The organism is Aurantiacibacter sp. MUD11 (genome assembly GCF_026967575.1).
Lineage (GTDB): Bacteria > Pseudomonadota > Alphaproteobacteria > Sphingomonadales > Sphingomonadaceae > Alteraurantiacibacter.
Genome location: NZ_CP114054.1, coordinates 559,664 through 617,334, shown reverse-complemented (window position 1 = coordinate 617,334; position 57,671 = coordinate 559,664). Strand labels below are relative to the sequence as shown.

At 65.2% G+C, this 57,671-nt stretch carries 50 protein-coding genes and 2 tRNA genes (2 of these 52 running past the window's edge); 34 read left to right on the top strand and 18 right to left on the bottom strand.

The annotated features are described in order from the left end of the window. Window positions 1-513, bottom strand: partial view of a 3-dehydroquinate synthase gene (gene aroB, locus OZN62_RS03005; RefSeq protein WP_269101273.1) — the 5' portion only. Its footprint begins 594 nt before the window's first position; the window shows 513 of its 1,107 coding nt (coding positions 1-513); its start codon is at window positions 511-513; its stop codon lies off the left edge, out of view. Then, the gene (locus OZN62_RS03000; RefSeq protein ID WP_269101272.1) at window positions 504-1,079 is read right to left on the bottom strand and encodes a shikimate kinase; all 576 of its coding nucleotides are present in this window, start codon (window positions 1,077-1,079) and stop codon (window positions 504-506) included. The genes aroB and OZN62_RS03000 overlap by 10 nt, the downstream gene beginning before the upstream one ends. A gap of 80 nt (window positions 1,080-1,159) precedes the next feature. Here OZN62_RS03000 and OZN62_RS02995 point away from each other — a divergent pair, with 80 nt between their 5' ends. The 5 genes from OZN62_RS02995 to OZN62_RS02975 all read left to right on the top strand — a co-directional run bounded on the left by OZN62_RS02995 (window position 1,160) and on the right by OZN62_RS02975 (window position 6,573). Further along, window positions 1,160-1,300 carry a hypothetical protein gene (locus tag OZN62_RS02995; RefSeq protein WP_269101271.1) on the top strand — a complete coding sequence of 47 codons (141 nt, stop codon included), beginning with the start codon at window positions 1,160-1,162 and terminating at the stop codon, window positions 1,298-1,300. Next, window positions 1,297-3,156, top strand: coding sequence for a hypothetical protein (locus tag OZN62_RS02990; protein ID WP_330848756.1), 1,860 nt, complete (start codon window positions 1,297-1,299; stop codon window positions 3,154-3,156). The genes OZN62_RS02995 and OZN62_RS02990 overlap by 4 nt, the downstream gene beginning before the upstream one ends. 2 nt (window positions 3,157-3,158) lie before the next feature. Next, complete coding sequence (locus OZN62_RS02985) at window positions 3,159-4,037, top strand: tyrosine recombinase (RefSeq protein ID WP_269101270.1); 879 nt, start codon at window positions 3,159-3,161, stop codon at window positions 4,035-4,037. Window positions 4,038-4,047: 10 nt separating this feature from the next. Further along, on the top strand, window positions 4,048-5,007 hold the full coding sequence (locus OZN62_RS02980; RefSeq protein ID WP_269101269.1) for an acetyl-CoA carboxylase carboxyltransferase subunit alpha: 960 nt from the start codon (window positions 4,048-4,050) through the stop codon (window positions 5,005-5,007). A 93-nt stretch (window positions 5,008-5,100) separates the two neighbouring features. After that, window positions 5,101-6,573 carry a M48 family metalloprotease gene (locus tag OZN62_RS02975; RefSeq protein WP_269101268.1) on the top strand — a complete coding sequence of 491 codons (1,473 nt, stop codon included), beginning with the start codon at window positions 5,101-5,103 and terminating at the stop codon, window positions 6,571-6,573. Between the two features lie 133 nt (window positions 6,574-6,706). Here the strand turns inward: OZN62_RS02975 and OZN62_RS02970 are convergent, their stop codons facing one another. Together OZN62_RS02970 and OZN62_RS02965 are read right to left on the bottom strand one after the other, a co-directional pair. Beyond that, a complete protein-coding gene (locus OZN62_RS02970) occupies window positions 6,707-6,886 on the bottom strand; it encodes a Flp family type IVb pilin (protein ID WP_269101267.1) in 180 nt (59 codons plus the stop codon). Window positions 6,887-6,985: 99 nt separating this feature from the next. Next, a complete protein-coding gene (locus OZN62_RS02965; RefSeq protein ID WP_269101266.1) occupies window positions 6,986-7,174 on the bottom strand; it encodes a Flp family type IVb pilin in 189 nt (62 codons plus the stop codon). A gap of 79 nt (window positions 7,175-7,253) precedes the next feature. On the opposite strand from OZN62_RS02965, the gene OZN62_RS02960 reads away from it, so the two are divergent. The 6 genes from OZN62_RS02960 to OZN62_RS02935 all read left to right on the top strand — a co-directional run bounded on the left by OZN62_RS02960 (window position 7,254) and on the right by OZN62_RS02935 (window position 11,879). Next, window positions 7,254-7,655 carry a (deoxy)nucleoside triphosphate pyrophosphohydrolase gene (locus tag OZN62_RS02960; RefSeq protein WP_269101265.1) on the top strand — a complete coding sequence of 134 codons (402 nt, stop codon included), beginning with the start codon at window positions 7,254-7,256 and terminating at the stop codon, window positions 7,653-7,655. Window positions 7,656-7,702: 47 nt separating this feature from the next. Beyond that, window positions 7,703-7,779: transfer RNA gene (locus tag OZN62_RS02955), tRNA-Arg, on the top strand. Window positions 7,780-7,888: 109 nt separating this feature from the next. Then, a complete protein-coding gene (locus OZN62_RS02950; protein WP_269101264.1) occupies window positions 7,889-8,374 on the top strand; it encodes a hemerythrin domain-containing protein in 486 nt (161 codons plus the stop codon). Window positions 8,375-8,396: 22 nt separating this feature from the next. Then, on the top strand, window positions 8,397-9,944 hold the full coding sequence (locus tag OZN62_RS02945; RefSeq protein WP_269101262.1) for a phospholipase D-like domain-containing protein: 1,548 nt from the start codon (window positions 8,397-8,399) through the stop codon (window positions 9,942-9,944). Continuing rightward, window positions 9,937-10,545: a GTP cyclohydrolase I FolE gene (gene folE / locus OZN62_RS02940; RefSeq protein WP_269101261.1), complete on the top strand. Its 609-nt coding sequence runs from the start codon at window positions 9,937-9,939 to the stop codon at window positions 10,543-10,545. Before OZN62_RS02945 ends, folE begins: the two co-directional genes overlap by 8 nt. A gap of 41 nt (window positions 10,546-10,586) precedes the next feature. Further along, window positions 10,587-11,879, top strand: a complete 1,293-nt coding sequence (locus tag OZN62_RS02935) for a UDP-N-acetylglucosamine 1-carboxyvinyltransferase (protein ID WP_269101260.1) — start codon at window positions 10,587-10,589, stop codon at window positions 11,877-11,879. A gap of 3 nt (window positions 11,880-11,882) precedes the next feature. On the opposite strand, the gene OZN62_RS02930 is transcribed toward OZN62_RS02935, so the two are convergent. Then, window positions 11,883-12,527: a class I SAM-dependent methyltransferase gene (locus OZN62_RS02930; RefSeq protein WP_269101259.1), complete on the bottom strand. Its 645-nt coding sequence runs from the start codon at window positions 12,525-12,527 to the stop codon at window positions 11,883-11,885. A 37-nt stretch (window positions 12,528-12,564) separates the two neighbouring features. Then, on the bottom strand, window positions 12,565-13,044 hold the full coding sequence (locus OZN62_RS02925) for a peroxiredoxin (protein WP_269101258.1): 480 nt from the start codon (window positions 13,042-13,044) through the stop codon (window positions 12,565-12,567). A 184-nt stretch (window positions 13,045-13,228) separates the two neighbouring features. Here OZN62_RS02925 and ahcY point away from each other — a divergent pair, with 184 nt between their 5' ends. From ahcY to trxA, 8 genes are all read left to right on the top strand, one after another. Then, complete coding sequence (gene ahcY / locus OZN62_RS02920) at window positions 13,229-14,641, top strand: adenosylhomocysteinase (RefSeq protein WP_269101257.1); 1,413 nt, start codon at window positions 13,229-13,231, stop codon at window positions 14,639-14,641. 90 nt (window positions 14,642-14,731) lie between these two features. Next, window positions 14,732-17,071, top strand: coding sequence for a PAS domain-containing sensor histidine kinase (locus OZN62_RS02915; protein ID WP_269101256.1), 2,340 nt, complete (start codon window positions 14,732-14,734; stop codon window positions 17,069-17,071). Next, a complete protein-coding gene (gene tsaE, locus OZN62_RS02910; protein ID WP_269101255.1) occupies window positions 17,068-17,505 on the top strand; it encodes a tRNA (adenosine(37)-N6)-threonylcarbamoyltransferase complex ATPase subunit type 1 TsaE in 438 nt (145 codons plus the stop codon). The genes OZN62_RS02915 and tsaE overlap by 4 nt, the downstream gene beginning before the upstream one ends. Then, window positions 17,502-18,494 (top strand): aminoglycoside phosphotransferase family protein, encoded by a 993-nt coding sequence (locus OZN62_RS02905; RefSeq protein ID WP_269101254.1) that lies wholly within the window; start codon window positions 17,502-17,504, stop codon window positions 18,492-18,494. The genes tsaE and OZN62_RS02905 overlap by 4 nt, the downstream gene beginning before the upstream one ends. After that, window positions 18,491-19,207 (top strand): nucleotidyltransferase family protein, encoded by a 717-nt coding sequence (locus tag OZN62_RS02900; RefSeq protein ID WP_269101253.1) that lies wholly within the window; start codon window positions 18,491-18,493, stop codon window positions 19,205-19,207. Before OZN62_RS02905 ends, OZN62_RS02900 begins: the two co-directional genes overlap by 4 nt. Window positions 19,208-19,229: 22 nt before the next feature. Next, window positions 19,230-22,223, top strand: a complete 2,994-nt coding sequence (locus OZN62_RS02895; protein ID WP_269101252.1) for a PD-(D/E)XK nuclease family protein — start codon at window positions 19,230-19,232, stop codon at window positions 22,221-22,223. Further along, window positions 22,220-25,681, top strand: coding sequence for a double-strand break repair helicase AddA (gene addA / locus OZN62_RS02890; protein WP_269101251.1), 3,462 nt, complete (start codon window positions 22,220-22,222; stop codon window positions 25,679-25,681). Before OZN62_RS02895 ends, addA begins: the two co-directional genes overlap by 4 nt. 81 nt (window positions 25,682-25,762) lie before the next feature. Continuing rightward, complete coding sequence (gene trxA / locus OZN62_RS02885; RefSeq protein ID WP_269101250.1) at window positions 25,763-26,083, top strand: thioredoxin; 321 nt, start codon at window positions 25,763-25,765, stop codon at window positions 26,081-26,083. Here trxA and OZN62_RS02880 read toward each other — a convergent pair. Together OZN62_RS02880 and argJ are read right to left on the bottom strand one after the other, a co-directional pair. Then, window positions 26,080-26,886, bottom strand: a complete 807-nt coding sequence (locus OZN62_RS02880; protein WP_269101249.1) for an inositol monophosphatase family protein — start codon at window positions 26,884-26,886, stop codon at window positions 26,080-26,082. The two genes, trxA and OZN62_RS02880, sit on opposite strands and share 4 nt — an antisense overlap. Beyond that, window positions 26,886-28,112, bottom strand: coding sequence for a bifunctional glutamate N-acetyltransferase/amino-acid acetyltransferase ArgJ (gene argJ / locus OZN62_RS02875; protein WP_269101248.1), 1,227 nt, complete (start codon window positions 28,110-28,112; stop codon window positions 26,886-26,888). The genes OZN62_RS02880 and argJ overlap by 1 nt, the downstream gene beginning before the upstream one ends. Window positions 28,113-28,220: 108 nt before the next feature. Here argJ and OZN62_RS02870 point away from each other — a divergent pair, with 108 nt between their 5' ends. The 3 genes from OZN62_RS02870 (at window position 28,221) to OZN62_RS02860 (ending at window position 32,187) form a co-directional block, all read left to right on the top strand. Continuing rightward, a complete protein-coding gene (locus OZN62_RS02870; RefSeq protein ID WP_269101247.1) occupies window positions 28,221-28,481 on the top strand; it encodes a hypothetical protein in 261 nt (86 codons plus the stop codon). Window positions 28,482-28,573: 92 nt separating this feature from the next. Next, window positions 28,574-31,378 carry a preprotein translocase subunit SecA gene (gene secA / locus OZN62_RS02865; protein WP_269101246.1) on the top strand — a complete coding sequence of 935 codons (2,805 nt, stop codon included), beginning with the start codon at window positions 28,574-28,576 and terminating at the stop codon, window positions 31,376-31,378. Window positions 31,379-31,431: 53 nt separating this feature from the next. Beyond that, window positions 31,432-32,187: a class I SAM-dependent methyltransferase gene (locus tag OZN62_RS02860; protein WP_269101245.1), complete on the top strand. Its 756-nt coding sequence runs from the start codon at window positions 31,432-31,434 to the stop codon at window positions 32,185-32,187. Window positions 32,188-32,333: 146 nt separating this feature from the next. On the opposite strand, the gene OZN62_RS02855 is transcribed toward OZN62_RS02860, so the two are convergent. Both OZN62_RS02855 and OZN62_RS02850 read right to left on the bottom strand, forming a co-directional pair. Further along, window positions 32,334-32,408, bottom strand: a tRNA-Asn gene (locus tag OZN62_RS02855). Between the two features lie 71 nt (window positions 32,409-32,479). Next, window positions 32,480-33,271 (bottom strand): NAD kinase, encoded by a 792-nt coding sequence (locus tag OZN62_RS02850; RefSeq protein WP_269101244.1) that lies wholly within the window; start codon window positions 33,269-33,271, stop codon window positions 32,480-32,482. A gap of 129 nt (window positions 33,272-33,400) precedes the next feature. Between OZN62_RS02850 and OZN62_RS02845 the strand changes: the two genes are divergently transcribed. Then, window positions 33,401-34,204, top strand: a complete 804-nt coding sequence (locus OZN62_RS02845; protein WP_269101243.1) for an EAL domain-containing protein — start codon at window positions 33,401-33,403, stop codon at window positions 34,202-34,204. On the opposite strand, the gene mfd is transcribed toward OZN62_RS02845, so the two are convergent. From mfd to OZN62_RS02830, 3 genes are all read right to left on the bottom strand, one after another. Further along, the gene (gene mfd / locus OZN62_RS02840) at window positions 34,201-37,683 is read right to left on the bottom strand and encodes a transcription-repair coupling factor (RefSeq protein ID WP_269101242.1); all 3,483 of its coding nucleotides are present in this window, start codon (window positions 37,681-37,683) and stop codon (window positions 34,201-34,203) included. The two genes, OZN62_RS02845 and mfd, sit on opposite strands and share 4 nt — an antisense overlap. 75 nt (window positions 37,684-37,758) lie before the next feature. Next, window positions 37,759-38,037 carry an FAD assembly factor SdhE gene (locus OZN62_RS02835; protein ID WP_269101241.1) on the bottom strand — a complete coding sequence of 93 codons (279 nt, stop codon included), beginning with the start codon at window positions 38,035-38,037 and terminating at the stop codon, window positions 37,759-37,761. 56 nt (window positions 38,038-38,093) lie between these two features. Continuing rightward, a complete protein-coding gene (locus OZN62_RS02830) occupies window positions 38,094-38,474 on the bottom strand; it encodes a hypothetical protein (RefSeq protein WP_269101240.1) in 381 nt (126 codons plus the stop codon). Window positions 38,475-38,684: 210 nt separating this feature from the next. Here OZN62_RS02830 and recG point away from each other — a divergent pair, with 210 nt between their 5' ends. The 9 genes from recG (at window position 38,685) to dnaE (ending at window position 51,243) form a co-directional block, all read left to right on the top strand. After that, on the top strand, window positions 38,685-40,751 hold the full coding sequence (gene recG, locus OZN62_RS02825; RefSeq protein WP_269101239.1) for an ATP-dependent DNA helicase RecG: 2,067 nt from the start codon (window positions 38,685-38,687) through the stop codon (window positions 40,749-40,751). Window positions 40,752-40,842: 91 nt separating this feature from the next. Then, window positions 40,843-41,208: a hypothetical protein gene (locus tag OZN62_RS02820; protein WP_269101238.1), complete on the top strand. Its 366-nt coding sequence runs from the start codon at window positions 40,843-40,845 to the stop codon at window positions 41,206-41,208. Between the two features lie 102 nt (window positions 41,209-41,310). After that, window positions 41,311-42,894, top strand: coding sequence for an amino acid permease (locus OZN62_RS02815; protein ID WP_269101236.1), 1,584 nt, complete (start codon window positions 41,311-41,313; stop codon window positions 42,892-42,894). Window positions 42,895-43,029: 135 nt separating this feature from the next. After that, window positions 43,030-44,796 carry a DUF885 domain-containing protein gene (locus OZN62_RS02810; RefSeq protein ID WP_269101235.1) on the top strand — a complete coding sequence of 589 codons (1,767 nt, stop codon included), beginning with the start codon at window positions 43,030-43,032 and terminating at the stop codon, window positions 44,794-44,796. Window positions 44,797-44,883: 87 nt separating this feature from the next. Beyond that, window positions 44,884-46,125, top strand: coding sequence for a lipoprotein-releasing ABC transporter permease subunit (locus OZN62_RS02805; protein WP_269101234.1), 1,242 nt, complete (start codon window positions 44,884-44,886; stop codon window positions 46,123-46,125). Next, window positions 46,118-46,798: an ABC transporter ATP-binding protein gene (locus OZN62_RS02800; protein WP_269101233.1), complete on the top strand. Its 681-nt coding sequence runs from the start codon at window positions 46,118-46,120 to the stop codon at window positions 46,796-46,798. Before OZN62_RS02805 ends, OZN62_RS02800 begins: the two co-directional genes overlap by 8 nt. A gap of 9 nt (window positions 46,799-46,807) precedes the next feature. Further along, window positions 46,808-47,326 (top strand): hypothetical protein, encoded by a 519-nt coding sequence (locus tag OZN62_RS02795; RefSeq protein ID WP_269101232.1) that lies wholly within the window; start codon window positions 46,808-46,810, stop codon window positions 47,324-47,326. A 50-nt stretch (window positions 47,327-47,376) separates the two neighbouring features. After that, complete coding sequence (locus OZN62_RS02790; RefSeq protein WP_269101231.1) at window positions 47,377-47,709, top strand: hypothetical protein; 333 nt, start codon at window positions 47,377-47,379, stop codon at window positions 47,707-47,709. Between the two features lie 69 nt (window positions 47,710-47,778). After that, window positions 47,779-51,243, top strand: coding sequence for a DNA polymerase III subunit alpha (dnaE, locus tag OZN62_RS02785; RefSeq protein ID WP_269101230.1), 3,465 nt, complete (start codon window positions 47,779-47,781; stop codon window positions 51,241-51,243). 98 nt (window positions 51,244-51,341) lie between these two features. On the opposite strand, the gene OZN62_RS02780 is transcribed toward dnaE, so the two are convergent. Continuing rightward, window positions 51,342-52,493: an OmpA family protein gene (locus tag OZN62_RS02780; RefSeq protein ID WP_269101229.1), complete on the bottom strand. Its 1,152-nt coding sequence runs from the start codon at window positions 52,491-52,493 to the stop codon at window positions 51,342-51,344. Between the two features lie 120 nt (window positions 52,494-52,613). Beyond that, entirely contained in the window at window positions 52,614-53,696 is a 1,083-nt protein-coding gene (locus OZN62_RS02775) for a PA0069 family radical SAM protein (protein WP_269101228.1), read from the bottom strand. A 47-nt stretch (window positions 53,697-53,743) separates the two neighbouring features. Between OZN62_RS02775 and OZN62_RS02770 the strand changes: the two genes are divergently transcribed. Further along, complete coding sequence (locus OZN62_RS02770; protein ID WP_269101227.1) at window positions 53,744-54,085, top strand: VOC family protein; 342 nt, start codon at window positions 53,744-53,746, stop codon at window positions 54,083-54,085. 5 nt (window positions 54,086-54,090) lie between these two features. On the opposite strand, the gene moaB is transcribed toward OZN62_RS02770, so the two are convergent. From moaB to OZN62_RS02755, 3 genes are read right to left on the bottom strand one after another with little or no spacing between them, the layout of a single operon-like run. Beyond that, on the bottom strand, window positions 54,091-54,618 hold the full coding sequence (moaB, locus tag OZN62_RS02765; RefSeq protein ID WP_269101226.1) for a molybdenum cofactor biosynthesis protein B: 528 nt from the start codon (window positions 54,616-54,618) through the stop codon (window positions 54,091-54,093). Beyond that, window positions 54,618-56,369 (bottom strand): lytic transglycosylase domain-containing protein, encoded by a 1,752-nt coding sequence (locus OZN62_RS02760; RefSeq protein WP_269101225.1) that lies wholly within the window; start codon window positions 56,367-56,369, stop codon window positions 54,618-54,620. The genes moaB and OZN62_RS02760 overlap by 1 nt, the downstream gene beginning before the upstream one ends. Then, on the bottom strand, window positions 56,366-57,100 hold the full coding sequence (locus OZN62_RS02755; RefSeq protein WP_269101224.1) for a hypothetical protein: 735 nt from the start codon (window positions 57,098-57,100) through the stop codon (window positions 56,366-56,368). Before OZN62_RS02755 ends, OZN62_RS02760 begins: the two co-directional genes overlap by 4 nt. A 95-nt stretch (window positions 57,101-57,195) precedes the next feature. Here OZN62_RS02755 and OZN62_RS02750 point away from each other — a divergent pair, with 95 nt between their 5' ends. Then, window positions 57,196-57,671, top strand: partial view of an electron transfer flavoprotein-ubiquinone oxidoreductase gene (locus tag OZN62_RS02750; RefSeq protein ID WP_269101223.1) — the beginning only. It continues 1,168 nt past the right edge of the window; the window shows 476 of its 1,644 coding nt (coding positions 1-476); the start codon lies at window positions 57,196-57,198; its stop codon lies off the right edge, out of view.

The window sequence follows — 57,671 nt, the reverse complement described above, 5'->3', positions numbered from 1 at the left end:
GAGCGTGCCCGTGTCGGCCAGCACCAGCGAGGGCTGGTGGAAGGCCCCCACCAGGTTCTTGCCTGCGCTGGTGTTGATGGCGGTCTTGCCGCCCACCGAGCTATCGACCTGCGCCAGCAGGGTGGTGGGAATCTGCACGAAGCCGCACCCGCGCTTGACCATCGACGCGGCGAAGCCGGTGAGATCGCCCACCACGCCGCCGCCCAGCGCGATGATGTGGTCGCCGCGTTCCACGCCCAGCGAGAGCAGCCATTCGACCAGCTTTTCCAGCACTTCCCAGCTTTTCGCTCCTTCGCCGGGTTCGGTGATGAACCAGTTGGCGCCGACGCCGAAGCGGTCCAGCGCCGCTTCCAGCGCCTCGCCATGGAACTGGTGCGAGTTCCGGTCGGCGACGACGGCGATTTCCTGCTTGCGCAGGTAGCCTGCCAGCGGGGTCTGCGGGTTGTCGAGCAGGCCCTTGCCGACGACCACGTCATAGCTGCGCCCGGCCAGTTCCACGCGGATTACAGCCATTCGTCGAGCTCCTTGAGTATGCGGGCCACCGCTTCGTTGTGCGGGCCCGAATTGCTTTGCACCTTGATCGGCGCCTGCGCGTAGCTGGCTTCCCGTTCGGCCTTCATCCGCGTCACGATCTCTCGGGTGTCCCCGCCGCGCAACAGCGGGCGGCGATCGTTGCGGCTGACCCGTTCGACCAGCGTATCGACGTCGCTGTCGAGCCAGATGGCGATTGCGTGTTCGAGGATCATCTCACGAGTGTCTTCCTGCACGAAGGCGCCGCCGCCGGTGGCGATCACGCAGTTGCAGCCCTGGTCCTCCAGCAGGCGGGCGATCACGCGCTTCTCGCCGTCGCGGAAATAGGCTTCGCCGAATTCGTCGAAGATTTCCGGGATCGACATGTTCGCCGCCTCGACGATTTCCTCGTCGGCGTCGACGAACTTCATCCCCAGCACGGCGGCCAGCTTCTTGCCGACCGTCGATTTGCCGACCCCCATCATCCCCACCAGCACCAGCGGTCGGTCGATCCGCTGCCGCAAGGCGCGGATTGTCGCATCGTCGGGGAGGGGTGTGCCGATGGTCATTGCCGCATGGCCTATAGATGGGCTAACCGCGCTGGCAAGCTTGTGCTGTGGAACAGCGATGACAAGGATGGGTCGATAGGGTGTCCAAGCGCCTGATGACGATTGCCGGTATCCTGCTGGTGCTGCTGGGCCTGTTCCTGGCGGTGGCCTGGTACGACGGCGGGCGCCAGGAAGAGCGCCTGATCGTGCAGCCGGTCGAAATTGCGGAGGAAGATGCGTGAAACGGGCCGTTTTGCTCATGACCGGGGCGGCATTGGCGCTGTCGTCATCGCTGGCGCTGGCCGGCGGGCCGGAAGACCTGCTGCCGCCGATCTTCCGCGATTCCCCGCCTCCGCCGCAGCCGCAGGCTGCCCCGACACCTACGCCGACCGCCGCGCGTACCGTTGCGCCCGCCCAGCCTGCGGCCCCGGCAGCGCCCGCCGCGCCGGGCAGCTCGCCCGTGGTGCAGCCGCTGCCCGATGCCGCGCCCGAACCGGCATTTCCCGGACAGATCGCCCTGCCGGCAGATTTCCCCTCGCTCGAAGAGCTGGAGGAAATGGATGACGATGAGATCAACGAACTGCTGGGCCTGCGTCCGAAGTTCGACATTCCGGCCGCCGCGCGCCGCCAGGTGGCGCAGGTGGGCGTCATCGCTGCCGGCGAGGGCGGTTTCCCGGCCCGTTCGCTGGCAAACCAGCCGGCCAGCCTCGTGCGCGCTGCCTTGCAGGCGGGCAACGGGCCGCTGGTCTCGCGCTGGGGACACATCCTCTATCGCCGTGCTCTCGCCAGCCGGCTCGATGCGCCGCGCGGTCTCGACCCGGTGGAATTCGCTGCGTTGCGCGCGCAGGCCCTTGTCAACATGGGCGAAAGCGCGGTCGCACGGGCGCTGGTGCAGGACGTGGATGGCTCGGAATACAATTCCAGGCTCACCAACGCTGCCTTCGACGCTTACCTGTTGTCGGGCGATATCCTGGGCATGTGTCCGGTCGCTCGCCTGCACGGCGAATTCCGCGACGATCCGGAGTGGGAACTGCTGCAGGCAATCTGCTCCGCCTATCTCGGGGAACCGCGCAGCGCCGATCGCCGCCTGCAACGCGCGCTGGGAACCGGGCTGGCCGAAGAAATCGACGTGCGACTGGCCCAGCGGTTCGCTGGTGCCGCGGGCGATGGCAGCCGCGCGGTCAATATCGAGTGGGACGAGGTCGACGAGATCACGCCATGGCGTTTCGCCCTGTCGCGCACGCTCAGCGAGACCCTGCCGGAGGACCTGACGGAGAACCTCGGCTCGCGCTATCGCATGTCCGAGATGCTGATCCCGGCCACGCCGCTGCTGCGCCGCGTACAGGTGGCGGATACGGCTGCGGCCCGCGGCGTGCTGTCGTCGGCGGCCATGGTCGATCTCTATTCCCAACTCTGGGCCAGCGACATCTATGACGCGGCGGACAAGGACCTGCCCGCAGAGCTTCGCGAAGCCTATGTCGCCAGCTCCCCGGCGGGTCGTCTGGCGGCAATGCAGCGCCTGTGGGGCGACGAAATGGACTACGGGCGCATGGTGCTGACCGCCTATGCGGCAGCCCGCCTGCCCGTCAGCGACGCCATGGAAGACGATGCCGCGGACATCATCGCCTCCATGCTCACCGCAGGCCTCGATCGCAATGCGCTGCGCTGGAGTGAAGCCGTCTCCGAGGGGAGCGAGGCCTGGGCCTTGCTCGCCCTGGTGCAACCCAGCGGCGCTGTCGGGCGCGGCGGGGTGGACAGCTTCATCGACGACGACGGCAGCGACGACCAGCGCAAGTCCGCTTTCCTTGTCGCGGGCCTTGCCGGCCTGGGACGGCTCGACAGTGGCGACGTTGCCGATTTCTCGGAGCGGCTCGAACTGAACCTGCAACGCAGCAGCGCCTGGAGCGAGAAGATAACCCGCGCGAGCGAGCTGCGTAATGCCACGCTCGTCGCGCTGCTGGCCGGGTTGGGCATGCAAGGCACCAGCTGGGATCAGATGACCCCGCGCCACCTCTATTTCATCGTCCGTTCGCTCAGTGCGACGGGAATGGAAGCCGAGGCCCGCATGATCGCCGCGGAGGCGGTGGCGCGCGTATAGTCATGGGCAGCGCCATCGACAGCTTCCTCGCCATGCTCGCAGCAGAGCGCGGCGCGGCAGCGAACACGCTGGCGGCCTATCGGCGGGATCTGGAAGGTAGCGAAGACGTGGTCGGCGCGCTGGAAACGGCGTCGCGGGAGGACCTGGCAAGGCTGCCGGGTGCCTGGGCCGACCTGGCGCCAGCCACGGTGGCGCGCAAGATTTCCGCGCTGCGTCAGTTCTACGGCTTCTGCATCGACGACGGCTTGCGCGAGGACGATCCATCGACGGCTCTTCCTCGCCCGCAAGCACGGCGACCGCTGCCCAAGATCTTGACGCATGCGGAGGTCGAGGCGCTGTTCAAGACCGCCGAGGACGAGGCTGCCAGCGAACGTCCGGCAGCCGTGCGCATGCTGGCCTTGCTGGAACTGCTTTACGGTTCGGGCCTGCGGGCAACCGAGCTGGTGGCCCTGCCGGTCAGCGCCGTTCCGCGCGATGCACCGTTCCTCACGATTACCGGCAAGGGCGGACAGCAGCGCATGGTGCCCGTCTCGCGCCGGGCGCAAGCGGCGATTTCACGCTGGATGGAGGTGCGGCCGGGCGGTTCAGTCTTCCTCTTCCCCTCGCGAGCGAAGCACCTGTCCCGCATCCGGTTGTACCAGCTGGTGAAGGAGCTGGCCGCGCGCGCGGGAATCGATCCGGCCAAGGTCAGCCCGCACGTGCTGCGCCATGCCTTTGCCACCCACCTGCTGGAGGGCGGGGCGGACCTGCGGGTGCTGCAAACCCTGCTGGGCCATGCCGATATCGCCACCACGCAAATCTATACCCACGTCGATTCCGCGCGCCTTGTTGCGCTGGTGAACGAACGGCATCCCCTTGCAGGCGGGCGCGGGGCGAGCTAGCGGCTGTGGCATGATTTCCTATCTCGAATTCGAGAAGCCGGTCGCCGAGCTTGAAGCACGCATCAAGGAACTGCGCGCAGCCGCGGGCGAAGATGGCGATGTCGACATCTCCAAGGAGCTGCAGCGCTTGGAGCAGAAGAGCGCCGACTTGCTGGCCAAGACCTATGGTGAGCTGTCGCCGTGGCAGAAGACGCAGGTCGCGCGGCATCCGGCGCGTCCGCACTTCCGCGACTTCCTGGCGCTGGGCTTTACCGATTTCATGCCGCTGGGCGGTGACCGTGCCTATGGCGACGACCAGGCCATCATGGGCGGCCTGGCCAAGCTGGACGGTCGCAAGGTGGTGCTGATCGGCCACGAGAAGGGCAACGACACTGAAAGCCGGATCAAGCACAATTTCGGCATGGGCAAGCCGGAAGGCTACCGCAAGGCGATCCGCCTGATGGAACTGGCCGACCGCTTCGGCCTGCCGGTGGTCACGTTGGTGGACACGTCCGGCGCCTTCCCGGGCATCGAGGCCGAGGAACGCGGCCAGGCTGAGGCCATCGCCCGCTCCACCGAAGCCTGCCTGGGGCTGGGCGTGCCGATGGTTGCGGCGATCGTGGGCGAGGGCGGTTCGGGTGGCGCCGTGGCGCTGGCCAGTGCCGAACGCGTGCTGATGTTCGAACATGCGGTCTACTCGGTAATCTCGCCCGAAGGCTGTGCCTCGATCCTCTGGCGCACGGCGGAGAAGGCCCCGCAGGCGGCCGAGGCGATGAAGATGACCGCGCAGGATCTCGTCCAACTGGGGGTCATCGATCGCATCGTGGCCGAGCCCGTGGGTGGGGCACATCGTGACCCGAAGGCGGCTGTTGCCTCGCTCACGCAGGCGATCGGGGAAGAGCTCGATGCCCTTTCCGGCCTGCAGAGTGATGCCCTGCGCAAGCAGCGCGAAGAACGCTTCCTTGCCATCGGGCGTGACCTGGCAAGATAGCGACGCGGGAACATCGCAGCCTCAAGGCGGTTTCCTGCGACAATGGATGCGCCGATCCACGGCGCCTGGATTTCGCCTGGAGGAGGCCGCCTGATGCCGCGTACCACAACCCGTAGATTTTCCGCACTTGCCCTTGCCGGGGTCGCTTCGCTGGCGCTGGGCGCATGCGCCACCATTCCGGGCGCCAATATCGCCCCCGGTTCGCCAATCACGGCGGAAGAAGCCCAGCTTGGCGCGGAAAATCACGAGGCCTTCGTCGCCGAGTTCGGCGGCGAGATGACTGGCCCTTACGCCAGCTATGTCGACCAGGTCGGCTCCAACATCGCCGTGCAATCGGGTCTTGCCAACAGCCGTGACGCCTTCAACGTCACCCTGCTGAATTCCAGCGTCAACAATGCCTTCGCGGTTCCCGGCGGCTATATCTACGCCACCCGCCAGCTGGTGAACCTGATGAACAACGAGGCCGAACTGGCTGCCGTGCTGGGTCACGAGGTCGGCCACGTGGCTGCGCGTCACTCCGCGCGCCGTCAGCAGACCGTGCAGCGCAACCAGCTGCTGGGCCTGCTGGGCGCGGTGATCGGCGGCGCGGTGCTGGGCAGCCCCGAACTGGCGCAGCTCAGCCAGCAGGCTTCGACCTATTTCACGCTGTCCTATTCGCGCAGCCAGGAACTGGAGGCCGACCAGCTCGGCGTGCAGTACCTCAACAATGCCGGCTACGATCCGCGCGCCATGGCAACGCTGCTTGCCAGCCTGGCGGCACAGAATCAGCTCGATGCGCAACTGCAGGGACGGAACAACGCAACGATCCCGGAATGGGCCTCCACTCACCCTGATCCGGCCAGCCGCGTGCAGAATGCTCTGCAGCTTGCGGGGAATGGCACGGGCATCACGAATCGCGATACCTTCCTCAGTCGCATCGATGGGATGATCTACGGCGACGATCCGCAGCAGGGTGTGATCGAGGGGCGGCAGTTCATCCACCCGGTGCTGCGCTTCAGCTTCACCGCGCCGCAAGGCTTCTACATGATCAACGGCACGCGGGCCGTTTCGATCAACGGCGACGCGGGCCGCGCGCAATTGTCGCTCGGGCCGTACAACGGCAGCCTCGATACCTACGTGCGCAACGTGTTCAACGCGATCGGCGGCAACCAACAGACGATTACGCCTTCGAGCATCCAGCGCACCACGATCAACGGCTTGCCCGCCGCTTACGGCACGGCGCGGGTCAACAATGGCCAGCAGCAGGTCGACGTGACGGTGTTCGCCTACGAATTCGCCAACGACACCGCCTATCACTTCATGGCGGTGACCCCGGCCGGGCAGGCGGGCACGTTCAACTCGCTGTACCAGTCGATGCGTCGAATCAGCGCGAACGAGGCCGGCAGCGTTATTCCGCGCCGGATCGATATCGTGACGGCCGCGCGCAGCGATACCGTGGCAACGCTTTCGCGCCGGATGGCCTATGACGATGCCCAGGAAGCCCGTTTCCGGGTGCTGAACGGCCTGTCTTCCAGCGACCCGATCGTGCCGGGACGCCAGTACAAGATCGTCGTTCGCTCCAACTAGGGGCACCCTGCAGCTCAAACGTAAAACGGGCCGACAGTGCGTCGGCCCGTTTTGCCATGCGCCGCGTGGACGCCGGATAGCAAAAGGGGCGACAGGTTTCCCTGCCGCCCCTCTTGTTGGGTTGGCTACGAACTTAGTTGTTCGTGTTAGCGTCGTCGAGTTCCGACTGGACGTTGCCGAAGGTGTCGTCCAGCTCGTTGCCCAGCGACTGCATGGCAGTGATGGCGGCAACGGCGATGAGGGCAGCGATCAGGCCATATTCGATGGCGGTGGCACCCTGTTCGTCACGGATCATGTTCTTGAAGAAGGTCATTTGTAGTCTCCTGGTTTCAGTCTTCGTACCCGGCCCAACCGGATACGCCGATCGAGCAATGTTGGAATTACGGATGAGAAGTTGATAAATCCCTAACTCCTACGAACCGCTGTTCGCGGTCTCGTATTCGGTCTCCACGTTGTCCCACATGGAGATTGTCGAATTGGCGAAACCCTGCATGGCCGAGATCATGGCGATCACGATCAGCGAGATTATCAGGCCGTATTCGATTGCTGTCGCACCGCGAGTATCGCGAAGCAGACGATAGATTATCCTTTTCGCAAACACCGTTGGTCCCCTAGGTAAACTGCGACAGGTTCAGGTTTCGCAGACGAATCCTAACAAAACCTTTCCGAGGCGCTCCTGAGTGAAAGAAATTCCGACATCCATTCTGGTAGTTGCCGTCGCATTGTTTGATTCGCAGGGGCGCGTGCTGCTGCAGCAACGCCTGCCCGGAAAGCATCATGCCGGGCTGTGGGAATTCCCCGGCGGCAAGGTGGAAAGCACCGAAATGCCAAGAGAAGCGTTGGTTCGGGAGATTGCCGAGGAGCTGGGCCTGGAGCTCGATCCGGCGCTGCTGCAACCCGCATTCTTTGCCGAAGAAGGTGGCAATCCGGCGATTGTCCTGAATCTTTACACCTCGCACCAGGCGGCGGGAGAAGGGGAGGCAAGGGATGGCCAGGCATTCGGATGGTTCGCACCGGACGAGGCGGCCGGTCTCGAACTTGCCCCCATGGACCGTGCACTATTGGAAAAACTGCGCCGATAGGGCCTTGCCAAGCTGGCGGCACCTGCCTATGTGCCGCCCTCCACCGCGCGCCAGTAGCTCAGCTGGATAGAGTACCTGACTACGAATCAGGCGGTCGGAGGTTCGAATCCTTCCTGGCGCGCCAAGAAAGCCCATCCCGGCAACGGGGTGGGCTTTCTTGGTTTGGGGCTCTCGGAACCTGTGCGCAGCTCACCTGTTGATTCGACAAAGCAAATCACAGGAGTCCCCCACTCATGTCCGAAGATATTTTCGCCCGCCTGAAGCAGGATCACGAAGAACACCGCGCGCTGCTCGACAAGCTCGCCGAAACCAGCGGTGACAGCGAGGAGCGGCAGGAACTGTTCGAGCGGTTCACGCTCGACGTGAAGAGCCACGCCGCTGCGGAAGAGCAGGCGCTCTATTCCACCATGCTGCGCAAGCCCAAGGCGACCGACGAGACGCGGCATTCCGTCGCCGAGCACCACGAACTCGAGGAAATGCTCAACGATCTCGCCGCCACCGACATGTCCTCGCCGGCGTGGATGGCCAAGTTCAAGCAGCTCGACCACGACTATCGCCACCACATCGACGAGGAAGAGGAAGATCACTTCCCCGATTTCGACAAGCTCTTGACCGAGGAAGACCGCGAGCACATGCGCTCAGTCTTCGACCGGCGTAAGAAGGCCGAAAAGGCCGACGCTGAAGTGACGCCGGAAAAGATGGAAGACGCCAAGGAATAGTCCTCGGCTCCGGGAGGGCTAGTTGGAGCCACTCGAAAAACAGGTCGAGGACTTCGACGATGCCTCGGTCGAACCGGGCGTGTGGCGCTATGCCCACGCCCGGCGCGTTCGCGTGGTGATCGACGGTGAGGATTATTTCGACCTGATCCAGCAGGCCATGCTCAAGGCGCGCCAGCGGATCATGCTGATCGGTTGGGATTTCGATACGCGTATCAACCTCAGCCGGGGCCGGCGCTGGTGGCAAAAGGGCTGGCGGCGCCAATATCCTTCGCGGCTGGGCAGCTTCATCCTCTGGCTCAACCGCCACAGGCCGGGGCTGGAGATCCGCATCCTCAAGTGGAGCTACGGCTTCATCAAGTTCTTCGGGCGCGGCAGCATGCTGATCGACCTGCTGCGCTGGTGGCCGCACCGGCGGATCGACTTCAAGTTCGATACCGCGCACCCGGTCGGCTGCACCCATCACCAGAAGATCGTCATAATCGACGACGATTTCGCCGTCTGCGGCGGCATCGACATGACCACGAGGCGCTGGGATACGCGCGACCACTTGGAGCACGATCCGCACCGCAAGCGCCCACGCGGCAGCTATTACGGCCCGTGGCACGACATGACGATGATGATGGAGGGCGATGTCGCGCGTGAACTGGAGACGCATGGCCGCGCGCGCTGGGTGAGGGCGCGGGGCAAGCCGCTGACCCGGCCCGACCATACGCCGGAAGAAAGCGCCTGGCCGGACGAACTCGAACCGCACTTCGAAGATGTCGAAGTGGGTATCTCGCGCGCTCGGGCAGCCTATGGCGACGCGCCCAAGGTCGACGAGGTGGAAGCGCTGTTCGCCAGCCAGATCGCGCGGGCCAGGCGCTTCATTTATGCCGAGAACCAGTATTTCGCCTCGCGCACGATCTGCGAGGCCATTTCCAAGCGACTGGCCGAGCCGGACCCGCCGGAGATCGTCATCGTCCACCCGGAAGAGGCCGACGGCTGGGCGGAATCGTTGGCGATGGACCCGGCGCGCGCGGAACTGGTCGAGGCGATCCGCGAACTGGATACCAACGAGCGCTTCCACCTCTATGTGCCCTACACCGGCGAGACGCCGATCTACGTCCACGCCAAGCTGCTGATCGTCGACGATCGCATCCTGCGCATCGGGTCCGCCAACTTCAACAACCGCTCGATGGGGCTGGACAGTGAATGCGACGTGTTCATCGATTGCGACCGCCCCGGTAACGACAAGGTCGAGCCAGTCATCCGCAAGATCCGCGAATCCCTGCTGGCAGAGCACCTGGGGATTTCCGAAGAGAAGGTCCGCCAGCTGCTCGACCGACACGGTAGTATGGCCGGGATGATTGCCGAGCTGGGCGATGCTAATCGCCGCCACCTCAAACCATTCCACCCTCCAGAGCCCGAGGAATGGGAAACGGAGCTCGCATTGCGGCAGGCACTCGATCCCGAGGAGCCGGAAGAGATGTTCGAGGTTCGCACGCCGGGGCGTGGCCTTTTTCGTCCCGGCAGCCTATTGGCGAGGGCGCGTGAGAAATTGCAGAGAAAGCGCGGCAGTACGAATGAGTAGTCTAGTTGGTCCGGACGAGGACGATCCGCGGGGCAAGCCTCCCGTTCCCGAAGATGTACAGGAAGCCATTCGCACGCTCATCCGCTGGGCGGGCGACGACCCTTCGCGGGAAGGCCTGCTGGATACACCCAAGCGGGTGGCGCGGGCGTGGAAGGAATATTGCCAGGGGTACGACGAGGACCCGGCTTACCACCTTTCCCGCGTGTTCGAGGAAGTGGGCGGCTATGACGAGATCGTGCTACTGAAGGACATCCCTTTCCAGAGCCACTGCGAACACCATATGGCCCCGATCATCGGCAAGGCGGCGATTGCCTACCTGCCGACGGACCGGGTGGTTGGGATTTCCAAGCTGGCGCGCGTGCTGCACGGCTATGCCCGTAGGTTGCAGGTGCAGGAAAGGCTGACGGCGGAAGTCGCCAACTGCATTCAGCAGCATCTCAATCCGCGTGGCGTTGCTGTGGTGATCGAGGCGAGCCACAGTTGCATGACCGCGCGTGGCGTGCGTACGCCGGGCGTCAACATGGTCACCAGCCGGGTGATGGGCACCTTCCGCAAGGACTCGAAGAGTCGCGAGGAAGTGCTCAAGCTGATGGGCTACTGAGCGCCCTGCTAGGGCACTGAAGAAGGTTTGAAAGGATTACGATGACCGCATTGCGCGTTAGGGGCGGCCAGAAGCTGGTGGGCAAGATTGACCCCTCCGCCAACAAGAATGCCGTTCTGCCTGTGCTGTGTGCGACGCTGCTGAGCGACGCGCCGATCATGCTGCGCAATGTGCCCGAGATTACCGACGTCCAGCGCATCTACAGCTTCTTCGGCGACCTTGGCACCACCATCGAGTGGGACAAGGCGGCGAAGACGCTGAAGATCGACCACTCCACCATCAATCCCAACGCCAAGGCCAAGCTGCCGCAGGCCATGCGCGCCTCGATCATGATGATCCCCGGCCTGCTGATGCGGCTGGGCGAAGCGCGGCTGGAGCACGAGGTCAAGGGCTGTACGCTGGGCGCGCGCGAGATCGATCCGCACGTGCAGGTGTTCAAGGCCTTCGGCGCGGACACCTCCTACGAGGGCAAGGACATCGTCTTCCGCAACCGCCACAAGGCGGACGGCACGCGCATGTGGCTGGAATATGCTTCCGTCACCACGACCGAGAACTTCATCATCAGTGCGCTGACGGCGAACGGCACCAGCCAGATCGTCAACGCCGCCTGCGAGCCGCACGTGCAGGAGATGTGCACCTTCCTGGAGCAGATGGGCGCGGTGATCCGGGGCAAGGGCACCTCGATGGTGTCGGTCGACGGGTGCAGCGACTTCAAGCCGGTGGACTACACCTTCGTGGAGGACTTCCACGAGATCGCCACCTTCCTGGCGCTGGCGGCGGTGACCGGCGGCGACATTTCGGTGCGCAACACGCAGCCCGAAGACTTCATGCTGATCGACCGCACGTTCGAGAAGTTCGGTGCCCATGTGGAGCACGCCGACGGCTGGTCGCGCCTCAATGCGCCGGAGCAGCTGGTGGTGCAGCAGAACTTCACCAGCCACCTGATCACCAAGGTCGAGGCCGCGCCGTGGCCCTATATCCCGGCCGACCTGCTGCCGATCTTCATCGCGCTGGGCGTGAAGGCCAAGGGGCAGACCATGTTCTGGAACAAGGTCTACGAAGGCGGCCTGACCTGGCACACCGAACTCTCGCTGTTCGGTGCGCACACGCTGCTGTGCGACCCGCACCGCCTGATCACCTTCGGTGGGGAGAAGTTGGTGCCGGCCACGGTCACCAGCCCCTACATCATCCGCGTGGCCATCGCGCTGCTGATGGTGGCGGCCTCGATCGACGGCGAATCGACCATCCTCGATGCCGACCCGATCCGCCGCGCCCACCCCAACTTCACCGACAACATCGACAGCCTGGGCGTCGATGTCGAGTGGGTGGACTGACGGCTATCCCGCGACGGCAGGTTTCGCCTTTTTCCAGCCCCAGGTGAGCAAGTAGGGCGGGATGTTGCGCAGCACGAAGTCCGTTTCCACGTGCGCGAAGTTCTGCCTCGTCAACGTGCGTGCGGCGGGACGCAGCTGATAGGTCAGGAAGCTTCCGCCTTCGCGCAATACCTCGTGCGTGGCGGCGACGATCTTCTCCGCCTCGCCATCGGGCAGGGTTGAAATGGGCAATCCCGAAAGGACGCAGTCGGCACGGTCGAAGCCGAGCCGTTCGACATGTTCCTGCACATCGGCGGCAGAGCCCAGCACGGCATGGAACCGCTCGTCGTCGATGGTGCTCCGCAGGTAGTCGATGAACCGCGGGTTGGTGTCGATCGCCAGCAACTTGCCATCGGCCGGCAGGCGATCGAGGATATGCGGGCAGAAGGTGCCCACGCCCGGTCCGTATTCGACGAACAGCCGGCAATTTTGCCAGTCGACCCGTTCCAGCATGGCCTCGATGGTGATGTGCGATGACGGAATGACCGAGCCGACCATGCGCGGATGTTCCAGGAACCCGCGAAAGAACACGATGATCGGCCCCAGGAAGCGGCCAGCCTTGTTGCGCCGGCCATTGCTGCCGGGGCGGGCGTAACCACTTGAACTCACGTGGGAATCGGTCTTTCCGTCAATCACTTTGGAACTGTCAGAGCTGGCCGAGCATGTGTTCCGCGCTGGAGACGCTGAATTCACCCGGACCTTCGACGTTGATCTCGGTGACGACGCCGTCGTCCACGATCATCGAATAGCGGTTCGAGCGGGTGCCCATGCCATAACCGCTGAAGTCGGCATCGAGGCCCAGCGCCTTGGCGAATTCCGCGCTGCCGTCGGCCAGCATGGTGATGTCGTCCGAACCGTCGGCCTTGTTCCACGCGCCCATCACGAAGGCATCGTTCACCGCGGTGCAGGCGATTTCGTCCACGCCCTTGGCCTTCAGTTCATCGGCCTTTTCGACATAGCCCGGCAGGTGCTTAGCCGAGCAGGTGGGGGTAAACGCACCCGGAACCGCGAACAGCGCCACCTTGCGGCCGGCGAAGTAGTCGCTCGATTGCACCGCCTCGGGGCCTTCGGCAGTGGCTTTCACCAGTTTCACGTCGGGAAGCTTGTCACCCTTGGAAATCGTCATTGAAAATACTCCTGTCTCCGTCCGCGAAAAGACATAGGCGTTGGCGGGCGCGGCGCAAGCGCAAAGGCAGGGCCTTCCGAGGGGTTGTGGCAAGCTTCGCAGCCGCCTATGGCGCGATGCAACCAGAGCGTTGCATGGAGCCCCGGCGACGCGTCACCCGCATATCACTTGAGGAGATGAGCCCGTGGCCGACGCCGCTTTCACCGACTATATCATCAAGGACATCGCGCTCGCCGACTATGGCCGCGCGGAAATCAACATCGCCGAAACCGAAATGCCGGGCCTGATGGCCACGCGCGAGGAATATGGTGCCGAGCAGCCGCTGAAGGGCGCGCGCATCACCGGCTCGCTGCACATGACCATCCAGACCGCCGTGCTGATCGAAACGCTGGTGGCGCTGGGCGCCGAGGTGCGCTGGGCGACCTGCAACATCTTCTCCACGCAGGACCATGCCGCCGCCGCCATCGCCGCGCAGGACATTCCGGTCTTCGCCGTGAAGGGCGAGAGCCTGGCCGAATACTGGGACTATGTGGGCAACATCTTCGACTGGGAAACCGGCAACGACGGTGTGACCGCGAACCTGATCCTGGACGACGGCGGCGATGCCACCATGTTCGCCCTGTGGGGCGCGCGCGTCGAAGCGGGCGAGGAACTGCCCGAGCCGACCAATGCCGAGGAAGTCGAATTCCAGCGCGCACTGAAGGCCTTCCTGAAGAAGAAGCCCGGCTATCTCACGGCCTCGGTGAAGAACATCCTGGGCGTTTCGGAAGAGACCACCACCGGTGTCCACCGCCTGTACCAGCTGGCCAAGCAGGGCAAGCTGCCGTTCCCGGCGATCAACGTGAACGACTCCGTCACCAAGTCGAAGTTCGACAACCTCTATGGCTGCCGCGAATCGCTGGTCGACGCGATCCGCCGCGCCACCGACGTGATGCTGAGCGGCAAGGTCGCCTGCGTCGCCGGTTACGGTGACGTCGGCAAGGGCTCGGCCCAGTCGCTGCGCAATGGCGGCGCGCGCGTGCTCGTGACCGAAATCGACCCGATCTGCGCGCTGCAGGCGGCGATGGAAGGCTACGAGGTCGTGACCATGGAAGACGCGGTGACCCGCGCCGACATCTTCGTTACCACCACCGGCAACGAAGACGTCATCACCGCCGAACACATGAAGGCGATGAAGCCGATGAGCATCGTCTGCAACATCGGCCACTTCGATTCCGAGATCCAGATTTCGGCGCTCGACAACTACGAGTGGACCGAGCTGAAGCCGGGCACCGACCTGGTGAAGTTCCCCGACGGCAAGGAAATCATCGTGCTGGCCAAGGGCCGCCTGGTGAACCTCGCCTGCGCCACCGGCCACCCCAGCTTCGTGATGAGCTGCTCCTTCACCAACCAGGTGCTGGCGCAGATCGAACTGTTCCAGCGTCACGACCAGTACGAAAACGACGTCTACGTCCTGCCTAAGCAGCTGGACGAGAAGGTTGCCGCGCTGCACCTCGACAAGCTGGGCGTGAAGCTGACCAAGCTGAGCCAGGAACAGGCCGATTACATCGGTGTGCCGGTGGAAGGCCCGTTCAAACCGGAACACTACCGCTATTAGGCAACAATCCGCCGCTGTGCCGTGCATGGCGGCGGATGCTTTGGCTGCGCGTATTGCATCGGCGCGCCTGCTCTCATAGCTGGATAGGCAATGGAATTGTCGCCTACTGCAATGGCCTTGCTGGGCCTGATGCTTGCCGCGTGGACGTTTGGCGCGGTGTGGCTCGTGGTCGGCTCGCTTCAGCGCGCCCGCGCGGCGCGCAATGCCCGCAACAATGTCCGCCGCCTGTCGCGCATGATCGAGGATTCGCCGGCCATCCCGCTCCTGGTGAAGCCCGACGGCAAGATGGAAGGGCCGGAACGCCTCGCCAAGTGGCTGGGGCTGGAGAAGCTGCCGGGCTTCCTCAGCGAGATGGACAGCGGCGATGGCGGCCTGTCTGCCGAGGACCTGAAGGACCTGCGCGAGGCCGTCCGCCGTACGCAGAAGACCGCCGCGCCTTTCAGCATGGTGGTGACGCCCAAGGGTTCGACGAAGAGCCTCGCCGTGCGCGGCCAGCTGGCAGACCCGGTGATCGCGACCGGCGGGGCGGCGCTGGTGTGGTGGTTCGACTTCTCCGAAAGCCAGGGTGAGCTATCTCGCCTGCGCGCCGAAACGGCCCGTGCGCGTAACGACTTTGCCGCGCTCGTCGGCCTGATAGAGGCGGCCCCCATGCCGATGTGGTTCCGCAGCCCGGAGATGGACCTGCGGCTCGTCAACAGTGCCTATGTGAAGGCGGTGGGCGCGAAGGATGCGGCTGCCGTGGTCGACCAGCAGATCGAGCTTGTCGAGACGGTCGACGGGCTTTCCGCTGCGCAGGTCGCCCAGCAGGCCCACAGCCGCGACATGCCGGTGGAGCGGATCGTGCAGGCCACGGTGGGCAGCCAGCGTCGCACCTTGCGTGTCAGCGACTTGCCGCTGGGCGAAGAGGGCGTGGCCGGATACGCCATCGATATCGAGGAAATGGAAGAGCAGACGCGTGCCTTCCGTGCCTTCCGCGCGGCGCAGCGGTCGATGCTGGACCAGCTTTCGGTGGGCGTGGCGCAGTTCGATCCGGACCGCCTGCTCTCCTTCGCCAACACGCCTTTCCAGCGCATTTTCGAGCTGCCCAGTTCAACTCGCGTCGATCCGCCCGATTTCGACCGCTTCCTCGATATTGCCCGCGATCGCGGGCGCCTGCCCGAAGTGCGCGACTTTCCCGCCTGGCGAACCGAGCTGGGTGGCTGGTTCCTCGAGGATGCACCGGTGGAGCAGGCCTGGACGCTGTCGGACGGCATGCACCTGCGCATCGTCGCGCAGCCGATGCCCGATGGCGGGCTGGTGCTGGTGGCGGAGGACCGTTCCGAACAGCTCGCCCTGTCGGCCACGCGCGACACGCTGCTGCGGACGCGTACGGCGACCTTCGATTCGCTGTTCGAATCGCTTGCCGTGTTCGCGCCGGACGGGCGGATGCAGCTGTGGAACCGCAGCTTCCCGCAGATCTGGGGCCTGCCCGAAGAGTCGCTCGACAAGCACCCGCATGTCGACAAGCTGCTCGATCGCATCGCCAACCGCCTTGCCCGTCCGGCGCAGCGCAAGGCCATCGGCGACGTAGTGCGCGCCGCCACGCTGGACCGGCAGGAACGCGGCGGCCGCGTGGTCCTGTCCGACGGGCGCACGCTGGAATTCGCCGGCGTGCCGCTGCCCGATGGCAATGGCCTGCTGACCGTGCTCGACGTGACCGATTCAACCAAGGCGGAAGAGGCGCTGCGCGAACGCAACCAGGCACTGGAAGAAGCGGACGCGGTGAAGACCCGCTTCCTCGCCAACATGAGCTACGAATTCCGCACGCCGCTCACCTCCATCGGCGGTTTTGCCGAACTGCTGCAATCGGGCGTGGCGGGCGAATTGTCCGACCAGGGCAAGGAATATGTCGCCGCGATCATCGCCTCGGTGGAGCGGCTGTCGCAGCAGATCGAGAGCGTGCTCGACCTGACGCAGAGCGAGGCCGGGCTGCTGCCCATCGCGCCGGAAGACGTGGAACTGCTGCCCTTTGCCACGCAGGTCGTGCGCGCCCGTGAAGAGGCGATCGAGGCAAAGAACATCACGCTGGACCTGCGCGGCGACAAGACCGCTGGCGTCGTCAGCGCCGACCGTCGCCAGCTGAGCCGCGCCATTGGCAACCTGCTCGACAATGCCATCGAGGCGACGCCCGACGGAGGCCGCATCCTTGTGGCCCTGTCACGCCGCAAGTCGGGCGCGCGTATCGTCATTTCCGACAATGGCGAGGGCATGCGGCCTAGCGAACTGGCGCGGGCGATGGACGGCTATCGCATCGCCGGGCGCGAGGAAAACAGCGGCAAGCGCGGGCTTGGCCTGCCGCTTGCGCGCCAGCTGATCGAAGCGCATGGCGGTAAGCTGGAAATCCAGTCCGAAAAGGGCGCCGGCACTACGGCCACGGTGACCTTGCCTTGATCGTCGACCTGCCGGACCTCGCCGCCATGGAGGCGCTGGGCGCGCGGATCGCCGCGCAATTGCGGGAAGGAGACGTGGTTGCCCTGTCCGGTGGCCTTGGCGCGGGCAAGACGACGCTGTCGCGCGCCATACTTGCCGCCCTTGGGCACGAGGGCGAAGTGCCTTCGCCGACCTTCACCATCGTCGAAACCTACGACCACCTCGATCCGGCGGTGGTCCATGCCGATTTCTACCGCCTCGAAGACCCGTCCGAGGCGGAACAGCTGGGTCTCGATGACTATCGCGAGGGTGCGGTGCTGCTGGCCGAATGGCCGCAGAACGCCGGCGGTTTCGGCGATGAGGCAGGCTGCCTGCAAATCACGCTGGAAATCGCGGGTAAGGGGCGCAAGGCGATTGTCGAAGGCGGGGCCGATTGGCTAGGGCGAATGCCATGACACGCGACTTGCCCGCCGGGCTGGATGACTTTCTCGCGCAGGCGGGCTGGGAAGGGGCGGAGATCGACCCGCTTCCCGGCGATGCCAGCTTCCGCCGCTATTTCCGCATCCGCAAGGGCGACAAGGGCGCCATGCTGATGGACGCCCCGCCGCCGCACGAAGACCCGACGCCGTTCCTGCATGTCGGCAAGTGGCTGGGCGAACAGGGCCTGCGAGCGCCGGAAATCTACGCCGAGGATGCCGCGCGCGGCCTCGTGCTGATCGAGGATTTCGGGCACGACCGCATGCGCGACTGGCTGGACGTGAACCCGTCCGAGGAACGCCGCGCCTATGCCGATGCGATCGAGGCGCTGGTGGAGCTGCACCGGCGACCGCCGGGTCCGTTCGATAGCTATGACTGGGACGTCTACCTGCGCGAAGTGAACCTGCTGCCCGAATGGTTCGCGCCCGCCGCCGGCTTCGCCGTCGATGCCGAGGGCTATGTCGATGCCTGGCGCGAGGTGCTGCTGCCGATGCTGCCGCGCCAGCAGCCGGGCGTCACCGTGCTGCGCGACTATCATGCCGAGAACATCATGCTGCTCGGCCCGCGTGGGGAATACAGTGGCGAGCAGGGCCTGATCGACTTTCAGGACGCGCTGGTGGGCCACCGCGCCTACGACATCGTCTCGCTGCTGCAGGATGCCCGCCGCGACGTGTCGAAGGAGCTGGAGGGCGAGATGCTCGACCTCTACCGTTCGCGCATCGCCACCGATTCCGATTTTGCGGCCGACTACGCCCGCCTTGGCGCGCAGCGTAACGCCAAGATCGTCGGCATCTTCGCCCGCTTGTGGAAGCGCGACGACAAGCCGCGCTACCTCTCCATGATCCCGCGCGTGTGGGATGCGCTGGAGCGCGATCTTGCCCATCCGGCGCTGGAGCCGGTGGCGCGCTGGTTCGACGCCAATATCCCCGCCGACGTACGCGCCGCACGGGGAGGGGGCCTGGGGTGAGCAAGCTCGCGTCAGACACGGCGATGGTGCTGGCCGCCGGCATGGGCAAGCGGATGCGTCCGCTCACCGCCACCCAGCCCAAGCCGATGGTGCGCGTTGCGGGCAAGCCGCTGCTCGACCATGCGCTGGACAAGCTGGCCGATGCGGGCATCGCGAGGGCCGTGGTCAACGTCCACTACCTGGCCGACGCTATCGAGGCGCATGTGCAGGGGCGGGGTACGCCATCGGTCACCATTTCCGACGAGCGTGAACTGCTGCTGGAAACCGGCGGCGGCATGGTGAAGGCTGCGGACCAGCTGCCCGATCCGTTCTTCTGCCTCAACTCCGACAACATCTGGCTGGATGGCCCGGTCGATGCCTTCCATGACCTGTCTGCCCATTGGGATGCGGACAGGATGGACGCGCTGCTGTTGCTGGTGCCGCACAAGGGCGCGCACAATTTCCGCGGGCTGGGTGATTTCCACCTCGATGCACACGGCAAGGTGCGCCGCCGGGTGCGTCCGCGCGTCGCGCCCTATGTCTTCACCGGCATCCAGCTGGTCGCCAAGCGCCTGCTCGAAGGCGCGCCGGAAGGGCCGTTCTCCACCAACCTGTTGTGGGACAAGGCGATAGCGGCAGGCCGTCTCTACGGCGTACCCTTCACCGGGCAATGGTTCGAAGTCGGCACTCCGCAATCCATCGCTCCCACCGAAGCGGCCCTTTCGGACCGGTGACGCAGCCGCTAGTCTTGCGCGCATGACTGGGGTGCAAGGGGCTGGACTTCCACGGGTTTATTCGATCGCGGCGCATCGCGGCTTTGCCGACGCGCTGGTGGCCGGGTTGGTGCCGCGTTACGCCGAGGAGGACTTCGGCCTTGCGCGGCTGACGCTGCTGCTGCCGAGCGCTCGTGCGGCGCGCACGCTGTCCGAAGCCTTCGTCCGCCACGCCGGTGCCACCGGCACGCAAGGTCTGCTGATGCCGCGCATGGCACTGGTCGGCGATCTCGACCTCGACGAGGCGCTGGGGCCGCTGTTCGATTCGCTGGGGGCAGGGGCCGCCATCCCGCCAGCCGCCGACCCCACGCGCCGCTGGCTGCGACTGGCGGAATTCGTCGGCCAGGCCGGGGCCAGGCTGGGCCGCAGGGAAATGACCGCGCCCGCCCGCCTGCGGCTCGCACGCGATATCGCTGCCGCCATCGACAGCCTGCTGGTCGAGGAAATCGGCGTCGAGGAACTGTGGGAAGAGCGCGTGCTCAACGCGCTGGAGAACAATGCCGAGCATTGGCAGGAGAACACCAAGCTCTTCTACGCCGTCGCCAAGATGTGGGAGGCCGAACTGGCCGAGCGCGGCGAGCTGGATGCCGCCGCTCGTCGCAACCTGCTGTTTCGCGAAGCGGCCAGGCGGATGCGCGACAACCCGCCCGCGACGCCGTTCGTCGCTGCCGGTATAACCAGCGCCGCTCCCGCGCTCGCCCGCTTGTTGCGCACCGTGGCGGACCTGCCCGATGGCGCCGTGGTGCTGCCCGATTTCGACCTGTCGATGGACGCGGCAGTATGGGAGGAACTGGGCAGCGCCGGGGACACCTCTGCCGAGACGCCATTCGCCGCTGGCGATGCCGTTACTCACCCGCAATACCATCTCAAGCTGCTACTCAATCGCATGGGCGTGGCGCGTGAGGAGGTGCAGCCTTGGCACCGCGCCGGTATCGGCAAGGGACCGCCGGAGCGCAGTCACGCCATCTCCAGTCTGTTCCTGCCGCCCGAAGCCAGCAAGAGCTGGGTCGATCTGCCCGCCAAGCGTCGCCGCATGGCCGGCGTGCGCCTGATCGAGACGGCCAATCCCGAGGAAGAGGCGCAGTCCGTCGCCCTGCTGGTGCGAGAGGCACTGGACGAGCCGGAAAAGCGCGTCGCCGTGGTCACACCCGATCGCGGGCTGGCCGCGCGGGTGGCGCAGCACTTGCGGCGCTGGAACGTCGCGGCTGACGATTCCGCAGGTCGCCCGCTCAGCCAGACGCCCGCTGGCCGCGTGCTGTTGTTGTTGGCCGAGTTGGCGGGCGAACACGCGGCTCCGGTGCCGCTGATGGCGCTGGTGCAGCACCCGCTGGTGCAGCAGGATGAGGACCGTCAGGCCTGGCTGCGGGCCTCGCGCCTTTTCGAGCTGGAACTGCGCGGGCCGCGCAAGGAACCGGGCCTCGCGCCGCTGCGCCCGATAGCGGCGGAAGCCGGTGTTTCCGAGTGGTGGCAGGGTGTGGAGGATCGCCTCGAACCTGTCTTTGCCGCCGGGGAGAGCGCTGATCTTGCGCAGTGGCTCGACCTGCTGGCCGCTGCCGGCGAGGCGTGCTGCGGACTGGGCCTGTGGGCGCGCGAAGACGGTCGCACACTGTCGCAATTCGTCGAGGACCTGCGCCTGCATGCCCGCGAAGCGGCCCTGCATGTCAAGGCGGACGACCTGCCTGCCATCCTGCGCGATGCGATGGACCGGGTCGCGGTGCGTCCGCCCTATGGCGGCCACCCGCGCGTGGCCATTTACGGCTTGCTCGAAGCGCGCATGACGCGGGCGGACCTCGTCATCTGTGCCGGTCTCAACGAGGGCACATGGCCGCAGCGCCCATCCATCGATCCGCTGCTGGCGCCGGGGGTATTGCGCACGCTGGGCGTGCCGGGGGCGGATTTCCGGATCGGGCTTTCCGCGCATGACCTTGCCGGGATGCTGGGGGCGCCCGAGGTGGTGCTCACCCGTTCGCGGCGCGACGTGGCGGGTCCGGCCATTCCCAGCCGCTTCCTGCTTCGCGTCCGCGCTCTGCTGGGTGCCGACCTGGTGGACCGCCATGTCGATACCGAGGTGCTCGGCTATGCCCGCGCCATCGACGACGGGCGCGGTTTCGACAGCAAACCGCACCCGCAGCCGAAGCCGCTGCCCAGTGCCGAGCAGCGCCGCAAGGATATCAGCGTCACCGCGCTCGATCGGTTGCGCTCGGATCCCTACGAATTCTACGCCGGCAAGATCCTGCGTCTTGCCGAGTTGGACCTGCTCGATGCCGTTCCCGGCCCCGCCTGGCAGGGCACGCTTGCACACGCGATCCTGGAGGACTGGCACGCTGGCAAGGGCACGTTGGAAGTGCTGGCCGAGCATCATCTGCGTGCCCTTTCTGCCCACCCGCTGCTGCGCGCGCTGTGGTGGCCGCGCCTGCTCGCCGGGCTGCAGTGGGTTGAGTGCCAACTAGCCAAAAAGCCGGGCCGCGAGCCGGTCAAATGGGAGGAATGGGGCGAGATCACCGTCGACGGCATCCGGATATTCGGCAAGGCCGACCGGATCGATCGTCTGCCTAACGGAACGCTGGCGGTGGTCGATTACAAGACCGGTCGCGCGCCTACCAAGAAGGAAGTCGAGAACGGCTACGCGCTGCAACTGGGCACCATCGGCCTTATCCTGCGTGACGGCCAGTTCGGCCACCTCTCCGGTGCTGCAAGCCTGTTCGAATACTGGAAGCTGGGGAAGAACAAGGAGTCCGAGACGGGCTTCGGCAGCATTTCGTCCCCGCTCAAATTGTCATCTCGCCAGCAGGGTATCGAACCGGACGAGTTCCTGCCCAAGACCGAGCAGTACCTGCACGAAGCGCTGGGCAAGTGGATCCTGGGCGATGAGCCGTTCACCGCGCGCGAGAACCCGGATGCTCCGGGCTATTCGACCTACGACCAGCTGATGCGTCTCGACGAGTGGCTGACCCAGCAGAACGGGGACGAGGCATGAGCGGCAAGGTCTATCCCCTGCAAGACAATCAGCGCGAGGCCGTGGCGCCGGCGGACAGCGTCTGGCTTTCTGCCAGTGCGGGTACGGGCAAGACACAGGTGCTTTCCGCCCGCGTGCTGCGGTTGCTGCTGACCGATGGCGTGAAGCCCGAGCATATCCTCTGCCTCACCTTCACCAAGGCGGGTGCGGCGGAAATGGCCACCCGTGTGAACGAGGTGCTGGCCAACTGGGTCCGCCTGCCGGACGAACAGCTGTTCGTCGATCTCAAGAACATCGGTTGCGAGGGGACTGTGGAAGAGCGCGAGCGCGCCCGCACGCTGTTCGCCGCCGTGCTCGATTGCCCCGGCGGGGGGCTGCGGATCGACACGATCCACGCCTTCTCGCAATGGCTGCTCTCCGCCTTTCCGGAAGAGGCGGACCTCGTCCCCGGCACCCGCCCGATGGAGGATCGCGACCGCGAATTGCTGGCTGACCGCGTGCTGCGGGAATTGCTGGTCGAGTGGCAGGCAGGCGATCCGTCGGCAGTGGCGGCGCTGGAGCAGCTGTCATTGAAACTTGGCCCGGACAAGGCGCAGGCATGGCTGATGCGCTGTGCACAGGCGCGCGAGGCGTGGTTCGGTCGGACGGCGTGGCAGCCGCCGATGGCGGACCGGCTCAAGCGACTGCTCGGCGCCCCGGTAGACCTCGATGCCAAGGACGCGTGCCAGGCTTGTGCCGATGGCACACCGGGCATCGAGAAAGTCCGCCGCGTGATGTGGGCCTACGACGAGTGGGCGACGCAGAACGGCGAGAGATACGCGCAGATCGTTGGCGAATGGCTGCTCCAATCGGTCGAGGACCGCTTCGCCAGCCTGCCGGATCTGCTGGGCCAGCTCTACAATGACAAGGGTCAGCTAAAGTACCAAAACAACCTGGAAAAGAAGGTCGAAGGGGCGGCCGAACTGGCCGAGGATGCGCGCCTGTGGATGGAGGAAGTCTCCGAACAGGCAGTGCTGTGCGAGCTGGTCGACTTCCTCACCCCTTCACTGGAACTGGGGCGCAAATTCGCCATCGCCTGGGACGAGGCCAAGCAGCGCGAAGGGCTGGTCGATTTCGACGACCTGATCCGCCGTGCCGCCGCCCTGTTGGGCGACAAGGACATGTCCGCCTGGATCCGCTTCAAGCTGGATCGGCGGTTCGACCATATCCTGGTGGACGAGGCGCAGGACACCAACGAAGCGCAATGGGCCATCATCGATGCGCTGACGGACGATTTCTTCTCCGGCGAAGGCCAGAAGGAAGATCGCCAGCGCACCATCTTCGTGGTCGGCGACTACAAGCAGGCGATTTTCGGCTTCCAGGGCACCAGTCCGGAGAATTTCGCCAGGGCCAAGGCGCGCTATGCGGCGCTGCTGCGCGCGCGCAAGGAGAACTGGGCGCAGGGGCGCAATGCCCGCTCGGTCAACGAATTGCGCGATTTGGACCTTGGCCGATCCTACCGCACCTCGCAGCCGGTGCTCGATTTCGTCGACCAGGCGATCAAGGCCATCGGGGCCGACAGCTTCGGACTGGAAAAGCCGCCGGAACGGCATGTGGGGGACGAGCGACCCGGCCTCGTCACCATGTGGAAGCCGGTGCCCGGCCAGCCCGAGGATGCCGACGACGACGAGGAAGGCGGCGTCGAGATTCGCGTGTCGGAGCCTGAGCGGCGCATGGCCGACAAGCTGGCGCAGCAGGTCAAGGGCTGGCTTGATGGAGGTTTCGCGCTGGCCAAGGGCGAGAAGCGCAACGCCACGGCGGGCGATATCATGGTGCTGGTGCGCAAGCGGCGCGAACTGGCGGGGTTGATCGTGGCCCGGTTGCATGCGGCCGGCGTGCCTGTAGCCGGTGTGGACCGCCTGCGCCTGGGTGCTCCACTGGCGGTGAAGGACCTGATGGCGACGCTGCGGTTTGCCGCGCAACCGGCAGACGACCTGTCGCTGGCCAGCCTGCTGGTCTCGCCGATCTTCGGATGGTCGCAGGAGCAATTGCTCGAACACGGCTATCGCCCGAAGGACAAGACGCTGTGGTCGCACTTGCGCGATAGCGACGACCCGCAGGTGCAGGAGACGGTGGAGGCCCTGCGCGACCTGCTTGCACGCGCCGATTTCGAAACGCCGCAGGCCTTGTTGCACTGGCTGCTGGTCGGCCCGTGGCAGGCCCGCGGCAGGCTGGTCGCGCGGCTTGGCAGCGAGGCGAACGACCCGATCGACGAACTGCTGGGTGCCGCGCTGCAATTCGCCGCCACCAATACGCCCAGCCTGCAGGGCTTCATTCGCTGGTTCGATGCGGGCGAAGGCGAATTGAAGCGCGAGACCGAGGGGCCGGGCGGGCTTGTCAGGGTGATGACGGTGCACGGTTCCAAGGGACTGCAGGCGCCCATCGTCATCCTCGCCGATGCTTGCGGCAACCCGCATGATTCCAAGGAAGCCGAGTTCGATCTGCCCGAGGAGCAGGTGGTCGAGGACCCGACCGTGCCCGCCATCAAGATGCCCCTGCCACCGCTGTCGAAGGCGCAGCGCGTGGGGCGCATCGCGCAGGTGGAGGAACGGACGCTGGCCTCCAACCTCGAGGAGCACTGGCGCCTGCTCTATGTCGCCATGACGCGCGCGGAGGAGGCGCTGTTCATCGGCGGCGCGCTGAAGAAGCGTGAGAGTAATCCGAAACCCGATAGCTGGTATGCCCGGCTCGAACCGCTGTTCGGCGACCAGTGGCTCGACGATGCCAATTGGGGCGCGCGGGCCGAATGGGGCGAAAAGGCCGAGCCGGTGGAGAAACGCGAGCAGGCTGACCTGGGCCTGCGCGCCGTGCTGCCGGGCTGGGCGACCCGTCCCATCGGTGCCGAGCCGCGCCCGCCGCGTCCGCTGGCGCCTTCGCGCAGCGCAGACGAACTGGGCGCCGACCCGCCGCTTCCCACCGCTCAGGCTGCCGTTGCCGCTCGCCGAGGCGTGCTGGTCCATGCCCTGCTGGAGCGCCTGCCGGACGTCCCCCGCGACATGCGCGAGGGGGCGGGCAGGGCATGGATCGCTCGCCACGCCCCGGAACTGACTGAAGGTGAGCGCGACGAACTGCTTTCCGGTGCCATCGCGGTGATCGACGAGCCGGAATGGCGCGACCTCTTCGGTCCGCAAGCTTTGGCCGAGGTTCCGCTGGCTGCCGTGGTAGAGGATCAGGTCATTGCCGGCAGCGCCGACCGGCTGCTGGTGACGCCCGAGCGCGTCGTGGTCGCCGATTTCAAGACCGCCCGGCGCCCGCCATCGCGGCTCGAGGACGTGCCGGAAAGCACGGTGCGGCAGATGGCGGCCTACGCCGCAGCGCTGCGGGTCATCTATCCCGGGCGGGAGGTCGAGGCCGTGGTGCTGTACACCCAGACCCCGCAGCTGATCGCCATTCCGGCCGAGGTGCTGGAGCGCTACAAACCCGGTTTGTCCCCCGCTTAAGGAAAGCTTTTGCGCTTCGCCCATTGAGTCGGCAGCAAGGCTGCTTAGTTTATGGGCCAAGAGAAATCAGGAGAACCCGATATGGCCACCGTGAATGTAACCGACGCCAGCTTCAAGGCCGACGTGCTCGATGCCGACAAGCCCGTGCTGGTCGATTTCTGGGCGGACTGGTGCGGCCCGTGCAAGATGATCGCACCCGCGCTGGAAGAGCTGTCGGACGAGCTGGCCGACAAGGTCACGATCGCCAAGATGGACATCATGGAGAACCCCGACGTGCCGGGCTCCATGGGGGTGCAGTCGATCCCGTTCCTGGTGCTGTTCAAGGATGGCAAGCCGGTCGCCCAGCAGATGGGTGCCGCGCCGAAGAACGCCCTCAAGGGCTGGCTCGAAAGCCAGCTCTAAGCCTGCAATGAATTGAGTCGTGCCGCCATTGCTTCCCACAGGGCGGGGGTGGCGGCGCCGACCAGGCCTTTCCGGTCCCATTCGTCGACACGATAGGGCGAACTGTCATCGGGCCGGGCGGCCATGCCGCCAGCTTCCTCCAGCCACAGACAGCCCGCCGCGTGATCCCACGCCAGCGTGCGCTCGAAGATCGATACGTCGTTCTCGCCCAGCGCGAGGCGCGGGTACTGCTCGGCCGCGCAATAGGGAATGTCTGTGAGACGGTAATGCGGGCAAATGTGCTCGATCATCGCCTCGCGCTTGGCATCGTCCATGAAGATCAGCGAGATCGCCGCGACGGGTGACTCTTCGCCGGTCGCGACGGAGGTCACACGCTCGCCATTCACGAAAGCACCCGCGCCGCGATGGGCCGTGCAGAACCGGCCCGTCAGGCAATCGTAGATCCAGCCGCTCTGCGCCATGCCGCCATCGGCCCGCGCGATCAGTACGCCGAACGGCGGTTGTCCGCTGGCGAAATTGCGCGTGCCGTCGATGGGATCGACGATCCAGCAAGGGCCTTTCAACAGGTCGAGGGCTGCCGGGTCTTCATGCACGAGTTCCTCGCCCACGAAGGGCAGGTTCGGTGCGAGCCTTTCCAGCCCCTCGCGCAGCGCCGCCTCGCTTTCGCGGTCGGCCACGGTGACGGGATCTCCGCCGCCCTTGTCCTCCACCTCGCCGCTGGCGAGGTTGCGATAGCGTGGCAGGATCACGCTGTCCGTGACGTCGCGCACCAGCGCGAGGATTTCGCGGTCCAGCGTCTGCATCAGGAGCGGTAATCGGCGTTGATGGAGATGTAGCCGTGGGTCAGGTCGCAGGTCCACACGGTTGCCCGGCCATCGCCAAGGCCGATATCGACCGTGATGTCGATTTCCTGCCCTTCGAGGTGCTTGGCCACGGGGGCCTCGTCGTAATCGGCCAGCGGCAGGCCGTCGCGCGCCGCCCAGACGCCGCCGAAGGCGATGCCCAGCTTGTCACGATCCGCCGGTTCCCCCGCCTTGCCGACCGCCATCACGACACGGCCCCAATTGGCATCCCCGCCGGCGATGGCCGTCTTCACCAGCGGCGAATTGGCAATGGCCAGGCCGATGCGGTGGGCGCTTTCGGCGCTTTCTGCGCCATTGACCGTCACCGCGATGAATTTCTGCGCCCCTTCGCCATCGCGCACCACCAAGTGGGCGAGCTGGCGGCACAGGTCTTCCAGCGCTGCCATGAAGGCATCCGCACCCGCATCGTCGAACGAGGCGAGCGGGGCATTGCCAGCCTTGCCGGTGGCGAAGGCTAGCACGGTGTCGCTGGTGGAGGTGTCGCTATCGACAGTGATGCAGGAGAAGGTGCGCTTGTTCGCCGCGCTGAGGCACTGTTGGAGGAATTCGTGGTCGACGGCTGCATCGGTGAACACGTAGCCCAGCATGGTGGCCATGTCGGGCGCGATCATGCCGCTGCCCTTGATGATGCCGTTCAGGGTCACTCGCTTGTCGCCGATCATGGCGGAAGTGGTGGCACCCTTGGCAAATGTGTCTGTAGTTCCGATGGTTAGTGCGGCCTGTTCCCACGAACACTCATCTGCATCCAGCACCGCCGCAATGCCCGCCTGCGCCTTGTCCTTGGGCAGCGGCACGCCGATCACGCCGGTGGAGGAGACCAGCACGTCCGACGGTTCGCAGTCGAGGTGGTGGGCTACCTGCGCCATGATCTGCTCCACCGCTTCGCGCCCGCGATAGCCGGTGAAGGCGTTGGAATTGCCGGCGTTGACGACCAACGCCCGCGCACGGCCCAGCTTCACCTGTTCGCGGCCCAGTTCCACTTCGGAGGAACAGCAGACGTTCTTGGTGAAGACGCCCGCCAGCGCCGTTCCTTCCGCCAGTTCGACATAGGTCAGGTCTGCCCGGTCCCAGTTCTTGTATCCCGCCCGCGCCACGCGCAGCTTGACGCCGTCGATTGGCGGCATGTCGGGAAAGGGCAGGGCGAGCGGAGAGCGTTCGAGGTCCATGGGTTGCACGCCATAGTTGCCCTTGCGCGCCGCGCCAACACGACAATTCACCGCTACGCGGGAATGGTCAGTGGACTTTAAGGAAAACAGCGCTATCTGAAACCCCACATGCTGCGCCAATTGCTCACCCTGCTTGCCGTCATTTCCGGCCTCGGTCTCTCGGCCGCGCCTGCGGTTGCGGCGGAAGCGAGCGTAATCAGCGTTGCCGCAGCAGGCGCTTCCGAGGATTGCCAGGCCGTCGTCAGCATGCCGCTGGAGTTTTCCCGTGGCAGCATGGCGCGTTCGCTGCGCGGAAAGCCGTGCCAGCCGGCTCCGGTCATCGTCATCACCCCCACGGTGCAGTTGCAGGCAGACCGCGCGCGCGAATAGCCGCGCCGCCTCCCGCATAACTCGACCCCGTTCTCTCGCCACGCATGCATTGCGCGTGGCCTTTCCATTTTACCTGACAGGATTCTCCCACCATGTGGCAGACCATCGCCAAATCCATTTTCGGTTCGTCCAACGACCGCTACGTCCGCTCGCTCGACAAGATCGTATCCCGCATCAATGCGCTGGAGGAGCAGCTTGAAGACTTCTCCGACGAGGAGCTGCAGGCGCAGACGCTGAAATTCCGCAAGAAGCTGGAAGAGGGGCAGACCCTCGACGACCTGCTGCCCGAAGCCTTCGCCACCGTGCGCGAGGCATCGAAGCGCGTGATGGGCATGCGCCATTACGACGTGCAGATGGTGGGTGGCATCGTGCTCCATCGTGGCGAGATTGCCGAAATGAAGACCGGCGAGGGCAAGACGCTGGTCGCCACGCTGGCGGTGTATCTCAACGCCATCGAGGGCAAGGGCGTGCACGTGGTGACGGTGAACGATTACCTTGCCGCGCGTGACGCCGAATGGATGGGCCAGTTGTACAAGTGGCTGGGCCTGACCGTGGGCGTGATCGTGCCCAACATGCCCGAGGCCGCTCGCCGCGAGGCCTATGAGTGCGACATCACCTACGCCACCAACAACGAACTGGGCTTCGACTACCTGCGTGACAACATGAAGCAGGAGCGCCGCCAGATGGTGCAGCGCCCCTTCAACTACGCCATCGTCGACGAGGTCGACTCGATCCTGATCGACGAGGCGCGTACCCCGCTGATCATCTCCGGCCCGACCGAGGACAAGTCCGACCTCTACATCGCGCTGGACGAGGAGGTGAAGAAGCTCGTCGCCGACCAGAAGGCGCTGGAGAAGGAAAACGGCGGTCCGCTGGGCGAGGACGAGGGCTTCTACAAGACCGACGAGAAGTCGCGGAACGTCTCGCTGACCGAGGAAGGCGTGGAAGAGATGGAGCAGCGCCTGATCGCTGCCGGCTTGCTCGAAACCGACAACCTCTACGACGTCGAGAACACCCAGGTGGTTCACCACCTCGACCAGGCGCTGCGCGCCGTGGTGATGTTCAAGAAGGACACCGACTACATCGTCAAGGACGACAAGGTCGTGATCATCGACGAGTTCACCGGCCGCATGATGGACGGACGCCGGTGGTCGAACGGCCTGCACCAGGCGGTGGAGGCGAAGGAAGGCGTGGCGATCCAGCCCGAGAACCAGACCATGGCCTCGATCACCTTCCAGAACTATTTCCGCATGTATCCCAAGCTGGCCGGCATGACCGGCACCGCCGCCACCGAGGCGAGCGAGTTCTGGGACATCTACAAGCTGAACGTGGTGGAAATCCCCACCAACGTCCCCGTCGCCCGCATCGACGAGGAGGATGAGTTCTACAAGAACACGATGGACAAGTTCGGCGCCATCGCGAAAGCCATCAAGGAAAAGAACGAGATCGGGCAGCCGGTGCTGGTCGGCACGGTCTCGATCGAGAAATCGGAACTGCTCAGCCAGTTTCTCGACAAGGAAGGCGTGAAGCACGCCGTGCTGAACGCCCGTTTCCACGAACAGGAAGCGCATATCGTGGCGCAGGCCGGCCGCCTGGGCGCGGTGACGATTGCCACCAACATGGCCGGTCGCGGTACCGACATCCAGTTGGGCGGCAACGTCGAATTCCGCATCGAGGACGAGCTGGGCGAGATGGAAGACGGCCCCGAGAAGGACGCCGCCATCGAACGCATCAAGGCCGAGGTCGCCGAGGAACGCCAGAAGGTGAAGGACGCCGGCGGCCTGTTCGTGCTGGGCACGGAACGGCACGAGAGCCGCCGCATCGACAATCAGCTGCGTGGCCGCTCGGGTCGCCAGGGCGACCCCGGCCTGTCGCGCTTCTACCTCTGCCTGGAGGATGACCTGCTGCGCATCTTCGGCCCGGACACGCTGTTCGCCAAGATGATGAATTCCAACCTGGAGGATGGCGAGGCAATCGGCTCCAAGTGGCTCTCCAAGGCCATCGAGACGGCGCAGAAGAAGGTCGAAGCGCGCAACTACGAAATGCGCAAGCAGGTCGTGCAGTACGACGACGTGATGAACGACCAGCGCAAGGTGGTTTACGAGCAGCGATCCGAGATCATGGATGCCGAGCGCGTCGACGACGTGGTGGAGGAAATGCGCCAGGATGCGATCAATGCCCTGGTCACCACCGCCTGCCCGCCGGGATCCTATCCGGAGCAGTGGGATGTCGAAGGACTGAAAGCGAAGGTCGACGAGGTTCTCGGCCTGACGCCGCCCATCGACGACTGGATGGAAGAGGAAGCGGTCGAGCCCGAGTTGATCGAGGAACGGCTGCAGGACATGGCCGAGGAAAAGCTCGCTGCCCGCGTTACCGAGATTCCCGAGGAAAGCTGGCGCCGGGTCGAGAAGAGCATCCTGCTCGAACGGCTCGACTTCCACTGGAAGGAACACCTCGCCACGCTCGATGCGCTGCGCCAGGTGGTGTTCCTGCGCGCCTATGCGCAGAAGCAGCCGATCAACGAGTACAAGCAGGAAGCCTTCGGCCTGTTCCAGACCATGCTCGACACGCTGCGGGAAGACGTCACCAAGGTGCTGATGACGGCGGAACTGCGTCCGGCCACGCCGCCGCGCCCCGCTGCGCTGCCCGACCTGCCGGACTTCCTGACCGGGCACATAGACCCGCTCACCGGCGACGAAAATTCCAACGATGGCGACGGTTCGCGCTTCATGGAGCCGCTGTTCGGCACGCTGGCCGGTTCGCCGGTGGCGCAGACTGGTACCCGCGGTTCGGCGCAGCGGGAGGACCCGTACAAGAACCAGAACATCAGCCGCAATGCGCAGTGCCCCTGCGGTTCCGGCAACAAGTACAAGCATTGCCACGGGGCGGCAGGCTAAGCGCTTGCTCCTGCAGCAATAAGGGATAGCATGGGGGCGAAGGGAGAGCCTCCATGCGTTATCTCGCGATTGTGTCCGCCACTGCTTCGGCACTGGCGCTTGCCGCCTGTTCGGCCAACGAATCCCCGGTGCCCGTCAGCTATGCGGCGAATATGCAGGATTTCATCCTCGCTGCGGTGGTCAGCCCGGCGCGACCAGCGGAGGACGTGGCGCGGGACGAAGCTCGCAAGCCGGTCGAGATCGTCGCCTTTGCGGGCGTGCAGCGCGGTGACGTGATTGCCGAAATCGCGCCGGGCGGCGGCTTCTACACGCGCATCCTGGCGCAGGCGGTGGGGCCGGAGGGCAAGGTCTACGCCCTGATGCCGGCATTCTTCGCCAACCGTCCCGGCGGCCTCGACGGCATCAACGCCATCGCCGAGCAGTACGGCAACGTCGAAGTCGTGGTGGTGGAGGGGTATGACACGCTGTCATTCCCGGAGCCGATCGACCTGTTCTGGACGACCGAGAACTATCACGACCTCGCCAACGGCGACATTTCCGTGGTCAACAGTGCCGTGTTCGGCGCGCTGCGTCCTGGCGGTATCTTCTTCGTCGAGGATCACGCGGCACCCGGCACCGGCACCAGCGCCACCGCCACGCTGCACCGGATCGATCCTGCCGCGGTCGTGGACCAGGTGACGAGTGCGGGCTTCACGCTGGAGGCCGAAAGCGACCTGTTGCACAACCCGGCCGATCCGCACGACGCCAGCCCGCGCGAGTTCGACGGGGTGAGCGACAAGTTCGCGCTGCGATTCCGGAAGCCTGCCTGAAGCCGGAGTGTGCCTGCGGGAACCGTCCCGCGATTCGCCAGTTATCCATCACAAGGCCGCGCCGCCTCCCTGGCCCCAAGGGTCAAAGAAGCGCGGCCTTTTTGCTGCGCGTTATCCGCGCCGGCCTCTCACGATGTGGGTGAAAATGGCTCCCCGAGTTGGATTCGAACCAACGACCAAGTGATTAACAGTCACCTACTCTACCGCTGAGCTATCGGGGAGCAGCCCGAAGGCAGGAGTGGCCCTATATGGGGGCGGATTCGGTTTGGCAAGGCCCCAATTTTACCTTTGGTCAGGTTACGAATTGTTCGGCCACAATTCGTTCGTCCAGCGCCTGGTGCGGGTCGAACAGCAAGGTCATTTCCTTGCTGTGATCGACCTCGATGTGCACTTCCGCCACATCGCGCACTTCCTTGGCGTCGGCCACGGCGGCAACGGGCCGCTTGGCGGGCTCGTTGACGCGGAAGGTCACCTTGCTGTGATCCGGCAGGATTGCGCCGCGCCACCGGCGGGGGCGGAACGGGCTGATCGGGGTGAGCGCGAGCATGTTTGACTCGAGCGGCAGGATCGGGCCGTTGGCCGACAGGTTGTAAGCCGTCGAGCCGACCGGAGTGGAGAGCAGGATACCGTCGCCTGCCAATTCGGGGATGCGAACGCGGCCGTTTACCGAAATCTCGATCTTGGCGGTCTGGTGCGTTTCACGCAGCAGGCTCACCTCGTTGATGGCGCAAGCCGAATGCTTCTCACCGGTCTGCGTGACGACATTCATGCGCAGCGGTTTTACCGTGAGCGGCTTGGCTTCCTCCAGCCGCTCCAGCAGGCCGCTGGCGCCATGGTAGCGGTTCATCAGAAAGCCCACGGTGCCAAGGTTCAAGCCGAAAACCGGCAGGATCCGTTCGCTATCCAGCATGTCGTGCAGCGCATCCAGCATGGTGCCGTCGCCGCCCAGGGCGATCACCACATCCGCCTCGTTGATGGGCACGAATTCGTGCCGTTCGCTCAGTTCACGCGCGGCTTTTCTCGCCCTCTCGCTTTGCGAATAGAGCAATGCCAGCTTCTCGAACTTGGGACTTTCGCCTGCCACGAACCCTGTCTCCCACCCTCTGGGATTGCGACACTATGAAGCGCCGTCCCGATTTGCAACGAAGCTGTTGCCGCTGCTGACGCGGTGACCGAAATGCGACACTGGAAACTCATGCCAATAGCTCCACCGTTGAATACCCCTTTGCAGTGCCGTCGCCAGCGGCCCGACCGTCGTCGCGCAGAGCCGCATCCGATCACGGAGGAGCTGGCCGAGGCGCTGGCGAACGGTGCGATCACGCTGCTGTTCCAGCCGCAATTCCGCGCCGCCGACGGTGCCCTGGTGGGGGCAGAGGCGCTTGTTCGGTGGCAACATCCGGAGCATGGCGCGCTGGCCGGCGACTCACTGGTCGCCATCGCCCAGAGTGGCGGCCTGTCACGCAGGCTGGCGCGACATATCGCCCGCGCCGCCATGGCGGCAGCGGTTAACTGGCCGTCGGACCTGCGGCTGTCGCTCAATGTCACGGCCATGGACCTGTTCGACCGCACATTCGCGGAAGACCTGCTGGCCATGCTCGACGACACCGGTTTTCCGGCGGACCGGCTGACGCTGGAGATTACCGAGCAGGCACTGGTCGCCGACCTCGATCGCTCCGCCGAGCGGCTGCGCGAACTGGCGGATCACGGCATTCGTATCGCGCTGGACGATTTCGGCGCGGGCTTCTGCAACTTCCGTTACCTCAAGGTGCTGCCGCTCCACGCACTCAAGCTCGATCGTTCGATGATCGAAGGCGTGACCACCTGCGAACGTGACCTGGCCGTGCTGCGCGGCATCCTTGCCATGGCCAATGCCCTGGACCTTACGGTGATTGCCGAGGGGATCGAGACCGCTGAATTGCGCGATGCCGTGGTGCGGGAAGGCTGCGACGTCTGGCAGGGTTACCTGGGCGGCAAGCCAACGGAGCCCGCTGCCTTCCAGGCATTGACCACGGTCTAGGCCGCCTTCTTCTCCGCCCGTTTGACGACGTTGCTCAGCCCCTTGGTCAGCTGGAACAGGCCGTTCAAGCGGCTTTCCGGATCGCCCCAGGCGCGGTTGATCACCAGCTTCATGTCGGGCCGCAGCTTGGCGGTGCCTTTCAGGCGGTCGACATAGGCGATCAGGCCGGCGGGATCGGGAAAGCTGTCCTGGTGGAAGGTGACCAGCGTGCCGCGCGCGCCAACCTCGATCTTGGCGATGCAGGCCTCGATGGCCTGGGCCTTGATCTCGATAAGGCGGATCAGGTTCTTGGTCGATTGCGGCAGGTCCCCGAAACGGTCGATCATCTCGGCGGCGAGGCTTTCGATCTCGGCCTTGCCTTCCGCCTGGTTCAGGCGGCGATAGAGCGCCATGCGCACGGCAAGGTCGGGCACGTAGTCCTCGGGGATCATGATGGGCGCGTCGACGGTGATCTGCGGTGACAGGCCGCTGCGGTCGGCTTCCAGCCCCATGTCGCCGGCCTTGGCGGCCATGATCGCGTCTTCCAGCATCGACTGGTAGAGTTCGAAGCCGACTTCGCGGATATGGCCGCTCTGCTCGTCGCCTAGCAGGTTGCCCGCGCCGCGAATGTCGAGATCGTGGCTTGCCAGCTGGAAACCCGCGCCCAGGCTGTCGAGATCGCCCAGCACCTTCAGGCGCTTCTCCGCCACTTCGCTCAACTGCGTGTCGGCGGGGGTGGTGAGATAGGCATAGGCGCGAATCTTCGACCGGCCGACGCGGCCGCGCAGCTGGTAAAGCTGGGCCAGGCCGAAACGGTCGGCACGGTGGATGATGATGGTGTTGGCGCTGGGCAGGTCCAACCCGGATTCGACGATGGTGGTGGAGAGCAGCACCTCGTACTTGCCCTCGTAGAAGGCGCTCATCCGTTCCTCGATCTCGCCCGCGCCCATCTGCCCGTGGGCGGAGACGTATTTCACTTCCGGCACCGTCTCGTGCAGCCAGTCTTCCAGCGGCCCGAGGTCGGAGATGCGCGGCACGACGATGAAGCTCTGCCCGCCGCGATGGTGTTCGCGCAGCAAAGCCTCGCGCACCACCATGTCGTCCCACTCCATCACGTAGGTGCGCACGGCCAGTCGGTCGACCGGCGGCGTCTGGATAGTGGACAGTTCGCGCAGGCCCGTCATCGCCATCTGCAGGGTGCGTGGGATCGGCGTGGCAGTGAGGGTGAGCACGTGCACGTCGGCGCGTAGCTGCTTCAGCTTTTCCTTGTGGGTTACGCCGAACCGCTGCTCCTCGTCGACGATTACGAGGCCGAGATTCTTGAACTTGGTGTTCTTCGACAGGATGGCATGCGTGCCGATGACGATGTCGACCTTGCCTTCCGCCAGGCCATCGCGCGTTTCCTTCATCTCGCGCGCGGGAACGAGGCGCGACAGGCGGCCGATCTTCAGCGGGAAACCGGCGAAGCGTTCGGAGAAGTTCTGGAAATGCTGGCGGGCGAGCAGGGTGGTGGGAGCAACCATTGCCACCTGCTGCCCGTTCATCGCCGCGACGAAGGCGGCGCGCAGGGCGACTTCTGTCTTTCCGAAACCGACATCACCGCAGACGAGCCGGTCCATCGGCTTGCCGCTCTCCAGGTCGCGCAGCACGTCGGCGATGGCTTCTTCCTGGTCCTCGGTCTCCTCGTACTGGAAGCGGTCGAGGAACTGGCCGTAGCTGCTTTCATCGACAGGGAGGGAAGGGGCCTTCTTCAAGGCGCGCTGGGCGGCGACCTTCATCAGTTCCCCGGCGATCTCGCGGATGCGCTCGCGCAGACGTGCACGGCGGCGCTGCCATGCCTCGCCGCCAAGTCGGTCGAGCGCCGCGCCTTCTTCCGAAGAGCCGTAGCGCGACAGCACGTCGAGATTTTCGACCGGGATGTAGAGTTTGTCGCCGCCGGCATATTCCAGCATCACGCAGTCGTGCTGACTCTTGCCTGCGGCGATGGGTTCAAGGCCCAGGTACTTGCCGATGCCGTGGTCGACATGGACGACAAGGTCGCCGCGCGACAGCGCCTGCAATTCGGCGAGGAAGGCGTCGGCATCCTTCTTGCGCTTCTTGCGGCGCACGAGGCGGTCACCCAGCAGGTCCTGCTCGGTGACGACTTCCATCTCGTCATTGGCGAAGCCGGTGTCGAGCGGCAGCACCATGGCCGTCGCCTTGCCCTTGGCGGAGGCGCCCAGCGCCTCCTGCCAGGTCTCGGCCAGCTGCACCGGTGTGCCCGCCTCTTCGAGGATCGAGGCGATGCGGCTGCGCGAACCGGTGGAATAGGCGGCCAGCAGCGGACGCTTGCCGTCCTTGCCCAATGCCTTGAAGTGCGCGGCGGCGGCTTCGTAGACGTTCTTGCCCGCGCTCCGTTCCGGCGTGAAATCGCGCGCCGAGCGGAAGCCGAAATCGACGACCTTGTCGCTTTCCGGCTCGGCAAAGATCGATGCCTTGTGGATCGGCCAACCCTGCAGGGCGCGGTCGACCTCTTCCTTGGTCAGGTAGAGCTGTTCGGGATTGAGCGGACGATAGCTGCCCTTGGCCTGCCCCGAAATTTCACCGCGTTGGCGGTGATAGTCGGCAATGTCGGCCAGCCGTTCCTCGATGGATTGCATGGCGGCGGAATCGATCACCACCGTGTCGGACTGGTCGAGATGGTCGAACAGGGTGTCCAGCCGTTCCTCGAACAGCGGCAGCCAGTGTTCCATGCCCGCGAGGCGTCGCCCGTCGCTGACGGCTTCATAGAGCGGGTCCTGCGTGGCGCCGGCACCGAATTTCTCGCGGTAACGGCTGCGGAAGCGCTTGATGCTGTCTTCGTCCAGCAGTGCCTCGCTGGCAGGCAGCAGCAGGTGCTCCTCGATCGTGGCCGTGGTACGCTGGGTGTTCGGATCGAACAGGCGCAGCGATTCCAGCTCGTCGCCGAAGAAATCCAGCCGCAGGCCCGCTTCCAGCCCGCTGGGGTAGATGTCGACGATGCTGCCGCGCATGGCGAATTCGCCGGTGTCGACCACCGTATCGACGCGGGTGTAGCCCTGCCGCCGCAGCAGCGCGGCGAGGCTCTCGTGGCCGATCTCCACGCCCTTGCGGAATTCGCGGACCGCCTCGCGGATGCGGAAGGGGGAGAGCACGCGCTGCACCAGGGCATTGGCGGTGGTGACCAGCAGCTGGTTCCCCCCGCGTGCATTCTGCAACTGGTGCAGGGCGGCCAGCCGCTGCGCGCTGACCGAGAGGGCCGGGCTGGCGCGGTCGTAGGGCAGGCAATCCCAGGCCGGGAATTCGATCACCTGCAATTCAGGCGCGAAGAAGTGTGCGGCATCCACCACGGCGCGCATGGCGGCGTCGTCCGGGGCGACGAAGACGGCCCGCTGCTTTGCTGCCCGGGCCAGGTCGGCCATTACCAGCGGCTGAGCACCGCGGGCGACCTGCGCGAGGGTCAGCGGCTGCTTGGCCGACAGGATGCGGGAAAAATCAGGCATGAACTCGTCTATCCGGCAAACGCAAAAGCCCCCTTCCCGATCCGGGGAGGGGGTGCGCGAGTGAACTTTCCGCCGCTAAATGCGCACGTAATCCAGCTTGCGCAAGGCATCCATTTGGGCACCCTGCATGTGTTGCGGCGGCTTATCGCGCTCCATCGCCCATGCCATCACGTCGACATCGTCGAAATCCAGCAGTGCCTCGAACCAGGCGAGGGCGGCTTCGTCCCAGTCTGCGTGGTAGGTGTCGAAGTAACAGCCGAACATGTAGTCGGCCTCGCGCGTGCCGCGATGCCAGGCGCGGAACTTGGCGCGGGCGAAGCGTTGGGAAAGGTCGGTGGTTTGGTCTTCAGCCATGGAAAAGGGGCGCCTCGTCGAACGAAGCGCCCCTGTGGACCGTCAATCGTCGCCGATCAAGGGTGGGTGTGGGTGTAGACGGTGGTCGAGCTCTCGACGAGCGTGTCCCACTCCTCGCCCAGCGCGTCGAGCGCTTCCTGCCCGCCGACGATCTCCGACATGGCTTCCCAGAAGGCCTCGCGCTCGGCATTCGCATGGGTGTCGAACGTGGACATGCCGCGCGGCATTTCGGTGATGATGATCAGGTCGTAATCCTCGTTCATCATCACCCAGTGGACCGTGGCCGGCGACAGGCCGGCCGCTTCGCGTGCGGGGTCCACATATTCCGAGCGGATTTCCGTCCACCTGTTCTCGGAGCCCGGCGTGAGCTTGAGCATGGTCACCGAATAGGTGGTCCGTGGCTCTTCTTCCTGCGCGATCGCCGGAGTCGCAAGCACCGAAAGGGCCGCGCACGCAGCCAAGGTTTTTACTGTTTTCAACATCTAAGGTTCCCCCCCTGATGCCCGGACCAATTACCCCCAGGTCCGGGGCCACAAGCGACCCGAGGTAGCGATGTATCACCAATTTGAAATTTGGCGAAACATTACTGGCATGAGTGTGAGTAGCGGGCACTTCGCAACGGTGGGCAGACAGGTTACAGCCGCGGCATGCGTCCGGACGAGCTCAATCCCCTGTTTGCCGAGACCGATAGCCTCGAAGGCGTCGGACCGAAGCTGAAAAAGCCGCTGGAAAAGCTGGGCCTGACGCGTATCCGCGACCTGCTCTACCATCTCCCGGAACGCTTCGTCGTTCGCCGCGCCGTCGCGGACCTGGACGAGGCACAGGTCGGCGAACAGGTGGTTGTCGGACTGACCGTCACCGAACATCGCGCCAGCCGTTCGCAGCGCGGTCCGTACCGGGTGCTGGCGCAGGATGCGAAGGGCAATATCTGCGCGCTCACCTACTTCGGGCGCGCCAGCTACACGGCCAAGAAGCAGTTGCCGGTGGGCGAGAAGCGCTGGGTGGCCGGGCGGCTCGACCAGTACGACCAGATGCTGCAGATCGTCCATCCGGACCATGTTTCCGAGACGAGCGACGGCGCCATGGGCAAGATGGTGGAGCCGATCTACCGCCTGTCCGAAGGGCTGACGCAGCCGCGCGTCGCCTCGTTGGTGGCGCAGTCGCTGGAGCGCGCGCCAGAACTGGCCGAATGGATCGAACCCGCTACGCTGGACCGCGAGGGCTGGCCCACATGGCGCGATGCGCTGGTGTTGGCGCACAAGCAGGAAAACGCCAAGGCGCGCGACCGGCTCGCCTATGACGAGCTGTTTGCCAATGCGCTGGCGCTGATGCTGGTTCGCCAGTCCAACCGCCAGCGCAAGGGACAATCGTTGCAGGGCGACGGCAGCTTGCGTGACAAGCTGCAACTGCCGTTCCCGCTTACCGGCGCGCAGACGCGCTCGATTGCCGAGATTGCCGGGGACATGGCGCAGGCCAGCCCGATGCTGCGGCTGCTGCAGGGCGACGTCGGTGCGGGCAAGACGGTGGTGGCGCTGGAAGCCATGCTGGTCGCCAACGAGGCCGGGGCGCAGGCCGCCTTGCTGGCGCCCACCGAACTGCTCGCCCGCCAGCATTACGAGACGTTGCGCAAGATGGTTGCGCCCACCGGCGTCGAAATCGCCCTGCTGACGGGCCGTGACAAGGGCAGGGCGCGCGAGTCCATCCTTATGGGGCTGCTCGATGGCAGCATCGACATCGTTGTCGGCACCCATGCGATCTTCCAGGAGAGCGTCTCTTACAAGAATCTCGGACTGGTGGTGATCGACGAGCAGCATCGCTTCGGCGTCTCGCAGCGCCTGATGCTGACGCAGAAGGGCAAGGTGACGCCGCACACGTTGGCGATGACGGCCACTCCGATCCCGCGCACCTTGGTGCTGGCGCAGTATGGCGAGATGGAAGTCAGTCGCCTCGACGAACTGCCACCGGGACGGCAGGCCATCGACACCCGCGTGCTGCCGCTCGACAGGCTGGAGGATATCGTCGCCGCCGTCGGCCGTCACCTTGAGACCGGCCAGCAGGCCTACTGGGTCTGCCCGATGGTGCGTGACAGCGAGACGATGGATGACGACCTTGCCGCTGCCGAGGCGCGCTTTGCCTCCTTGAGGGAACGGTTCGGTGACGATGTGGTGCTGGTCCACGGCCAGCTTGCGCCCGAACTGAAGGATGCGGGCATGGCGCGCTTTGCCGCGGGCGATGCGAAGCTGCTGGTGGCGACCACGGTGATCGAGGTCGGCGTGGACGTACCCAATGCCACACTGATGGTGATCGAACAGGCGGAACGCTTCGGCCTTGCCCAATTGCACCAGCTGCGCGGTCGTGTGGGCCGGGGCGCGGACAAGAGCACCTGCCTGCTGCTGCGCGGCAACGAACTGTCCGAAACGGGAAAACAGCGCCTCGCCCTGATGCGCGAGACACAGGATGGCTTCCGCCTTGCCGAGGAAGACCTGCAGCTGCGCGGAGGGGGCGAATTGCTCGGAACCCGCCAGTCGGGCGACGAGGCCTTCAACATCGCCAGCCTCGAACAGATCACCCGCCTGCTGCCCGTGGCCAATGCCGATGCCAAGTTGCTGGTGGACCAGCAAGGCGGGCTAGAGAGCGAGCGCGGCAAGGCCGCGCGCCTGGTGCTCTACCTGCTGGAACGCGACTGGGGCGTGCAGACCCTGCGTGGCGGATAAGCCCTTGGCCTAGGCCGCTTTCCGGCTAAGATTGCCTTCTGTTTGCCGGAGAGAGCTTGGAATGGCCGATTGTCCGAAATGCCGTGGATCGATGGAAGTCGGCTCGACCTTCATCGACTATTGGGGGTGGCGGGTGCCGCTCAAATGGGCCGATGGCGTTCCCAAGAAGAGCATCTGGACCGGCCTTTCGCTGTGGGGAAAGAAGCATACCGACGTTGCCTCTCGCCGGTGTCGAGAGTGCGGCTATCTCGAGCTGTTTGCCGGTAGCGGGGTAGAAGCCGACTTCGGCGGGATGCAGCTTCGCGCGGAGAACGAACGCCTGAAGAAAGAGATGTCCCGCGTGCTCGAGCGCATCGCCACCCTGGAGCGCATCGCTACCGATCCGGCCGTGCGTACCGCGCGCGAGATCGAGGAATTGCGCAAGCTGCCGGACCCCGGCGAGGACGATAAGCGATAGCCCCGTGCGAATCCGCTTGCGCGTCTCGCTGCTTGGCATATGCCCCGCATTCCGGCTGTTCGAGCGGGGCTGTCCCGCGGCAAGCCTGGTGGATTCTCGCCGATGATTTTTGATCGGGTAAAGCCGCTCGACGCCATTCTGGCGACAGCCGCGAAGAAGTCGCTGCATCGTACGCTAGGCGCCTGGCAATTGATGCTGTTCGGGATCGGCTGCATCATTGGCACTGGCATCTTCGTGCTGACCGCGGCCGGTGCGCAAAAGGCCGGTCCCGGCTTGATGCTGGCCTTCGTGATCGCCGGCCTGGTCTGCGTGGTGGCGGCGCTCTGCTATGCTGAGATCGCCGCCATGATCCCGGTCGCCGGATCGGCCTACACCTACAGCTACGCCACGATGGGCGAATTCCTCGCCTGGACGGTGGGCTGGGCGCTGGTGCTCGAATACGCCATCGCGGCCTCGGCGGTTTCGGTTGGCTGGTCTGGCTATTTCGCCGGCACCATATTGAACGAATTCCTGGGAATAGAACTGCCGCAATGGCTGGCGGCAGGGCCGCTGGTGCTGGGCGGCGAGCCGGGTGGATTCATCAACCTGCCCGCGCTGGTGATCGCCCTGCTGGTAACCTGGCTGCTGATGATTGGCACCAGCGAAAGCGCCAAGGTGAATGCCGTGCTGGTGGCCATCAAGGTGGCGGCGTTGACCGCCTTCATCGGCCTGACCTTGACCAGCGCCTATTTCGATCCCGACCAGTTCAACCCGTTCCTGCCCGCAGGCGTGTTCGGCGGCTTCGGTTCGGGCGTCGGGGCAGTGGGCGCGGCGGCAACGATCTTCTTCGCCTACGTCGGGTTCGACGCGGTTTCGACGGCGGCGGAGGAAACGAAGAACCCGCAGCGCAACGTGCCCATCGGTCTTGTTGGATCGCTGCTGTTCTGCACGCTGTTCTACATCCTGGTTGCTGCCGGGGCCATCGGCACCATCGGCGGACAACCGATCATGGGGCCGAATGGCGTACCGTTCCCCGCCGGTTCCGAGGAACTGGCGCGCCAGTGCGCCATGGCCGAATATTCGGCAGCACTGGTCTGTTCCGACGAGGCGCTGGCCCACGTGCTGCGCCAGATCGGTTTTTCCGGCATCGGCAACATGCTGGGCATCGCGGCCTTCCTTGCCTTGCCCTCGGTGATTCTGGTGCTGCTGTTCGCGCAGACCCGCATCTTCTTCGTGATGAGCCGCGACGGGCTGCTGCCCGAAGGGCTGTCCAAGGTGCACCCCAAGTGGAAGACGCCCTACGTCGTCACCGCCATCACCGGGGTGATCGTGGCTATCGGCGCGGCCTTCCTGCCCGTGGGACAGCTGGCCGATATCGCCAATGCCGGGACGCTCTATGCCTTCCTGATGGTGGCGGTCGCGGTCATGCTGCTGCGCAAGACATCGCCCGACCGGAAGCGGGATTTCCGCACGCCGATGCTGTGGCTGGTGGGTCCGGCGACGATCTTCGGTTGCGCCTTCCTGTTCCTCAACCTGCCGCTGGAAGCCATGCTGGTGCTGCCCATCTGGAGCGTGATCGGCGTGGTCATCTACTTCGGCTACAGCCGCGGCAACAGCCACCTGGGCCGGGGCATCGTGGAAGTGGTGGACGATATCGAAGGGGTCGAACACGCCTTCCCGATCGATACGCCGGAAAGCCGCGACTGATAACTGCGAAAGGCCGGAGCAGCGGGCTGCGGTGCTCCGGATTCTCTGTGCAATCGCGTTTCGGCGCTTGTGCGTGGCGTCGAGGACGATAGTCTCCGGTGCAACCAGACCTGACCGTACCGGAGATTTCACCCAATGAACCGCCTTCTTGCCGCCTCGACCCTCGCTCTCGCACTTGCCATGCCCGCCCCGGCGCTGGCTGGGCCCGCCGAGGACTTCGTCGAACTGCGCGAGGATGTGTGGCAGTGGGTGCTCGACCAATCGCCCTCGTTGGCGACCGATATCGGTGACCGGCGCGGCGACGGGAAGCTGAGCGATCCCTCGATGGAAGCCTACGACCGCCGCCTGGAGGAAACGCGGGCGTTCCAGGCGCGGTTGCAGGCGATCGATCCGGCAGAGCTGCCGGGCACGCTGGACATCGACTATGCGCTGATGGCGCGCGATTTCCGCGATACGCTGGAAGCCGCGGAGCATGAGCACGATCGCTATGTCACCTTCACCAACCGCGGCGGGCCGCAGGGCGCAATCAGCGGACTGCCCTATTCCTCGCCGCTGTTCACCGTGGCCGACTATGAGAGCTACCTCGGTCGCCTGGAAGCCTACCCAGAATACATCCAGGCCTTCATCGACCGCAGCGAAGGCGCCATCGAACGCGGGCTGACGCAGCCGTGCGAGCCGATGGAAGGGTTCGAAAACCGAATTGGTGGCCTGATCGCCGATAGCCCCGAGGAATCGGTCTGGTGGCGGGCCTTCGCCACCCAGCCGTCGACCATCTCGAATGACGAGTGGGCCGCCCTGCAGGCGCGTGGCCGCACGGCGATTTCCGAAGGTGCGTTCGAAGGCTTGGAAGCCTTCCACGCCTTCTATGTCGAAGACTACGCCCCGAATTGCCGCACGGACGAGGCTCCGGGCGTTGGCGGAACGCCGGGTGGGCAGGAATACTACGCCTCTCGCGTGCGCAGCTTCACCACCACGGAGATGACTCCGCAGGAAGTTCACGAACTGGGCCTGTCCGAAGTCGCGCGCATCCGGGCCGAGATGGAGGAGGTGGCTGCCGAGGCCGGCTTCGACAGCCGCGAGGCCTTCATCGAGCACCTGCGCACCGATCCGCAGTACTATCCGACCGACGAGGAAAGCTACCTGCAGTTCACCGCCGCGCTGGCGAAGGAAATCGATGGCTGGATGCCGCGCCTCTTCGGTCGCCTGCCGCGCCTGCCCTATACCGTGCTGCCGATCCCGGCGGCCAATGCTCCCGGCAACACCACCGCCTATTACGAGCGCGGATCGATGGCGACGGGGCAGCCGGGCATCTACCGCCTCAACCTGACCGAACTGGACCAGCGCCCGCTGTGGGAACTGCCGGCGCTGGGGGTGCATGAGGCCGTTCCGGGCCACCACCACCAGATCGCCTTGCAGCAGGAACTGGATATGCACCCGCTGCGCCAGTACGCGACCTTCTTCACCGCCTTCACCGAGGGCTGGGGTCTCTATTCGGAACGCCTCGGCATCGAGATGGGCCTGTATGACACGCCGGCCAAGGAAATGGGCCGCCTCAGCTACGAGATGTGGCGCGCGAACCGCCTGGTGGTCGACACCGGCATCCATGCCATGGGCTGGACGCGCCAGCAGGCAGTCGATTTCATGCTGGAGAACACCGCGCTGTCCGAAGGCAACATCAATGCCGAGGTCAACCGCTACATCACTTGGCCGGGCCAGGCGCTGGCCTACAAGCTGGGTGAGCTGAAGATCCGCGAGCTACGGGCGAGGGCGGAGGAAGCGCTGGGTGCCGATTTCGACCTGCGCGCCTTCCACGACACCGTGCTGGAGAACGGCGCGGTGCCGCTCGACGTGCTCGAAGCCCATGTCGACGGGTGGATTGCGGAGCAACTCGCCAGCGAGTGAACGGGGCATAGCGCGGCCATTTTCATTGCAGCGCAAGGTTGCGCTTCCTAAAGCGCTGCCACGCACACTTGTCTCAGGAACGGCTTCTTGATCCTTTCTCCCTTCGAATGGTCGATTGCCAAACGCTACATGCTGCCGGGACGCAGCGAGGCGGTGATCGCGCTGGTGGCGGGCATTTCCATCACGGTGGTCATGCTCTCGGTCGCCATGCTGGTGATCGTGATGAGCGTGATGAACGGCTTCCGTGCGGAACTGCTTGACCGCATCACCGGGCTGAACGGCCATGCGGTGGTGCAGGGCTATGGCCAGCGGATCGAGAACTGGGAAGAATTGCTGGAGGATATCCGCAACACCCCAGGCGTGGTGCGCGCATCGCCGCTGATCGAGCAGCCGCTGCTGGGGACCTACAACGGGCGGGCCGAAGGAATCTTCGTGCGCGGCAATACGCCCGAGGACATCCAGCGCATGGAGGAAAACGTGCTGGTGGGTGACCTGGCGACGCTGCAGCCGGACCTGCGCAATGTCGCCATCGGCTCTCGCCTGCAGCAGAACCTCGGCATCCGGCTTGGCGACACGCTGACGATCGTCAACCCGCAAGGCCGCCCGACGCCCTTCGGCACGGTCCCGCGACAGGTCGGCTACACGGTGACCGCCGTGTTCGAAGTGGGCCTCTATGATTTCGACGAGCGGTTCGTGGTGATGCCCATTCCCAGCGCGCAGACGCTGCTGATGACGGGCGATTCCATCGGCATGATCGAGGTGAAGACAGAGGATCCGGACCGGGTGGCCGAAATCCTCGCCCCGATTGCGGAGCAACTCTCCGGCAGGGCCGTGCTGACCGACTGGCAGCAGATGAACGCCTCGCTGTTCGAGGCCTTGCAGGTCGAACGCGTGGCCATGGCCTTCGCGCTGGGCATCATCGTGCTGGTGGCGGCGTTCAATATCCTGTCCTCACTGGTGATGCTGGTGCGATCGAAGACGCGCGACATCGCCATCATGCGCACCATGGGCGCGACCCGGCGCAGCCTGCTCAAGATATTCGTCACCACCGGCTCCATCGTCGGCGTGATCGGCACGGCGGCAGGCGTATCGCTGGGTCTGCTGGTGCTGTTCTTCCGGCAAGGGATCATCACTTTCCTCAGCCGCGCCTTCGGCATCGAACTGTGGGACCCGTCGATCCGTTTCCTCACCGAACTGCCGAGCAAGACCGACCCGTTCGAAGTGCTGGCGATTGCCGGCATGGCCATGGGGCTGAGCTTCCTCGCCACGCTGTATCCGTCCTATCGGGCGGCCAATACCGATCCGGTGGAGGTGCTGCGTTATGAATAGCACCCCACCCGTCATTCGCCTGACGAACCTCGCCCGCAGCTTCGAGCAGGGAGGCGTGCGCATCGACGTGCTGCGCGGCGTGAACCTGGAGATTGCTCCCGGTGAAATCGTGGCGCTGCTGGGGCCGTCCGGTTCCGGCAAGTCGACGCTGTTGCAGGCGGTCGGGCTGCTGGAAGGCGGTTTCTCCGGGAAGATCGAACTGGCGGGCAACGATGCCAGCCAGCTGGATTCCGCCGGTCGCACGACGCTGCGCCGCGATCACCTTGGCTTCGTCTACCAGTTCCACCACCTGCTGCCCGACTTTACCGCGCAGGAAAATGTGGTGCTGCCGCAACTGCTGGTGGACGTGAAGCGCACTGACGCCGTGGAGCGGGCGCGCGAACTGCTCGGCGCGCTCGGCCTCGAACATCGCCTTGACCATCGTCCCAGCCAGCTTTCGGGCGGTGAGCAGCAGCGCGTGGCCGTCGCCCGCGCGCTGGCCAATCGCCCGCAACTGGTGCTGGCTGACGAACCGACCGGCAACCTGGACGAGGCGACTTCGGAGCGCGTGCTCGACCAGTTCCTCGAACTGGTGCGCGGGCAGGGCAGTGCGGCGCTGGTCGCCACGCACAACGAGAGGCTGGCAAGCCGGATGGACCGCGTGGTAAGGCTGCACGAGGGACGGATAGACTAGGGGAAATCCATGGGCATTCTCGCCGCCTCGCTGCTCGCCATGCTGCAACAGGGGAGCGCGACGCCGCCGCCCGCTTCGCCCCCTAATCCCTGCGCTGCCGAGGAATTCGCTGCCTTCGATTTCTGGGTCGGTGAATGGGATGTCTACCAGACCGGCACCGAAACGCAGGTCGCCACCAGCCGGATCGAGAAGGTCAGCAATGGCTGTGCCGTGCGCGAGACCTGGATGCCGCTGCGCGGCGGCACCGGTTCCAGCCTGACGACGCTCGATCCGCAGACCGGCACCTGGCACCAGCTCTGGGTCGGCGCGCAGCCGGGACGCGTCTTATTCGAAGGCGGACCCGTGGACGGAGCGATGATCCTCACCGGTTATTGGGGACAGGACCAGCAGGGGCAACCAATCCTGGTGCGGATGACCTATACGCTCGGCGAGGACGGTTCTGTCCGGCAATATGGGCAGGCCAGCAGCGACCACGGCCAGAGCTGGAGCGACAGCTTCGACCTGACCTACCGACCAAAAGCCGGGTAACCTTCGCGGCAGAACCTGCGAACAGGTGGGCAAGCAATCAGGAGAGCGGCGTGCTCGAAGCATTCAACGGTTGGGTTCTGGGACTGGGGGCACAGTACAATGTGAACCCCTACGTCTTCGCGGCGATCTATGTCGGCGCGATCCCGTTCTTCTTCGCTTCGATTGGGTGGCTGGTGAAGCGGGCGCGGGCCGGGCGGTCTACCGTCGTGCCGACTATGCTGGCGGGTTTCTTCTTCGTTTCGGCCTACCTGTACCTTGGCATTTTCGGCGAGGACATCCCGCTGTGGGTGTGGATCTTCCTGGGCGCGCTGGTCGCCTACGGCGCGGTGTCCACCATCCGCGACACGCGCAGGAAGATCGCCGCGGGCGACAGCGCCGAATAGGGCGATTTTCCCTCCGCTTTTTCCCCAGACCGGCTTTGCGAATCCGGGCTGGATAACCATAGTGGGCGGATGCCGTTTTCGCCCTTCGTCCCGCTGCGCGTGCTGTCGAGTTACTCGATGCTCGAGGGCGCGATCGATCCCAAGGCTATTGCCAAGCTGGCCAAGGAACGCGGTTTCCCCGCCATCGCCATCTGCGACCGCAACGGCCTCTACGGCTCCACCATGTTCGCCTCTGCCTGCATGGGCGAGGGCGTGCAGCCGATCGTCGGCACGCTGCTGGGCGTCGCGCGCGGGGACGGCGCGATCGACCACTTGCCGCTGTTCGCGCAGGACGAGGATGGATGGAACAACCTGTGCCACCTCGTCAGCCGGGCGCACCTGGACCGCCCGCTGGAACTGGAACCGCACGTCAGCCTGGAAGAGCTGGAAGGCCATACCGACGGCCTGATCGCACTGACCGGCGCCAGCGAGGGCGGCGTCACCCGCCTCTTGGCCGATGGCAAGGAAAAGCGCGCGCACGAACTGGCGCGGCGCTTGTCCGGTCTGTTTCCGCAGCGGCTCTACGTGGAGCTGGCGCGGCGCGGCAATCCGGTGGAGGAGGCGGCCGAGAGCGGCCTTCTGGACCTCGCTTATGTGCAGGACCTGCCGCTGGTCGCCACCAACCCTTCCAACTTCGGTGAGCCGCACATGCACAGCGCGCATGACGCCATGCTGTGCATCGCCAATTCCTCGCAGATCGACAGCGACGACCGGCCGACGTCCAACCCGGAAGCCTACGTCAAGCCGGCCTCCATGATGCGCGACCTGTTCGAGGACTTGCCGGAAGCCCTGGAAAACACCCTCGTCATCGCCCAGCGCTGCGCCTTTGCGCCGCCGCGCCGCAAGCCGATCCTGCCCAGCCTTGCCGGCGATCTCGAAGGCGAAAGCCGAATGCTGGAGGAGGACGCGCGCCGGGGCCTTGCCGCGCGGCTCGAGCAATATGAGGATCTCTCCGACGAGGAACTGCAGGTCTATGTCGACCGGCTCGATTACGAGGTCGGCATCATCAAGAACATGGGCTTTCCCGGCTACTTCCTGATCGTTGCCGACTTCATCAAGTGGGCCAAGGCGCAGGGGATTCCGGTGGGGCCCGGCCGTGGTTCGGGTGCCGGCTCGCTGGTGGCCTGGGCGCTGACCATCACCGATCTCGACCCGATCCGCCTCGGCCTGCTGTTCGAGCGCTTCCTCAACCCGGAACGCGTGTCGATGCCCGACTTCGACATCGACTTCTGCGAAACTCGCCGCGGCGAGGTGATCCGCTACGTGCAGGAGCGCTACGGCAAGGACAAGGTCGCGCAGATCATCACCTTCGGCAAGATGAAGGCGCGTGCCGTGCTGCGCGATACAGGGCGCATCCTGCAGATGCCCTATGGCCAGGTGGACCGGCTCACCAAGATGGTGCCCAACCACCCGACCGACCCGTGGACGCTGCCCCGCACCCTGAACGGCGCTGCCGATTTCAAGCGCGAATACGACAACGACAACGAGGTGAAACGCCTCGTCGACCTGGCGATGCAGCTCGAAGGCTTCCCGCGCAATTCCTCCACCCACGCGGCGGGCGTGGTGATCGGGGACAGGCCGCTCAGCCAGCTGGTGCCGCTCTACCGCGATCCGCGTTCGGACATGCCGGTGACGCAGTTCGACATGAAGCACGTCGAGGATTCCGGGCTGGTGAAGTTCGACTTCCTCGGCCTGAAGACGCTGTCGGTGCTGCGCAAGGCGGTAGACCTGCTCAAGCGGCGGGGGATCGAGGTCGATCTCGACACCTTGGCGTGGGACGATCCCGGCGTGTTCGACCTGCTCAAGCGCGGTGATACGGTGGGCGTGTTCCAACTCGAATCCGAAGGCATGCGGCGCACGCTGACGGCGGTGAAGCCGACCAAGTTCGAGGACATCATCGCGCTCGTCTCGCTCTACCGGCCAGGGCCGATGGACAACATTCCCAGCTTCGGCAAGCGCAAGGCGGGCGAGGAAGAGATCGTCTACCCGCACCCCAAGCTGAAGGGCATCCTCGAGGAAACCTACGGCATCTTCGTCTACCAGGAGCAGGTGATGCAGGCCGCGCAGATCCTGGCCGGCTATTCGCTCGGCGATGCAGACCTGCTGCGCCGCGCCATGGGCAAGAAGATCCAGGCGGAGATGGATGCGCAGCGGCTGCGCTTCTGCGAAGGCTGCAAGGAAGTCAGCGGCATCGAGAAGGACGAGGCCAACCGCCTGTTCGACTTGATCGACAAGTTCGCCGGCTATGGTTTCAACAAGTCGCACGCTGCCGCCTACGCGTTGCTCAGCTACCAGACGGCATGGCTGAAGGCGCATTATCCGGAAGAGTTCTACGCCGCATCCATGTGCTTCGACATGCACCAGTCGGAAAAGCTGGCGGTTTTCGTCGACGATGCGCGGCGCAATGGCGTGCAGATCCTGGCGCCCGATATCGGCGCTTCGGAGGCAGAGTTCTGCGTCGAGCAGACGGACGAGGGCTGGGCAGTGCGCTACGCCCTGGCTGGCATCCGCAATGTCGGCGAAAAGGCGATGGAGCAGGTTGTGGCCGAGCGCGAGGCGCATGGTCCGTTCGAGAGCCTCGAAGACATCTTCCGTCGTCTCCCCGCGGGCTCGATGAACCGCAAGCAGCTGGAAGGCCTGGCGGGTGCGGGTGCCTTCGACCGCTACGAACCGAACCGGGCCAAGGTGCTGGCCAATGCCGACATGTTGCTGGCCGTGACCGATGCCGCCAATCGCGAGAAGTCGAGTGGACAGGCAGGCCTGTTCGGGGGCGACGACCATGCCGAGCCGGACCTGCGACTGACCGAGGTCGAGCCATGGCCTCGGGCCAGGCAGATGGAGGTCGAGCGCGAGGTGTTCGGTTTCTACTTCGCCGCCCACCCGGTGCAGGAATTCCGCGAGGTCGCGTCTGCCAACGGTGCGCGCACCTATGCCTCGCTGATGGAAGGCGGTGTGGAGGGTGGTCGCCAACCGGCGGTGATGGCGGCCATGGTCGAGGGCGTGAACAAGGGACGCACCCGGCGCGGCGCGGAATTCGTGCGCGCCGACTTCTCCGACAGCACTGGCCAGTTCAGCGCCGCCTGCTTCGAGGAATCGCTGGTCGAGAGCTTCCAGCAATGGGCGCAGGACGGCACCTGCGTGCTTCTCAACGTGGAGCTGGATTCGCCCAATCCGGAAGACCCGCCGCGCGTGACGGTGCGCGGGGCAAGGCCGCTGTCGGAAGTGAAGAGTTCTGCGCGCATGCAGCTGACCGCCGAGATCACCGATGCGACGGCCATCGCAGCGCTGAAGGACATGCTGGAACTTGGCCGTGCGGGACACGGCGAGGTGGTCCTGCACCTGCGCACCGGTGAAGCCCATGAGCCGCAGGTCCTGCTCGGCAGTGACTTCGCCTTGGGCGGCGAACTGGTCGACAAGCTGGCGACAATTCCCGGCCTTGCGAATGTCGCCCTGAAACCGATCCGCGGTGTCGGGCACCTGCGCCTGGTAGCCTGACCCGCGCGACGGGACGGCGCCACTTCGAATTTCCCTCAGGCAAAGAAAAAGGGCCGGGAGAGTGCTCTCCCGGCCCCATTTGTCTGGTTGGGTAGGGCTTAGTTGCCCGAGCCCGGCCCGTAGGTGATTTCCACGCGACGGTTCTGCAGTTCGCGCACGCCGTCGGCGGTCGGGACACGCGGCATGGTTTCGCCGAATGCCTCGCTGGAGATGCGGGCGGCCGGGATGCCACGTGCGGTCAGGTATTCCTGGACCGAAGCGTTACGACGTTCGGACAGGCCGACGTTGTAGGTGGCGGAACCCGAGCGGTCAGCGTGACCGGCGAGCATGATGGCGGCGGTACCGCAGTCACCATAGGCCGTGATGGCGCTGTTGAGCACGGTGGCCGCTTCCGGCGTGATGTCCGACTTATCCCAATCGAAGAAGACGATGTAGGGGCCCTGCTCGCAGACCGGAGCCGGCGGAGGCGGCGGCGGCGGCGGCGGGGGAGGCGGCGGAGGCGGAGGCGGCGGCGGAGGCGGAGGCGGCGGCGGAGGCGGCGGCGGGGCCGGCTCTTCGCCACCGAAGTTGAAGATGAAGGTGCCCAGAATGGTGTGGGTACCGACATCGCCCGTCAGCGTGCGCCCGACTTCGTCGACGTAGGTCGGCTCGGTCACGCGGTGATACTTGTACTTGATCGAAGCGTCGATGCTGTCGGTCAGCGGAGCGCGCAGCTGGGCGATGCCCTGCCAGGCGAAGCGGGTGTCGCTGTCGTCAAGGAAGCCCGGGCCACCGTTATAGGCGGTCACGTCCGAGAACTTCGCGGTGCTGATGCCGACACCGCCACCGATCGAGAAACCGAGGCCGTCGTTGCCGCCGAAGTCGAGCAGCGCGTTGACCATGCCGCTCCAGATGGTGAGGTCACCGTTGACCGGATCCTGCACGCCGTTTTCGAAGACGAAGCCCGACGGGGTGAAGAAACCGGGGATGCCGGCGAGGCCAGCATCGATCGTATCCATTTCGAAGTCTTTGTAAGCACCTTCGACTTCGAAGCGGACCGGTCCGGCGTCGTAACCGAGGACGGCTTCGGCTTCCCAACCGAGTTCCGGCTGCACGATCACGGTGCGGTTGAAGGTCTGTTCGACAAGCTCAGTGTCTTCGACTTCACCGATGCCGGAACCGACGCCGATGTAGAACTCGCCATCACCGGCCATTGCCGGCGTGGCGATGAAGGCTGTCGCCGTCATCAGACCGACTGTGAACTTCTTCATTAGGTAATCCCCCATCTCAAGGACTGCGAATCGTAGCGCAGGGTCACACACGCGGGTAGCCCACCTATGCGACAAAGCTAAGACTGGTGTTAACGCAATCTGTCGTCAAAGCGAAGCATTTCATAGCAATTGTAACTGTCTGCCCGTTTGGGGTTGCCTAAATGCATCGGTTCGCAGTGCGAACGCGGGCTTTTCAAGGCCATTTCGCCTGCAGGCAAGGCGAAAACGCGTGCGGAACAGCTCCGCCCAGACCCCTTTCGGTTTCAGCCGGGAGAAGAAATTGGGGTCGTTGTCGCGGCCGTTGCGCATCGATTGCACGATGCTCATCACCTTGCCGGCGCGGTCGGGGTAGTGGACGGCCAGCCATTCGCGGAACAGCGGCGCGACCTCGTGTGGAAGGCGCAAAGGGATCCATCCGCAACTGTCGACGCCCTTGCCGGCGGCCCTGGCCACGATTTCCTCAAGGAATTCATCGGTCATCGCCGGGATGACCGGCGCAATCGAGCAATGTGTCGGCACACCTGCCGCAGCCAGCGTGCCCAGGGCCGCCAGCCGCTTCGCCGGCGAGGCCGCGCGCGGCTCCAGCTTGCCGGACAGCACCGGATCAAGGCTGGTAACGGAAATGGCGACAGCGACCAGCGAATGGCGCGCCATTTCCTCCAGCAGGTCCAGGTCATTGAGAACGCGATCGGATTTCGTCGTGATGGTCACGGGGTGACGCGTTTCGAGGCATACTTCGAGGACTTGGCGCGTAATGCCATAGCGGTTCTCGATCGGTTGGTAAGGGTCCGTGTTCGTGCCCATGGCGATGGGCTTTGGCCGATACTTCGGACGCGCCAGCGTCTCGCGCAGCAGGCGGGCGGCGTCCGGCTTGGCGAACAGTTTGGTTTCGAAGTCCAGACCCGGCGAGAGGTCGTGATAGGCGTGCGTCGGGCGGGCGAAGCAGTAAACGCAACCATGCTCACATCCGCGATAGGCGTTGATCGAGCGATCAAAGGCGATGTCCGGCGACTGGTTGAACGAGAGGATCGACTTGGGATGTTCCTCGGTCACCTGCGTGCGCAGCTTGGGGGGCGTGCCGTCCAGCAGTTCCATCGCATCGCGCCAGTCCCCGTCGACCTGCCGATCAGCCAGGCCGAAGCGTTGCGGCACCAATGCCGATTGCGCGCCTCTGCCGCGCTGTGGGACTTCGCTCTTGCGCATGGAACAGAAATAGAACAAACTGCAAAGATGAGCAAGGGAGATTCGTTATGGCCGTGCTGGATTACGTAGAGCTTCCGGTCTCGTCCGCGAAAGCGGAAACCGCATTTTATTCAAAGGCTTTTGGCTGGAATTTCACTGCTTATGGAGATGATTACGCGGCGCACGAGGAAGCGCCCTGCCAGCTTGGCCTGAATGGCACGGGTGAGCATCATGGCAGGGGCATCCTGCCGGTGATCCGGGTGGATGACATCGCCGCTGCTCTCGCCGCAGTTGAGGCGGCCGGCGGCGCCATTACCCTGCCGATCTTCGATTTCCCCGGTGGCAAGCGGTTCCACTTCACCGACCCGGAGGGGCTGGAACTTGCCTGTTACGAGCCGGCTGCGGGCTGATTTCCCTACTTTTCCCGCAGGCGGGGCATCAGTTCGACGAAATTGCAGGGGCGGTTCCGGCTGTCGAGCTGTTCGGCAAGAATGCCGTCCCATCCGTCGCGCACGGCGCCGTTGGAACCGGGCAGAGCGAAGATGTAGGTTGCGCCGGCAAGCACGGCCACGGCGCGGGACTGCACGGTCGAGGTGCCGATGGTCTGGTAGCTGACCCAGCGGAACAGCTCCCCGAAACCGGGAATTTCCTTGTCCTTGATGCGGTCCAGCGCCTCGGGCGTGACGTCGCGACCGGTAAGGCCGGTACCCCCAGTCGAGACGATGGCGTCGATCTCCGGATCCTCGATCCAGTCCTGCAGCAGGCGGACGATCGCATCGGCGTCGTCCTTCTCGATGGCGCGCGCCGCAAGGTTGTGGCCGGCGCTCTGGATGCGCTCGGCCAGGATGTCGCCCGAGGTATCCTCGTCCGGGCCGCGCGTGTCGGACACGGTTAGCAGGGCGATATTGATCGGCCGGAACATCCGGCTTTCGTCGATGGCCACTATTGTCCTCCCGACATGTAGACGCGCCCGCCGGTAGAGGTGTCGGGGAACATTGGCCAGTCGTTCTGCGCCAGCGCCAGGCGACTGGGCGAGACGGCGTTGGCCTGGCGTTCGTACATCCAGTAATTGCGCATCACGATGGCGACATATCCGCGCGTCTCCCAGTACGGGATGGCTTCCATGTAGAGCAGCGGGTCACCCTGGTCGTTCACCTCGCTTACCCAGCGCGTGATCGGGGTGAGGCCGGCGTTATAGGCCGCCATGATCTGCGGCAGTCGTCCGCCCGTCGACGGATTGCGAGCTACCATCTGCAGGTTGCACTGGCCCAGCGCCAGGTTCATGTCCGGATCGAACACGTCGATGGCGCCTGCCGGGCGCCCGACGCAGCCGGCATGCTGGCGCAGCGTGGGCGGAGTAATCTGCATCAGGCCCTGCGCGTTCGCCGGACTGACCGCATTGGCGCGGAAGGCCGATTCCTGCAGGATGTGCGCGAAGGCGAGGCCGGGGTCGATCTCCCACCCGTTGACCGGCGCGATCTTGGGCGCCGGGAAGTGGGAGGCCGGGTCCGCCTGTCCGCCGCTGGGGGCATTCAGCGCCATATAGAGCTGCGTCTGCGGGAAGCCGAGTTCGCGGGCGAGGCGCGAGTATGTCTCGTACTCGCGCGGATCGCTGATGCGGGCCTGGTGGATCAGGATCTGGCTGGCGAGTACGTCGCGGCCGATCTCGTCCAGCGCCACGGCGATGCGGACATTGTCGTAGTTGCCGACCGCCCGCCAGTCGGCCTGCGTGAATTCGGCGCTTTCAACCCGGTCGGGCAGCTGGCGACCGAGCTGTTCTGCCGCCAGCATGCCGTAGAGGGTGTCGTCCATGATCGCCGCATCGCTCAGCAGCCGCGCACTGAGGGAGGGCTGGCGGCACCGGAGCGCGGCGCGCGAGGCCCAGAACAGCGATGCGGCGCGCAGTTCCGGGTTGATGGCACCCTGAGCGGCGCGCTGGAACGAGGCCGAAGCGCTGTCGCAATCGTTGAGGCGCCAGGCTGCAAGGCCGGCGACCCAGTCGCCTTCCGCCACCCACGCACCGCTGCCGGCCGCCACGGTCTGCGCCATGGCCAGCGCCTGCGCGTCCTTGTTCTCGATGAAATAGCTCCAGGCGACGCGTTGACGCCATTCCGCCCTTGCTTCGGGACTGAGCGAGGCGTCGATGCCATCAAGGAGGATGCGCGCACCATCGGGATCGTCATTGGTGATCCGCTCAAGAATGGCTGCGCGCACATCGTCGGGCATGGTGCCGTCATCGGTGGAACGCGGGCGGGTGCGGCGCGGAACAGAGCGCTGCGAGACGAGATCGCGGACATAGGGCAGGCGCGGTTCGGCGGTCAGGCCGCGCGTGCGACCGAGGCGCACGAGCTGTTCGGCCTGCGGCAGGTTATACCCGGTGCGCAGCCATTCCTCGATCTGCGGGGCTTCGACCCGGGGCGAATTGGCCGCGAGGAAGTATTCTGCCCGGGCAACATCGTGCAGCAGGCCGGAGGGGCGCTGCTCGAACAGGCGTTGCACCTCGCTCCACTGCTCGCGCTCGATGGCGGTGAACAGCGCGTCGTAATACTCGCGGTCCTGCGCATCCAGCTGTTGCGGCGTCGTGCGCTCAGTGATGCGAGCGGAGAAATAGGTGCGGGAGTCGGTCTGCTGGGCAAGTGCGGGGACGGTGCCGAGCATGGCGATGCAAATTGCCAGGGGGGTGAGCAATTTCATGCAGCGTTGGTCCATTGCAGAAGCCGCTTCCAGAGCCGTGCCCTTTGTCGGGCGTGGTCGAGCAAGCGGTCGGGGGCGAAGGTTGCGAGGGTCTTGGTGCCGCCGATGTCCGTAAGGCTCTCGGGCGGCGAGGATGGATCGTGGCCGAGCAGGCCGGGCAGCTTGCTGCCGAGCAGCAGGACGCGTTGCGGCTGGGCAAGCTGGATATGTTGGGTCAGGGCTGCCCCCAGGCCTTCGCGGCCAAGGGCCTCGAAATCGGGCAGCGGCATGTGCGCTGGCAGGGCACTGGCGAGATAGGCGGCGTCCGGATCGATCCCGATCGCACGCAGGATGTTGCCGACCAGCAGACCTTGCACGCCGCTCAGCAGCATGTCGCTATCACCAGCCTCCGGCATGGGAACGACAACCATCACCGGCGCACCGGCCTCGCCGCGCGGCGGGATGCAACTGGATGCCGGTGCGGAGAAGGGATTGTCGGCACCCATCCACCACTCGCGAAAAGCGGGAAGTTCGTCCGGAAGGTCGGTGGCGGAAAGCTTTGGAGCGGGCGGTTCTTCCGCCTTGTCCTCGGCGGCAGCCTGTTTCACCAACGGCGTGGGGGCTGCCTCTTCCTCGTCGGCCAGCAGCGGCATGGCCTCGTCGGTAAAATCGTAATCGACACCAGCGCCGCGCCACCAGTCTTGCGCAGCCGCGAATTTTTCCGCCAGGTTGATGTCGTCGTGATTTCGCATGGTCGAACTTCTGGCGGTCTTGACCTGCCGTTCGCCAACTATCAAGTGCCTAGCAATGATACTCCAGCCAATCGGGCGCAATACGGGACAAAGCGATGAGTGAACGGGAATCGATGCCCGTAGACGTGGTGATTGTCGGCGGCGGGCCTGCCGGTCTCTCCGCGGCAATCCGGCTGAAGCAGTTGAACGAGGAGCTGGAAGTCGTCGTCCTGGAAAAGGGCAGCGAGATCGGCGCGCATATCCTCTCCGGCGCGGTGGTCGATCCCAAGGCGCTCGACGAGCTGCTGCCCGACTGGCGCGACATGGATTGCCCGATGGCGGAGACCCCCGTAACCGATAACTGGCACTGGGCGCTGACCAAGTCCGGCAAGTGGGACATGCCCCACCTGATGATGCCTCCGCTGATGAGCAACAAGGGTTGCTACACCGGCTCGCTGGGCAATCTCACCCGCTGGCTGGGCGAACAGGCAGAGGCGCTGGGCGTGATGGTCTTCCCGGGCTTCCCGGCCGCGGAAGTGATGTTCAACGATGCTGGCGCCGTTACCGGCGTTATCACGCAGGACATGGGCGT

Coding starts and splice junctions, on each gene's coding strand:
- OZN62_RS02860 (WP_269101245.1), top strand. CDS start 31,432: ATGCGTTATCTCGCGATTGTGTCCGCCACTGCTTCGGCACTGGCGCTT.
- OZN62_RS02925 (WP_269101258.1), bottom strand. CDS start 13,044: ATGACGATTTCCAAGGGTGACAAGCTTCCCGACGTGAAACTGGTGAAA.
- argJ (WP_269101248.1), bottom strand. CDS start 28,112: ATGGACCTCGAACGCTCTCCGCTCGCCCTGCCCTTTCCCGACATGCCG.
- OZN62_RS02950 (WP_269101264.1), top strand. CDS start 7,889: ATGTCCGAAGATATTTTCGCCCGCCTGAAGCAGGATCACGAAGAACAC.
- OZN62_RS02815 (WP_269101236.1), top strand. CDS start 41,311: ATGATTTTTGATCGGGTAAAGCCGCTCGACGCCATTCTGGCGACAGCC.
- OZN62_RS02895 (WP_269101252.1), top strand. CDS start 19,230: ATGACTGGGGTGCAAGGGGCTGGACTTCCACGGGTTTATTCGATCGCG.
- OZN62_RS02760 (WP_269101225.1), bottom strand. CDS start 56,369: ATGAAATTGCTCACCCCCCTGGCAATTTGCATCGCCATGCTCGGCACC.
- OZN62_RS02835 (WP_269101241.1), bottom strand. CDS start 38,037: ATGGCTGAAGACCAAACCACCGACCTTTCCCAACGCTTCGCCCGCGCC.
- addA (WP_269101251.1), top strand. CDS start 22,220: ATGAGCGGCAAGGTCTATCCCCTGCAAGACAATCAGCGCGAGGCCGTG.
- OZN62_RS02970 (WP_269101267.1), bottom strand. CDS start 6,886: ATGACCTTCTTCAAGAACATGATCCGTGACGAACAGGGTGCCACCGCC.
- OZN62_RS02985 (WP_269101270.1), top strand. CDS start 3,159: ATGGGCAGCGCCATCGACAGCTTCCTCGCCATGCTCGCAGCAGAGCGC.
- OZN62_RS02820 (WP_269101238.1), top strand. CDS start 40,843: ATGGAAGTCGGCTCGACCTTCATCGACTATTGGGGGTGGCGGGTGCCG.
- OZN62_RS02795 (WP_269101232.1), top strand. CDS start 46,808: ATGGGCATTCTCGCCGCCTCGCTGCTCGCCATGCTGCAACAGGGGAGC.
- OZN62_RS02905 (WP_269101254.1), top strand. CDS start 17,502: ATGACACGCGACTTGCCCGCCGGGCTGGATGACTTTCTCGCGCAGGCG.
- recG (WP_269101239.1), top strand. CDS start 38,685: ATGCGTCCGGACGAGCTCAATCCCCTGTTTGCCGAGACCGATAGCCTC.
- OZN62_RS02880 (WP_269101249.1), bottom strand. CDS start 26,886: ATGCAGACGCTGGACCGCGAAATCCTCGCGCTGGTGCGCGACGTCACG.
- trxA (WP_269101250.1), top strand. CDS start 25,763: ATGGCCACCGTGAATGTAACCGACGCCAGCTTCAAGGCCGACGTGCTC.
- OZN62_RS02975 (WP_269101268.1), top strand. CDS start 5,101: ATGCCGCGTACCACAACCCGTAGATTTTCCGCACTTGCCCTTGCCGGG.
- OZN62_RS02980 (WP_269101269.1), top strand. CDS start 4,048: ATGATTTCCTATCTCGAATTCGAGAAGCCGGTCGCCGAGCTTGAAGCA.
- OZN62_RS02780 (WP_269101229.1), bottom strand. CDS start 52,493: ATGAAGAAGTTCACAGTCGGTCTGATGACGGCGACAGCCTTCATCGCC.
- mfd (WP_269101242.1), bottom strand. CDS start 37,683: ATGCCTGATTTTTCCCGCATCCTGTCGGCCAAGCAGCCGCTGACCCTC.
- dnaE (WP_269101230.1), top strand. CDS start 47,779: ATGCCGTTTTCGCCCTTCGTCCCGCTGCGCGTGCTGTCGAGTTACTCG.
- OZN62_RS03000 (WP_269101272.1), bottom strand. CDS start 1,079: ATGACCATCGGCACACCCCTCCCCGACGATGCGACAATCCGCGCCTTG.
- folE (WP_269101261.1), top strand. CDS start 9,937: ATGAGTAGTCTAGTTGGTCCGGACGAGGACGATCCGCGGGGCAAGCCT.
- OZN62_RS02915 (WP_269101256.1), top strand. CDS start 14,732: ATGGAATTGTCGCCTACTGCAATGGCCTTGCTGGGCCTGATGCTTGCC.
- OZN62_RS02775 (WP_269101228.1), bottom strand. CDS start 53,696: ATGCGCAAGAGCGAAGTCCCACAGCGCGGCAGAGGCGCGCAATCGGCA.
- OZN62_RS02870 (WP_269101247.1), top strand. CDS start 28,221: ATGCTGCGCCAATTGCTCACCCTGCTTGCCGTCATTTCCGGCCTCGGT.
- OZN62_RS02935 (WP_269101260.1), top strand. CDS start 10,587: ATGACCGCATTGCGCGTTAGGGGCGGCCAGAAGCTGGTGGGCAAGATT.
- secA (WP_269101246.1), top strand. CDS start 28,574: ATGTGGCAGACCATCGCCAAATCCATTTTCGGTTCGTCCAACGACCGC.
- OZN62_RS02755 (WP_269101224.1), bottom strand. CDS start 57,100: ATGCGAAATCACGACGACATCAACCTGGCGGAAAAATTCGCGGCTGCG.
- OZN62_RS02800 (WP_269101233.1), top strand. CDS start 46,118: ATGAATAGCACCCCACCCGTCATTCGCCTGACGAACCTCGCCCGCAGC.
- OZN62_RS02810 (WP_269101235.1), top strand. CDS start 43,030: ATGAACCGCCTTCTTGCCGCCTCGACCCTCGCTCTCGCACTTGCCATG.
- OZN62_RS02770 (WP_269101227.1), top strand. CDS start 53,744: ATGGCCGTGCTGGATTACGTAGAGCTTCCGGTCTCGTCCGCGAAAGCG.